The organism is Cellulomonas sp. NPDC055163 (genome assembly GCF_053607065.1).
Genome location: NZ_JBSGSU010000002.1, coordinates 407,964 through 464,860 on the forward strand (window position 1 = coordinate 407,964; position 56,897 = coordinate 464,860).

A 56,897-nucleotide genomic window follows, 5' to 3' on the forward strand; every position below is an offset into this window, starting at 1 on the left:
CCCTCCTCCACCGCCCCCGTTCGTTGCATTATCTGTCCCCCCCCGCGGCGGTACGGAAAGGGGGTGGCGCCGTACACCTCCACGCGCCCGGCACCACCCCCGGTCAGGGGCGCGGGCCGGTCAGCCGCGCCACGTGTCGGTCAGCGACAGGACGCCGCTCGCGGGCACGGTCACGGCGCGGTTCGCGCCGCTCTCCCACGTGACGTTGCCCGCGGCGTCCTTGCGCACGTACTTGTACGCGACGCTCGCGCCCGCGGGCAGGGGCACGCTCGCGCGCCACACCGGGTAGGTGGCCGACGAGAGCGCGACGGCCCGCGCCGGGTCCCACCCGCCGAGCTCGGCGCGGTCGCCGACGACGAACAGGTTCTGGCCCCACTGCGTGCTCGCCTGGACACCGAAGGAGACGCCCGCGGCGGCGCTCGTCGGGCTCGGCGTCGGGCTCGCCGTGGGCGACGGCGTCGGACCCGCCCCGCCCGCCTTCGCACCGACGTGCAGCGCGACCGACCCGGTGCCGGGCACGGTGAACGACGCCTGACCGTTCGAGGCGACCGTGACGAGCGCCCCGGAGCAGCCGGACGACGTGGGGGCGCCGCTGATCACGTCGCAGTACCGGCCCGCGGGCAGCGAGGTCTGGAACGTGCGGCTCAGCGCGCCGCCGGCCTTGTTGAGCGCGACGTAGCCCTTGTCGCCGCGGCCGTAGGCCACCTGGTTGCCGCCGTTGTCCCACCACTGCACGAGGTCGGTGCCCGCGACGGCGTTGCGGAACGCGGTCATGTGCGCGGTCTCGTTCCAGCGGTGCGCGCACGTCCACGTGCCCTGGCCGCACGCGGCGTCGTCGACCTTGCCGTTCGCCTGCTGGGGCGGGCCCTGGTCGTTGCTGCCGAACGCGTAGCCCGAGTAGACCGTGGGCCAGCCGTACGGGTAGGACAGCGCGAAGACGTTCGCGAGGCGGTAGTCGGACCCGTTCTTGTAGGTCAGCGTCTCGCCGTTGCGCTCCGTGTCGTGGTTGTCCACGAACACGCCGGCGCGGGCCGAGGGCAGGAGCCACGACGCGGAGCGCAGGTCGCGCAGCTGGGCGAGGTTGCCGCCCTGGACAGCACCCTTGAGGTGCCGGGCGTAGCTGAACTCGTGCGAGTCGCCCGAGCCGAGGTACTCGCTCGGCTGCACGGGCTCCCCCGCGGCGCCGATGACCTCGTGCACGACGTACACGCTCTGGTCGGAGAGCTTGGCCTTGATGGCCTCGAGGTCCGCCGCCGGGATGTGCTTCGCGGCGTCCACCCGGAAGCCGCGGACCCCGAGCGAGATGAGGTCGTTGAGGTAGTTCGCGATCTCCTGGCGCACGTACTCCGAGCCCGTGCGCAGGTCCTGCAGGTTCACCAGCCGGCAGTTCTGCACCTGGTAGCGGTCGCCGTAGCTGCTGATGTTGCTGCGGCAGTCGTTGAAGTCCTGCGGGCCGTAGCCGCCCTCGGGGCCGGGGTACTGCTCGGTCTGGAACCGCGTGCCCGCCCAGCCGGTACCGCCGGACTGGCCGCTCATGTGGTTGACGACGACGTCGGCGATGACCTGGACCCCGGCGTCGCGGCACGTCGCGATCATCGCGGTGTACTCGGCGCGTGTCCCGAGCTTGGACTCGATCTTGTAGCTGACCGGCTGGTAGGAGGTCCACCACTGCCCGGCGACCTGCGCGTGCTCGTTGGGGGGCGAGGTCTGGACCCACGCGTAGCCCGCGGGGCCCAGCACGTCGGTGCACTCGCGTGCGATGGACGTCCAGGTCCACTGGAAGAGGTTGACGCCGGTGGTGCGCTGCCCGGGCGGGCCGGCCTGCGCGGCGGGCGCGGTCGCGACGTCGGCGGCGGTGCCGAGCCCGCTGAGCGCGAGCACGGCGGCGAGGGCGAGGGCTGCCGCGCGCGGCAGCCGGTGGCGCACGCGTGGCGGGGTGGGACGGGTACGGGACACGGGTCGTGCTCCTCAGGTCGGCCGACGGCGTCGTCGGGCATCCGGCCGCCGCGGCGCTGCGGTGGCCTCGCCAGTCCAGGACCGGCAGGTGGAGGAGGTGTCCCAGGACGGGTCCGGGGCGCGGAACGGCTCGCTGCCCGTCGCGGTCCGAGGCCTGCAAGACTCGGAAACGCTCGTTGCAACTTGCTGCAATCGGACAGTAGGCGACGTCGATGAGGTCGTCAACCGCTCGGTCGGCTTACCGTCGGGCGGTGAGCACCGAGAACCCCCGGCCCGGCGCACCCGCGTCGCCCCACGACCCCGCCCTCTCCCCCGCCCCGGCGCTCGACCGACGCGGGCTCGCCGGCGGCATCGGCGCCTACACGCTGTGGGGGCTGCTGCCCCTGTACTTCCCGCTGATGCAGCCCGCCGGCGCCGTCGAGATCATCGCCCACCGCATCGTCTGGTCGCTGGCCTTCTGCGCGCTCCTGCTCGGCCTCACGCGCGGCTGGCGCCCGTTCCTGACCGTGCTGCGCAGCGGCCGCACGCTCGCGCTGCTCACCGCCGCCGCCCTCCTGCTCGCCGTGAACTGGCTCGTGTTCGTCTACGGCATCCTCACCGACCACGTCGTCGACGCCGCGCTCGGGTACTACATCAACCCCATCGTCGTCGTCACGCTCGCGGTGCTCGTGCTGCACGAGCGGCTGCGCCCCGTGCAGTGGGTCGCGCTCGGCTTCGGGACCGCCGCGGTCGTCGTCATCGCCGTCGGCTACGGGCGCGTCCCGTGGATCGCACTCACGCTCGCGGGCAGCTTCGGCGCGTACGGGCTGCTCAAGAACCGGGTCGGGCGCACCGTGACCGCCGTCCCCGGGCTCGCCGCCGAGACCCTCGTGCTCACCCCGCTCGCGCTCGGCTACCTCGTGTGGCTGCACGCCGCCGGGCTCGGCGCGTTCGGCGCGCACGGAACCGCGCACACGCTCGCGCTCGTCGGCTCCGGCATCGTCACGGCAGTCCCGCTCGTGCTGTTCAACACCGCCGCGCGCCGTCTGCCGCTCTCGCTCGTGGGCCTGCTGCAGTACATCGCCCCCACGCTGCAGCTCGTCATCGGCGTGGTCGTGCTGCACGAGGCGATGCCCGCGGCACGGTGGTGGGGGTTCGGGCTCGTGTGGGTGGCCCTCGTGCTGCTCGCGGTCGACGGCGCCCGGCAGGGCCACGTGGACCGGCTCGCGCGGCGCTCGGCGGCGGCCGCGGCCAGCGACAGGGCGCCCGCCGTGGGGAGCAGCGCGGCACCCGACGGCGGTGACGACGCGACGCCCGCCGACCCCGTCGACCACACCCCGGTGCCGGGCCGCGCCGGGGACCCCCTCAGTCCGGGAGCGCCTCGACGACCAGCACGGTGATGTTGTCGTGCCCGCCCGCGACCAGCGCCGCGGCGAGCAGTCGGTCCGCGGCGTCCTGCGGCCCGGTCGCGTGGCGCAGGATCTCCGCGATGCGCGACTCCGGGACCTCGTCGGTCAGCCCGTCCGTGCACACGATCACCTCGTCACCCGCCGCGAGCGGCAGCGCGAAGAAGTCGGGCTCCGGGGCGTCCGGGCGCCCGCCGCCGAGCACCCGGGTCACGACGTGGCGCCGCGGGTGCGTCCGGGCGTCCGCGGGCGTGATGATCCCCCGCGCGACGAGCTCCTCGACCTCCGAGTGGTCGACGCTCACGCGCTCGAGAGCACCGTCCGCCCACCGGTACGTGCGGGAGTCGCCGAGGTTGACGACGAGCCACGTCCGCCCGCGCGGCGAGCCGACCACCACGACGCCCGACAGGGTCGTGCCCGGAGGTGCGCCGGACTCGACGGGGATCTCCCGGATGCTCTGCTGGGCCGCCGTGAGGGCCGCGCGCACGTCGTCGGGCGTCACGGTCTCCGGGCCGACGAGAGCCCGCAGCGCGTCGATCGCGCAGGCGCTCGCCACCTCCCCCGCCTCGTGCCCGCCCATGCCGTCGGCCACGGCGAACACCGGGAACTGCGCGAGGTGGCTGTCCTCGTTGGTCTCGCGGCGCGACCCCCGGTCGGTCGCACTCCCCCAGCGCACACCGTGCGCCTCACCCGCCGTCACGCGTCGAGGACCCGGAAGCGCCGGTCGCCGAACTCGACGACAGCCCCGACGGGAACGGCCGTCCGCACCCCGGCGGTGAGCCGCTCGCGCGTCCCGTCGGCGTGCACGAGCGCGGAGCCGTTCGTCGAGCGCCGGTCGAGGACCCAGAACGCCCCGTCCTCGGCGCCGAACTCGAGGTGCGTCTTCGAGACCGACCGCGCGGGGTCGTCGATCGGGACCACGTGCTCGACCACGCCGCTGTCGGCGGTCGACGGGTTGCGCCCGACGACGCCGCGACCCGCGACCGTGAACGCCTCGCCGGTGTCGAACACGAGGCGGAAGCCCCGCGCGGCGGACGCGGGTGCGGGGGCTCGGCCGGTCGGCACGCTGGCGGCGGGCGTGCGGTCGGTGGGCGAGCGGTCGGTGGGCGTGCGGTCGACCGGAGCGCGTTCCCCGGCGGCCGCGGGGTCGGCGCCGGCGTCCGGTCCGGCGTCGGGGACGGCGAGCGGCGGGATCGTCCGCAGCCGCCGGGTCGGGGCCGTCGGCGCCTGCACGCCGACCGGCGCGACGTCCGCCGGGCCGGGCTCGGGACCGCGGTCGGCGTCCACGGCTCCGGGCCTCGGGCCGGCGTCGGGCTGCGGGCCCCGGTCGGCGCCCGCGACGCCGGGCTGCGGGCCGGCGTCGTGCTGCGGGCTCGGGTCGGCGTCGGCGTCGGCGTCCGCGACACCGGGCCGCGGGAGCAGGTCGTCCCACGACGGTGCCGCGGTGATGACCTCGGACGGTGCGGCGGCCGGTGCCGGGTCGACGGGGAGACCGGTCGACCACGTGGGGACAGCGATCGTGGGCGCCGCTGCCGTCGCCGGCGGCGGTGTCGCGGCCGGCGTCGGGGTAGGCGCTGGCGCCGGTGCGGCCGCGGGGAAGGGCGCCGACTCCCGGGCGAGGCGTCCACGCGCGGTCCCGGTCGGCGGCGTCGGTTCCTCGTCGCGTCCGGCGGCGAGCGCGTCGGCGCCGTCGAGCGGTCCGGCACGGAGGACCCCGGTCGTCCCCCCAGCGGGCGACGCACCAGCCGGCGGCCCCTCGACCGGCGACGCAGCAGGGGGCGACCCCACAGCCGACGACGCCGCGACCGCGGCGCCGGCGCGCGCCGCGCGCATGAGCGACTCGGCGCCACCCGAGCCGGCGGCGCGCCGCGGCGCCTCCGCGGCCGGCGTGGTCGTCCGCGCGCTCGGCTCGGCCGCTCGGCGACCGGGCTCGGTCCGGGGCGCCAGGGCGGCGGCGCGAGCCGCGGCGGGCTCCCCACCCCCGGTCCGGACGACGACGGTGCGCGCGACCTTGTCGTGCCACCCCTGCAGCCGGCCGGCCGAGTCCCACGCGCCCGACGCGCCGACCACGAACTGCCCGACGCCGCACACGAGCGCCCCGGCGCCCAGCACCAGGTTCCGCACGAAGATCCGGACGAGGCCGACGGTCAGGCCGGTGTCGGCGTCGACCGTGCGGAGGCCGAGGACGAGGCCGCCGAGCGTGCGCCCGGTGAACGCCTCGGCGATCCACTGCGCGGCCCCGTAGACGGCGAGCACGACGAGAGGCAGCGCGAGGATCGCCCCGACCTCCGGTGCCACCTCGTCGGTCGCGGAGCCGCGGACGGCGTCGAGCGCGACGCCGTAGCCGATCGAGCTCGCGCCCGCGGCCAGCAGGAGCGCGACGAGCTGGTCGACCAGGAGTGCCAGGACGCGCCGGCCGGTCCCGGCGAGCGACTCCGTCGCCGGGGGCTGGGCGCGCACCCGCGGGACCGTGCTCATCGTGCTCTCCTTCGAAGTGGTCGGTCGGCGTGGCGGCTGCGCCGGTTCCGTGCGCTCAGGACGCCCGGTCCACCAGCGCGTCGGCGAACGAGACGAGCGCGTCCTTCGCGGCGCCGGCCGGGAGCGGCTCGAGCTCGACGACGGCCGCGCGCGCGAGGTCCGCCGCGCGCTGCCGGGTCAGCCCGACGACGTCGTGCGCGCGCAGGGCCGCGACCGCCTCGGCGAGCGAGGTGTCGCTCGTGAGGTCGCCGTCGAGCAGCGCCACGAGCTCGCGGTCCTCGTCGGTCCCCTCGGGGGACGCGGCGCGCTGGCGCAGGAGCAGCGCGGGCATCGTGGGCACGCGCTCGCGCAGGTCCGTCCCCGGCGTCTTGCCGGTCACGGCGCCGTCGGACGTCAGGTCGAGGACGTCGTCGGCGAGCTGGAACGCGACGCCGACCTTCTCGCCGTACGCCGTGACGGTCCGCACGACGCTCGGGCGGCAGCCGGCGAACATCGCGCCGAACCGCGCCGACGTGGCGATGAGCGAGCCGGTCTTGTCGGAGAGCACCTGCAGGTAGTGCGCGACGGGGTCCTCCCCCGCGGCGGGACCGACGGTCTCGTGGAGCTGCCCGAGGCAGAGCCGCTCGAACGTCGCCGCCTGGATGCGCACGGCCTCCGGGCCGAGACCGGCGACGGTCGCGGACGCGCGGGCGAACAGCAGGTCGCCCGTGAGGATCGCGACGGAGTTGCCCCACACCTCGTGGGCCGACGGCGCCCCGCGCCGCAGCGGCGCGGAGTCCATCACGTCGTCGTGGTACAGCGTCGCCAGGTGCGTGAGCTCGACGACGATCGCCGCGTCGAGCACCTCACGCCGCGAGCCGTCGCCGAGCTCCGAGGCCAGCAGCGTGAGAAGGGGACGGGTGCGCTTGCCGCCGGCGTTGACGAGGTGCCGCGACGCCACGTCGGCGAGCGCGTCCGCGTGGGTCACTGCGTCCCGGAGGCGCTCCTCGACGAGCGCGAGGCGCCCCGAGAGCAGCTCGGCCAGCTCGGGGTCGGCCAGCGGGAGGGAGGTCGAGGAGGTCACGGGACGAACCTAGCCGCCGCAGGCGCGGGATCGAGAACCGCGCGCCGTCACGGGAGGAGTCTCGCGGCGTCGGCGACGACCTCGAGCACCGGGCCGGGCACGACCCCGAGGACGAGGGTGAGGACCGCGCAGATCGCGACGGCGACCGTCGTGAGGCCCTCCGAGGCGACGACCGTGGTGGTCGTCCGCGCTGCCTCGAGCGTCGCGGTGGCGGTGGCGTCGGTCGCGGCCGCCTGGGCTCCGGTGCCCGACGGACCCGACGCGGCACCGGCCGCGGTGGCTCCCGCTGCGTCGGCGCCCCGCACCTCGTCCCGCTCGCGCGCGTCCGCCGCCGGGCTCGTGAAGAACATCAGCACGACCACCCGGACGTAGAAGAACGCCGCGGCGGCCGAGGCGAGCACGCCGACGACGGCGAGCGGGGTTGCACCGCCCCCGACCGCCGCCGAGAACACCGCGAACTTCCCCGTGAAGCCCGCGGTGAGCGGGATCCCGGCGAACGAGAGCAGGAAGAGCGTGAACGTGCCCGCGAGCAGCGGGTTGGTCCGGCCGAGGCCGGCCCACTGCGACAGGTGCGTCGCCTCGCCGAGCACCGGGCCGCCCGGGGCGTCGGCCGGGTCCACGGTGTCGTCGAGACCGTCCCCGGCGCCCACCGGCGCACCCCCGGCCCCGGACCGCTCGCGCACGAGCGTCACGATCGCGAACGCCCCGACCGTCGCCGCGCCGTACGCCAGCAGGTAGAACAGGACCGACGCGAGGCCCTCCTGCGTGAGCGCGATGATGCCGGTGAGCACGAAGCCCGCGTGCGCGATCGACGAGTACGCCAGCATGCGCTTCATGTCGGTCTGCAGCAGCGCCGCGACCGTGCCGACGACCATCGTGAGGATCGCCACGGCCCACAGCGCGGGCGCGAGGTCCCACTGCAGGTCGGGCAGCACGACGTAGACGATGCGCACGAGCGCGCCGAACGCGGCGACCTTGGTGCAGGCCGCCATGAACGCCGTGACCGGCGTCGGGGCACCCTGGTAGACGTCGGGCGTCCACGCGTGGAACGGCACGGCGCCGACCTTGAAGAGCAGGCCGACCAGCACCATGACGGCGCCGGTGAGCAGCAGCCCGTCGAGGCCCACGGTCGTGCCCGTCGCGGTCGCGATCTCCGCGTACCGGACCGAGCCGGCGAAGCCGTACAGCAGGGCGATCCCGAACAGCATCACGGCGGACGCGAACGACCCGAGCAGGAAGTACTTCATCGCGGCCTCCTGGCTCAGGAGGCGGCGGCGGCGCGCGAGCCCGCACAGCAGGTACAGCGGGAGCGAGAGCACCTCGAGCGCCACGAACAGCGTGAGCAGGTCCCCGGTCGCCGGGAAGATCAGCATCCCGCCGGTCGCGAACAGCACGAGCGGGTAGACCTCGGTCTGCGTGAGGCCCTTGCGGCGCGCGGTCTCCTCGTAGTCCGACCCCGGGATGGCGGCGGCCTGCGGGGTGAACGCGTCCTCGCCGGTCTCGGTCCGGTCGGCGATGACGAGGACGGACAGGAGCGCGAACAGCGCGATCGTGCCCTGGAGCACGAGCGTCGGGCCGTCCACGAGGAGCGAGCCGCCGAGCACGTCGACGCCGCCGCTCTCCTGGACGCCGTTCCACAGCGCGGCCACGGCCACGAGCGCCCCGGCCGTCGCCGCGAGCGAGAGCCCGAGCTGGATCGCCCGGCGCAGGTGCTGCGGGGCGAAGGCCTCGACGAGCACGCCCACGACTGCGGCGCCGAGCACCACGACGACCGGGGCGAGCTGCGCCCAGTCGATCTCCGGCGCGGTGAAGGTGGTCACTTGTCGTTCCCCTCGTCCGTCGCGACCGCCGTGGTCGTGGTGGGCAGGTCACCGGCGCCGACCTGGTCGACGGTCGTCAGCGCGGGCTCGCGCACGAGGTCGAGCGCGGGCGCCGGGTAGAAGCCGAGCACGAGCATGAGCCCGATCAGCGGCGCGACGACCCACCGCTCCCGACCGCTCAGGTCGGGCGCGGTGGCGAGCTCGTCGCGCACCGGCCCGGTGAAGACCCGCTGGTAGGTCAGCAGGACGTAGAGCGCCGCGAGCACCACGGCGAGCACCGAGACGACCGCGGCCGGCTCGTTGCGCGCGAACGTCCCGACGAGCACGAGGAACTCGCTGACGAACGTCGACAGGCCCGGCAGCGAGAGCGCCGAGAGGCCGACGACCAGGAACGTCCCGGCGAGCACCGGGGTGACCTTCTGCAGCCCGCCGAAGTCGGCGATCTGCTGCGAGCCCCGGCGCGCGACCAGGAACCCGGCGAGCAGGAACAGCGCACCCGTCGAGAGGCCGTGGTTGACCATGTAGAACGACGAGCCCGAGACGGCCGTCGACGTGAACGCGAAGATGCCGAGCACGATGAACCCGAAGTGCGAGACGGACGTGTACGCGATGAGGCGCATGAGGTCCTTCTGCCCGATCGCGAGCAGCGCGCCGTAGAGGATCGAGACGACCGCGAGCACGATCACGACGGGCGCCGCCCAGCGCGAGGCGTCCGGGAACAGCGGGAGGCACAGCGTGAGCATCCCGAACGTGCCGACCTTGTCGAGCACCCCGACGAGCAGGGTCGACGTCCCCGCCGGCGCCTGCTCGGCCGCGTCGGGCAGCCAGGTGTGCACGGGGAACATCGGCGCCTTGATCGCGAACGCGACGAAGAACGCGACGAACAGCCAGCGCTCGGTCGCCACCGGGAGCTCGAGGCCCGTGAGGTTGTCGACGAGGAAGCCGTCCGCCCCGCCCGGTCCCTGCAGGTACAGCGCGATCACGCCGACGAGCATGACGAGGCCGCCCGCGAGCGAGAACAGCAGGAACTTGACCGCGGCGTACCGCCGGTGGGCGCCGCCGAACGCGCCGATCATGAAGTAGACCGGGATGAGCATCGCCTCGAACAGCACGTAGAACAGGAAGACGTCACGCGCGGCGAACACCGCGACCATGAACGTCTCGAGCACGAGGACGAGCGCGAGGTAGTGCCGCAACCGGTCGACGTCGCCGCCCTGCTCGCGCCACGCGGCGAGGACGACGAGCGGCACGAGGAGCACCGACAGCAGCACGAGCGAGAGCCCGACGCCGTCGACGCCGACCGCGTAGCTCACGCCGAACGTCGGGATCCACGGCTGGACCTCGGTGAGCTGGTGCGTCGCCGAGTCGGCGGTGTCGAACGCGAGCAGCGCGCCGACGCCCAGCAGCAGCTCGGCGAGCGCGAAGCCGAGCGCCACGAGCCGCACGTGGGTGCGGACGGAGGAGGGCAGGGCCCACACGACCGCGGCGCCGACGAGCGGCAGCACGATCAGGGCGGTCAGCCAGGGGAATCCGGATGCCATCGGTGGTGCTCTCCCTCAGATCCGGGGTGCCAGGACGGCGACGACGAGGACGACGAGACCGAGCGCCATCGTCGCGGCGTACGTGCGGGCGAAGCCCGTCTGCAGCCGGCGGACGGCGTCGCCGAGCCCGATGGTCAGGCGCCCGAGGCCCGAGAACGCGCCGTCGACGACCTGGCGGTCGGCGTAGACGAGCGAGCGGGTCAGGTGCTGGCCGGGCTCGACGAGGACGGCGTCGTTGACGGCGTCCTGGTACAGGTCGACGCGTGCGGCGCGCGTCAGCGGCGAGCCGGTGGGCGCGACGACCGGGACGGTCGACGCCGCGTACTGCCGCCACGCGAGCACGAGCCCGACGACGACGACGGCGAGCGTCGCCACGATGAGCACCCAGGCGGGCAGGACGGGCTCCTCGTGCTCGACGTGCCCCGTGACCGGCTCGAGCCAGGACGTGAACCAGCCGCCGATCGACAGGAGCGCGCCGAGCGCGACCGAGCCGACCGCGAGGACGATCATCGGGACCGTCATGAGGCGCGGCGCCTCGTGCGGGTGCTGCGGGGTCCCGTCGGAGCGGGCCGTCCAGCGGCGCTCGCCCTCGAACGTCATGAAGAACAGCCGCGACATGTAGAACGCGGTGATGCCCGCGCCGAGCAGCGCGACGGTCCCGAAGACCCAGGCACGCCACGGCGCCCCGTCGACCGGGACGAACGCGGCCTCGATGATCTTGTCCTTGCTCCAGAAGCCGGAGAACGGCGGGATGCCGAGGATCGCGAGCCAGCCGGCCATGAACGTGACCCACGTGATCTTCATGTACCGCGCGAGGCCGCCGAACCGGCGCATGTCGACCTGGTCGTCCATGCCGTGCATGACCGAGCCGGCGCCGAGGAACATGCCGGCCTTGAAGAAGCCGTGCGTCACGAGGTGGAAGATCGCGAACGCGTACCCGACGGGACCGAGGCCGGCCGCGAGCACCATGTAGCCGATCTGCGACATCGTCGAGGCCGCGAGGGCCTTCTTGATGTCGTCCTTCGCGCAGCCGACGACCGCGCCGTAGAGCAGCGTGATCGCGCCGACCACGGCGACGACGAGCTGGGCGTCGGGCGCACCGTCGAACACCGGCGCGGAGCGCACGATGAGGTAGACGCCGGCGGTCACCATGGTCGCGGCGTGGATGAGCGCCGAGACCGGCGTCGGGCCGGCCATGGCGTCGCCGAGCCAGGACTGCAGCGGGAACTGCGCCGACTTGCCGCACGCGGCGAGCAGCAGCATGAGCCCGATCGCGGTGAGCGTCCCGGTGCTCGCGTCGGCCACACCCGCGTGGACCGTTGCGAAGTCGACGCCGCCGAACGTCGCGAACATGAGCATGAGCGCGACGAGCAGGCCGATGTCGCCGATGCGGTTGGCGATGAACGCCTTCTTCGCGGCGACCGCGTACGGGGTGCGGTGGTTCCAGAACCCGATGAGCAGGTAGGACGCGAGACCGACGCCCTCCCAGCCGACGAACAGCAGCAGGTAGCTGTCGGCGAGCACGAGCACGAGCATCGCGGCGACGAACAGGTTGAGGTACGCGAAGAACCGGCGACGGTCCGCGTCGTGCTCCATGTACGCGACCGAGTACACGTGGATGAGCGTGCCCACGAACGTGACGAGCAGCACGAACGTGAGCGACAGCGGGTCGAGCCGCAGCCCCGCGTCGAGGCTGAACGCGCCTGCGGGCAGCCACGTGAACAGGTGCAGGTCGCGCACCCGGTCCTCGGCGCCCTGACCGAGCAGCGACACGAGCAGGGCGGCGCCGACGAGGAACGCACCGCCGGACGCGGCGACACCGAGCCAGTGGCCCCACCGGTCGGCGCGGCGGCCGAGCAGCAGCAGGACCGCGGCGCTCACGAGCGGCAGCGCGACGAGCAGCCACGCGCTGGTCTGCAGCGCACCCTCGGCGGCGGTGGCGTGCGGGACGGCCGCGTGCGCCGCGTCGGCGGCGTCGTGCAGGCGCGCAGGGGCGAGGAGCAGGGTGTGCACCGTCGTCCTCTCAGCTCTTCAGCAGGTTGACGTCGTCGACCGAGGCCGACCGGCGGGTACGGAAGATCGCCACGATGATCGCGAGCCCGACGACGACCTCGGCCGCGGCGACGACCATGACGAAGAACGCCATGACCTGGCCGGTCAGGTCACCGTGGATCCGCGCGAACGTCACGAGCGCGAGGTTCGTCGCGTTGAGCATGAGCTCGATGCCCATGAACACGATGATCGCGTTGCGGCGCAGCAGGACCGTCGAGGCCCCGATCGCGAACAGGATCGACGAGAGGACCAGGTAGTTGGTCAGGCTCACGGGGCTGTCTCCGTCCCACGGTCGGTCGTGATCGGCGTCGCGGGGCCGGACGTCAGGCCGGGAGGGGCGGCGTCGGGGAGCGGCCGGTCACGGTGGGAGCCCGCGTCCGACCCGTCCCGCACGATCGTGCCGACGGCGGCGGTGTCGCGTGCCGGGATCGCCGCGGCGAACCGCTCGGTCCCGGCCTCCTGGCCGCGGATGCGCAGCACGCGCGGCACCGAGGTGTCGATCGGGTTCCCCTGGGGGTCGAGCGCGGGGACGTCCATCGCGTTGTGCCGCGCGTACACGCCTGGGGCGGGCAGCGGCGTGAGGACGCCGCCGGCCGCGACGCGCGCGTCGGCCCGCTCCTTCTGGCCGATCTTGCGCACGAGCCGCTGGCGGTGCGTGAGCACGAGCGCGCCGAGCGCGGCGGTCACGAGCAGGGCACCGACCACCTCGAACGCGAAGACGTACTCGCCGAACACCAGGCGCGCGACACCCACCGGGTTCGTGTCCGCATTGGCCGCCTCGAGCCCGCGAGCCGTCGGGTAGGTCACGCGCGTGACGACCCCGATCAGCATCACGGCGATCCCGGCCCCCGCGAGGAGGCCGATCCAGCGCTGGCCGCGGATCGTCTCGACGAGCGAGTCGGACGCGTCGACGCCCACGAGCATGAGCACGAAGAGGAACAGCATCATGACCGCGCCGGTGTACACGACGACCTGGACGACGCCGAGGAACGGCGCCTCCTGCGCGACGTACAGGAACGCGAGCGAGATCATGACCGCGACGACCGCCATCGCGGCGTGCACGGCCTTGCGGGCGAACAGCAGCCCGAGCGCGGCGAGCACCATGATCGGCGCGAGGACCCAGAACAGGACCGCCTCGCCGCTCGAGGTCAGGCCGGCGTCGGTGATCGCGGCGGGCAGCACCGCCGTGAGGTGGCTCATCGGGTCTCCTGCCCGGCAGTGCGCATGAGCGGCTCGTGGGGGTCGTGGCCCGCGGTCGGGTGGGCGTGCGTGCCGTGGTCGTGGCCCGCTGTGCCGGGCGCCGCACCGGGTGCTCCCTCGCTCGGCCGGTGCAGCTCGACCCAGACCTTCTGCGCCTGGGTCGGGCCCGTGATCTCGCCGCGGTAGTAGGCGTCGTCGGTCGTGCCCTCGACCATCGGGTGCGGCGCCGGGAGCATCCCCTCGCCGAGCGGCGCGAGCAGGTCCTGCTTCTCGTAGATGAGGCCCTCGCGCGTCGGGCCCGCGAGCTCGTACTCGTTGGTCATCGTGAGCGCGCGCGTCGGGCACGCCTCGATGCACAGCCCGCAGAAGATGCAGCGCAGGTAGTTGATCTGGTAGACGCGGCCGTACCGCTCCCCCGGCGAGAACTGCGCGTCGGGCGCGTTGTCGGCGCCCTCGACGTAGATCGCGTCCGCCGGGCAGGCCCACGCGCACAGCTCGCAGCCGATGCACTTCTCGAGGCCGTCCGCGTACCGGTTGAGCTGGTGGCGGCCGTGGTAGCGCGGCTTGGCCGGCACCTTCTCGAACGGGTACTGCTCGGTGACCGTCGGGCGGAACATGTTGGAGAACGTCACGCCGAAGCCGCCGACGGGAGCGAGCATCTCGCCGAGACCCGTGCGCGGCTCGATGAGCGGGGTGTAGCCCGCGGGCGCCGCAGCGCCGACCTCGCCGCCCTGCGGGCGGGCCGTCACGTCCTTCGACGCGTCCTTCGGGGCGTTCGTGGGATCAGCCACCGTGCACCTCCTGGGTGACCTGGGGGGTCTCGGTCGGGGGTCGGGCCGCGGCGTCGCGGGCCGCCTGCGCGCGGCGTTCCTGGCGCGGCGACGGCGGCAGCACCTGGCCGGGGAGCGGGGGCACCGGGAAGCCGCCCGCGAACGCGTCGAACTCCTCGGGCTCGCCGCGCTCGGGCTCCGGCTCGGCCTTCTTCTCCGGGATCAGGAACGACACCAGCACCCCGGCGAGCACGACGCCCGCGATCACGAACAGCGTCGTGCGCAGGTCGAGGCCCGAGAACTGGCGGACGCCCTGCACGACGGCGACGCACACGACCCAGCCGAGCGCGATCGGGATGAGGACCTTCCAGCCGATCTTCATGAACTGGTCGTAGCGGAAGCGCAGCACCGAGCCGCGGATCCACACGAACAGGAACATGAACATCCAGACCTTCGCGAGGAACCACAGGACGGGCCACCAGCCCTCGTTGAACATCCCGTCGTTGATCGCGGAGATCGGCCACGGCGCCCGCCAGCCGCCCAGGAACAGCGTCGTCGCGACCGCCGAGACGTTGAGCATGTTGATGTACTCCGCGAGGAAGAACCACGCGAACTTCATCGACGAGTACTCGGTCATGTACCCGGACACGAGCTCGCCCTCGGCCTCGGGGAGGTCGAACGGCAGGCGGTTGGTCTCGCCGACCATCGAGATCACGTAGATCACGAACGCGGGCAGCAGCGGCAGGAACCACCAGATCTGCGTCTGCGAGCTGACGATCTGCGACGTCGACATCGAGCCCGCGATGATGAACACGCTGACCAGCGACAGGCCCATCGCGAGCTCGTAGGAGATGACCTGGGCGGTCGAGCGGACCGAGCCGAGCAGCGGGTACGTGGAGCCCGAGGACCAGCCGCCGAGCACGATGCCGTACACCCCGACGGACGCGCACGCGAGGATGTACAGCGTCGCGACCGGGAAGTCGGTGAGCTGGAGCGGCGTCACGATGCCGAACAGGCTCACGGCCGGGCCGAACGGGATGACCGCGAACGTCAGCAGCGAGCAGAACACCGCGATCATCGGCGCCAGGATGTAGACGAGCTTGTCGGCCGCCTTGACGGTGATGTCCTCCTTGACCAGGAGCTTCATCGCGTCGGCGAGCGACTGGAGCAGCCCGAACGGGCCGTGCACGTTCGGTCCGGGGCGGACCTGCATGCGCGCGACGACCTTGCGCTCGAACCAGATCGCGATGAGCACGCTCGTCAGCAGGAAGACGATGATCGCGACGGCCTTGAGCAGCCAGATCCAGAAGTTGTCGTTGCTGAAGTCCGCGGCGGCCGCGGCTCCCGTGCCACCGCCGCCCTCGACGGCGGCGGGCAGCACCGCTGCGAGCAGGCTCATGCGAGCACCTCCGTGCTGGTCGTCGCCGGGCTGCCGGCGGGGGCAGCGCCGCGGGTCGTGCCGGGGGTCAGCTCCTGGGTGCCCGGCGCGAGCCGGACCCGCGAGCCGGGGCCCGCGCGCAGGGTGTCACGCACGAGGCTCCCGGGCGAGGCGGTCGGCAGCCAGACGACGTGGTCCGGCATGTCGGTGACCAGCACGGGGAGCTGGATCGTGCCCGCGTCGGTCGAGACCGCGAGCAGCGCGCCGTCCACCACGCCGGCGCCCGCGGCGGTCGCGGCCGAGACGCGCGCGACCGGGCGCTTCGCGGTGCCCGCGAGGAACGCCTCGCCGTCCTGGAGCCGGCCCGCGTCGAGCAGCACGTGCCAGGTCGCGAGGACCGCGTCGCCGGGGGCGACCGACGGCGGCTCGGCGGCCTCGAGCGACGGCTCCTCGGCCCGTGCGCCGTCCCAGGCGCCGAGCTGGTCGATCTCGGCGTGCACCTGCGCGAGCGTGCGCAGCCCGAGGTCCGCACCGAGCGCGTCCGCGAGCTGGTCGAGCACGCGGTGGTCCGCCATCGCGGTCGAGGTCAGCGCCTGCGGGAACGGGCGCGGGCGCCCCTCCCACGTCAGGAACGTGCCGGCCTTCTCGACGGGCGGTGCGACGGGCAGCACGACGTCGGCGAGCTCGGTGACCTCGGAGCGGCGCACCTCGAGCGAGACGAGGAACGGCACCGCAGCGAGGGCGGCGCGCGCCTTCGCGGGGTCCGGCAGGTCGCGCACGTCGACGCCGCCGACGACGAGCGCGCCGAGGCGGCCCTTGCGCGCGGCCTTGAGGATCTTCGCGGTCGAGCGGCCCGGAGCCTGCGGCACCTGGTCGACGCCCCACACCGCGGCGACGTCCACACGGGCCGCGGCGTCGGCGACCGGGCGCCCGCCCGGCAGGAGGCCCGGCAGCGCGCCGGCCTCGACCCCGCCACGCTCGCCCGCACGGCGCGGGACCCACGCGAGGCGGGCACCGGTGCGCCGGGCGAGGCGCAGCGCGGCGGACAGCCCGCCCTGCACGAGGCCCAGGCGCTCGCCGACGAGGATGACCGCACCCGGTGCGACGAGCGCCGCGGCGAGGTCCTGGAGCCGCACGTCGGCCGCGTCGGTGCCGACCGCGTCGAGCACCTCGGCCTCGGTCCCGGGGGCCGCGGCGAGCAGCGTCCCGTCGAGCCGCTCGAGCCCGCGGCTCGCGAGCGGCGCGATCGCCGAGACCCTCGTGGTGCCGGCGAGGACACCCTTGCGCAGGCGCAGGAACGTGATCCCGGCCTCCTCCTCCGTCTCGAGGCCGACGAGCAGCACGCTCGGCGCCCGCTCGAGGTCCGCGAAGGTCACCGACATGCCCTGCCCCGCGACGACCGAGGCGAGGAACGCCTCCTCCTCCGCGGAGTGCGGGCGGGCGCGCAGGTCGACGTCGTTGGTGCCGAGCGTCACGCGCGCGAACTTGGCGTAGGCGTAGGCGTCCTCGAGCGTCACGCGACCACCAGGGAGCACCCCGACCCCACGCGGGGCGTCCGTCGCGGCGGATCCCGCGAGCGCCGCCTGCAGGCCCGCCGCGGCGACGTCGAGCGCCTCCGCCCAGCTCGCCGGCCGCAGGTCCCCGGTCTCCTCGTCCCGCACGAGCGGCGTGGTCAGCCGGTCGGGCGCCGACTGCCACGTAAACGCGAAGCGGTCCTTGTCGGTGATCCACTCCTCGTTGACCGCGGGGTCCTCGCCCGCGAGGCGGCGCAGCACGACGCCCCGACGGTGGTCCACGCGGATCGCCGAGCCGCACGAGTCGTGCTCGGACACCCCGGGCGTCGACACGAGGTCGAACGGGCGCGAGCGGAACCGGTACGTCGCGCTCGTGAGTGCCCCGACCGGGCAGATCTGGATCGTGTTGCCCGAGAAGTAGGACGCGAACGGCCGCCCCGACTCGTCCTCGAGCGCGGTGCCGACCGGCCCCTCGCCCGCGAAGCCGAGCACGCCCGTGTCGAAGCGCCCGATCTGCTGCATCGCGCCGCGCTTCTGCAGGTCGATGAACGCGTCACCCGCGATCTCCTTGGAGAACCGCGTGCAGCGCTGGCACAGGATGCAGCGCTCGCGGTCGAGCAGGACCTGCGTCGAGATCGCGATGGGCTTGGGGAACGTGCGCTTGACGTCCACGAACCGGGAGGTGGCGCGGCCGTTGCTCATCGCCTGGTTCTGCAGCGGGCACTCGCCGCCCTTGTCGCACACCGGGCAGTCGAGCGGGTGGTTGATGAGCAGGAGCTCCATGACGCCGTGCTGCGCCTTGTCGGCCTCCGCCGACGTCAGCTGCGTCTTGACCTGCATGCCCGGCGTCGCCTCGAGCGTGCACGAGGCCTGGGGCTTGGGCATCTTCGCGAGCGCGCCGTCACGCCCCGGCGCCCACACCTCGACGAGGCACTGGCGGCACGCGCCCGCCGGCGCCAGCAGCGGGTGGTCGCAGAACCGCGGGATCTGGATGCCCACCTGCTCGGCGGCGCGGATCACGAGCGTGCCCTGGGGGACCGCGACCTCGACGTCGTCGATCGTGAACGTCACCGCGTCGGGCCCCGTCGGCGCCTGGGCGTCGTTGCCCGGCGAGGACGGCCCGGCACCGGGCGTGCTGGGCTTCCCTGTCGTGATGGTCATGCGTGGACCCCCGCGAGCTGCCCCGAGCCGCGGCGCGGGGCGTAGGTGAACAGCGCGCTGCGCTCGGGCGGGAAGAGGACGTCGGCGGGCGTGTGCGTGCCCGCCTCGAACTCCTCCCGGAAGTACTGGATGGCCGACGTGATCGGGCTCGTCGCGCCGTCGCCGAGCGCGCAGAACGAGCGCCCGAGGATGTTGTCGCACAGGTCGAGCAGCAGGTCGATGTCCTCGCTCGTGCCCTGCCCGGCCTCGAGGCGCTGGAGCACCTGCGCGAGCCAGAACGTGCCCTCGCGGCACGGCGTGCACTTGCCGCACGACTCGTGCTTGTAGAACTCCGTCCAGCGGGTCACGGCCCGGACCACCGACGTCGTCTCGTCGAAGATCTGCAGCGCGCGCGTGCCGAGCATCGACCCGGCCTTCTGCACCGACTCGTAGTCGAGCGGGATGTCGAGGTGCTCCGCGGTGAAGATCGGGGTCGACGAGCCGCCGGGCGTCCAGAACTTGAGCTCGTGGCCCTCGCGGACCCCGCCCGCCATGTCGAGGAGCTCGCGCAGCGTGATCCCGAGCGGCGCCTCGTACTGCCCGGGCCGGGTCACGTGGCCCGAGAGCGAGAACAGCCCGTGGCCCGCCGACTTCTCGGTGCCCATGCTCGTGAACCACCCGGCGCCGCCGCGCAGGATCCCGGGGACCGACGCGATGGTCTCGACGTTGTTCACGACGGTCGGGCGCGCGTACAGGCCGGCGACCGCGGGGAACGGCGGCTTGAGGCGGGGCTGGCCGCGCAGGCCCTCGAGCGAGTCGAGCAGCGCCGTCTCCTCCCCGCAGATGTAGGCGCCCGCACCCGCGTGCACCGTGACGTCGAGGTCGTAGCCGGAGCCCAGCACGTCCTTGCCGAGGTAGCCCGCGGCGTACGCCTCCTCGACCGCGCGCAGCAGCCGGCGGTACACGTGCAGAACCTCGCCGCGCACGTAGATGAAGGCGTGGTTGCAGCCGATCGCGTAGGACGTGATCGCCACGCCCTCGATGAGGTGCTGCGGGCTCGCGAGCATGAGCGGGATGTCCTTGCAGGTCCCCGGCTCGGACTCGTCGGCGTTGACGACGAGGTAGCGCGGGCCGCCGTCGGGCGGGGGCAGGAAGCCCCACTTCATGCCCGACGGGAACCCGGCGCCGCCGCGCCCGCGCAGGCCCGAGTCCTTGACGGTCGCCACGACCGTCGCGGGGTCCTGCCCCAGGGCGGCACGCAGGCCCCGGTAGCCACCGTGGGAGAGGTAGGTCTGCAGGGTCCACGAGCGGTCCGCGTCCCAGATGTCGCTCAGGACGGGCGCGAGGGTGGTCGGCTCGCTCATCAGGACTCCTTGGCCTGCTCGGACTGCTGCTTCTTCTCCTGCGCGGCCGTGGAGGTGTCCGCGGGACCCTCCGGGGTGCGCTGGGCGCTCGACTGCTCGGCGCCGACCTCGGGCGTGCCCGCGGCCTTCGCGGCCTCGGGCGCCGTGCGCGTGGCCGGTGCGCCCGCGGCGGTCCGGGTGCGGGGCGTCGTGCCCGCCGGGCGCTTCGCGCGCGCCTTGGGCTCCGGCTCGGCGGTGCCGGGCGTCGCGTCGGGCCGGTTGCCGGCTGCGCCCCCCGTGCCACCGGTGCCCGCGCGGCTCTCGTCGGCGAACGCGGGCGCCGTCCAGCCCTTCTCGCGCGCCAGCCGCGTACCGCGCACGGTCGGCTCACCCGCTCCGACACCCTCGTCGGCCCGCCCGTCGGGGAAGCCCGCGAGCACGCGGGACATCGCCTTGAACGAGCACACGCTCGCAGCTCCGCGGGTCGGGGCGACCTCCTCGCCGGCACGCAGCCGGTCGACGGTCTCGACCGCGCTCGCCGGGGTCTGGTTGTCGAAGAACTCCCAGTTGACCATGACGACCGGCGCGTAGTCGCACGCCGCGTTGCACTCGACGCGCTCGAGCGTGACCTTGCCGTCCGGTGTCGTCTCGTCGTGCCCGACCTCGAGGTGCTCGGAGAGCTCCGCCCAGATGGCGTCGCCGCCCATGACCGCGCACAGCGTGTTGGTGCAGACCCCGACCGTGTACTCGCCGTTGGGCCGGCGCTTGTACTGCGAGTAGAACGTCGCGACCGCGGAGACCTCGGCGGTCGTGAGGCCGAGCACCTGGCCGCAGAACGCGATGCCCGCAGGAGAGACGTAGCCGTCCTCGCTCTGCACGAGGTGCAGCATCGGCAGCAGCGCCGAGCGGGCCTGCGGGTAGCGGGCGACGATCTGCTCGGCGTCGGACGCGAGGCGCGTGAACGTCGCCTCGTCGTAGGCGACCGCCCGCGTGGTGCCCCGACGGACACTGCCGGCGTGCGTGCTGTTCTCGACGGACATCAGCGGTCCACCCCTCCCAGGACGGGGTCGAGCGAGGCCACGGCGACGACGACGTCGGCGACCTGGCCGCCCTCGCACATGAGCGAGACGGCCTGCAGGTTGGTGAACGAGGGGTCCCGGAAGTGCGCGCGGTACGGCTTCGTGCCGCCGTCCGAGACGAGGTGGACGCCGAGCTCGCCGCGGGGCTGCTCGACCGTCTGGAAGACCTGCCCGGCCGGGACGCGGAAGCCCTCGGTCACGAGCTTGAAGTGGTGGATCAGGGCCTCCATCGAGGTGCCCATGATCTCCCGGATGTGGTCGAGCGAGTTGCCCATGCCGTCCGAGCCGATCGCCAGCTGCGCGGGCCACGCGACCTTCTTGTCGGCGACCATGACGGGCCCCGGGCCGATCGCCTGGAGGCGGTCGAGCGTCTGCTCGACGATCCGCATCGACTGGTAGCACTCCTCCATGCGCAGGACCACGCGCGACCAGGAGTCGGCCTCGGTCGACGTCGGGACCTCGAAGTCGTAGGTCTCGTAGCCGCAGTACGGGTCCGCCTTGCGCACGTCGTACGGCAGGCCGGCCGAGCGGAGGACCGGGCCGGTCACGCCGAGCGCCATGCAGCCCGCCAGGTTGAGGTACCCGACGCCCTTGAGGCGCGCCTGCAGGATCGGGTTGGCCAGCATGAGGTCCTCGAGCTGGCGGAAGTAGTGCCGCATCGTCAGGAGCGACTCGCGGACCGTGTCGAGCGCCCCCGGCGGGATGTCCTGCGCGACGCCGCCCGGGCGGATGTACGCGTGGTTCATCCGCAGGCCCGTGATGAGCTCGAAGATCTTGAGGACCTCCTCGCGCGCCGTGAAGCCGACCGTCATGATCGTCGTCGCGCCGAGCTCGTTGCCGCCGGTCGCGAGGCACACGAGGTGCGACGAGATCCGGTTGAGCTCCATCATCAGCACCCGGATGACGGTCGCCCGCTCCGGGACGTCGTCGGTGATGCCGAGCAGCTTCTCGACGGCCAGGCAGTACGCCGCCTCCTGGAACAGCGGGGCCACGTAGTCCATGCGCGTGCAGAACGTGGGTCCCTGCGACCAGGTGCGGAACTCCATGTTCTTCTCGATGCCGGTGTGCAGGTAGCCGATGCCGGCCCGCGCCTCGGTGACCGTCTCGCCGTCGATCTCGAGCATGAGCCGGAGCACGCCGTGCGTCGACGGGTGCTGGGGACCCATGTTGACGACGATGCGCTCCTCGCCGAGGCGGGCGGCCTCCTCCGCGATGTCGGACCAGTCGCCGCCGTTCGCCTCGAACGACGGGATGCCCGTCGTGTCGTCGTCGACGACGTTGCCCGTGGCGCGGGGCTGGGAAGGGGTGTGGGTGGACATCAGCTGTACGACCTCCGCTGGTCCGGGGGCGGCACGGTCGCGCCCTTGTACTCGACCGGGATCCCGCCGAGGGGGTAGTCCTTGCGCTGCGGGTGGCCGGGCCAGTCGTCCGGCATCTCGATGCGCGCGAGCGCGGGGTGACCGTCGAAGACGATCCCGAAGAAGTCCCACGTCTCGCGCTCGTGCCAGTCGTGGGTCGGGTACACCGACACCGTCGACGGGACGTGCGGGTCGGCGTCGGGGACCGCGACCTCGAGGCGGATCCGGCGGCTGTGGGTGACCGACACGAGGTGGTAGACCGCGTGCAGCTCGCGGCCCGTCTCGTGCGGGTAGTGCACGCCCGAGACCCCGAGGCTCAGCTCGAACCGCAGGTCCTGGTCGTCCCGGAGCGCCTGCGCCACCTCGGGGAGGTGCTCGCGCGCGACGTGCAGCGTGAGCTCGTCGCGGTCGACGACCACGTGCTCGACGGCGTTCGCGTAGCCGGTGCCGGACTCGTCGAGGATCTCGGCGAGGACGTCGACGACCTCGTCGAACCAGCCGCCGTACGGCCGCTCGCTCGGACCGGGCAGCGCGACGGGCAGCACGAGACCGCCGAAGCCGGACGTGTCCCCGGTGCCACGGACGCCGAACATGCCCTGGCGGACGTCGACGACCTCGAGCGTCGTGCGGTCCGGCGGCAGCGGGTGCTGGGCGACCTTCTCGACCGCGTCGCCGAGCTTGCCCGGGTCGCCGGAGGTGCCTGCGGGGGTCGCGTCGCTCATGCCAGCAGCCCCTTCATGTGCGACGTCGGCGTCGCCTCGAGCGCGGCGGCCTCGGCGGCGGCCGCGGCCTCACGGCGGTTCACGCCGAGCGGCGCGTTCTGGATCTGGTCGTGCAGCGCGAGGATCGCGTTGATCAGCATCTCCGGGCGCGGCGGGCAGCCGGGCAGGTAGATGTCGACCGGCACCACGTGGTCGACGCCCTGGACGATCGCGTAGTTGTTGAACATCCCGCCCGACGAGGCGCACACCCCCATCGACAGGACCCACTTGGGCTCGGGCATCTGGTCGTACACCTGACGCACGACCGGCGCCATCTTCTGGCTCACGCGCCCGGCGACGATCATGAGGTCGGCCTGGCGCGGCGACGCGCGGAAGACCTCCATGCCGAAGCGGGAGATGTCGTAGCGCGGGGTCCCGGTCGCCATCATCTCGATCGCGCAGCACGCGAGACCGAACGTGACGGGCCAGAGCGACCCCTTGCGGAAGTACCCGACGAGGTTCTCGACCGTCGTCAGGAGGAAACCGGACGGTGCCTCTTCGATGCCCATGTCAGCTCACCCTCAGTCCCACTCGAACCCGCCGCGGCGCCACTCGTACACGAACGGCACCGTGATCAGGACGAGGAATCCCATCATCGCGACGAGCCCGAAGGTCGCGAGCTCCGTGAAGTTGACCGCCCAGGGGTAGAGGAACACCACCTCGATGTCGAAGATGATGAACGTCATGGCCACCAGGTAGTACTTGATCGGGAACCGGCCGCCGCCGATCGCGTGCGGGGTCGGCTCGATGCCGCACTCGTACGCCTCGAGCTTGGCGCGGTTGTAGCGCTTGGGGCCGAGGACCACGCTGGCCCCGACGCCGCCGAGCGCGAGCACGGCGGCGATGCCCATCATCACGAGCAGCGGCGCGTACGGGTTGTTCATCGGTGTGCCCTCCCGGTGGGCGGCATCGTCGGCGTGGACGTGGCGGTCGGGGTGGTCGGGTGCGTGCCGGCGGCCGTGATCATGCGGCCGGCGCCAGTCGCGTGAGGCCCGAGATGACGCGGTCGACCATGTCGCCGCCGCGCGGCTCGTAGCAGTCCGCGAGCAGCTTGAGCGTGAACCGCATGAGCAGCGGGCGCGGGAGGCCGTAGCGCGTGCAGATCCGCATGATCTGCGGGTTCTCGATGAGCCGGACGAAGACGCGGCCCAGCGTGTAGTACCCGCCGAGCTCGTCCTTCATGCGGGTCTGGTACGTCGCCAGCGCGCGCTCGCGGCCCGCGGCGGACCCGCGCGCGCCGGCCTGCACCGCGGCGTCGGCGGCGATGCGCCCGGCCTGGAGCCCGTACGCGATGCCCTCGCCGTTGTACGGGCTGACCATGCCCGCCGAGTCGCCGACGAGCATGAGGCCGTTGCCGTAGAGGGGCCCGCGGTTGAAGCCCATCGGCAGCGCCGCGCCGCGCACGGGCGCGAGCTGGTTCTCCGGCGTGAGCTCCCACTCCGCGGGGGCGTTCGCCATCCACTTCGCGAACAGGTCCTTGTAGTCGACCTTCGTGGCGGCGGCCGTCGACGCGACGCTGCCGAGGCCCACGTTCGCGGTCCCGTCGCCGAGCGAGAAGATCCAGCCGTAGCCCGGCATGAGGTTCGAGCGCCCGGGGGCGCCGTCCCACAGCTCGAGGTGGCTCTCCATCCACGGGTCGTCGTGGCGCGGGGTGCGGAAGTAGGTGCGAACCGCGACACCCATCGGGCGGTCCATGCGCTTCTCGAGCCCGAGGGACGTCGCGAGCCGCGCGGAGACGCCGTCGGCGGCGATGACCAGGGGCGCGCGGTAGGTGACCTCGTCGCCCGCCCGGCGACCCGCGTCGTCGACCGGGCGCGCGGTCACGCCGACGACCCGGCCGGTGCGCTCGTCGAGCACGGGGCCGGTGACGTTGGTGCGCTCGAGCAGCTTGGCGCCGGCCGCCCGCGCGTGGTCGGCGAGCAGGTGGTCGAGGCTCATGCGGCTGCGCGCGAGACCGTAGGACGGGTAGCTCGACAGCTCGGGCCACGGCAGCTCGAGACGGTGCCCGCCCCCGACGACGCGCAGGCCCTGGTTGCGGATCCAGCCCTGGTCCTCGCGCAGCGAGACCCCCATCGCGGCGAGCTCGGCGACCGCGCGCGGGGTCAGCCCGTCGCCGCAGATCTTGTCCCGCGGGAACGCCGCCTTCTCGAGCAGGAGGACCGACAGACCCGCGGACGCGCAGTAGTACGCGGCGCTGGACCCGGCGGGTCCAGCGCCCACGACGATGACGTCAGCGTCATCGTGCCCTGCGTTCATGACGGTCTCGCCTCACTTGTGAAGACGTTCACACACGACTTCCAGCGAGTGTAACCGCGGTCACAGAGCGTGTCTTGGAAGGCTTGCCTCACCTCCCGGCGCACCACTCCTGCACGCCCTGCGCACCGCCTGTCCACGACCGCTGCACGCGCGCGGCGCACGTCCGCGGGCGCCGGCGGCGGGCGGGGAGAGCGCCGTCAGGGACGCGTCGCGCGGTGCAGGGCGACGACCCCGCCGGTCAGGTTGCGGTACGCGACACCGTCCCAGCCGGCCCGGCGCAGCGTGCGCCCGAGCTCCTGCTGGTCCGGCCACGCACGGATCGACTCCGCGAGGTACACGTACGCGTCGGGCTCCTTCGACACCGCCCGGGCGACCGGCGGCAGCGCCCGCATGAGGTACTCCGTGTAGACCGTGCGGAACGGCTTCAGCGTGGGCGTCGAGAACTCGCACACGACGAGCCGCCCGCCCGGGCGCGTGACGCGCAGCATCTCGGCGAGCGCTCCCTCGGTGTCCACGACGTTGCGGAGCCCGAACGAGATCGTCACGGCATCGAACGACGCGTCCGCGAACGGCAGCTGCGTCGCGTTGCCGGCCACGAAGCCGAGATCGGGGCGGCGACGCTTGCCGACCGAGAGCATGCCGAAGGACAGGTCGCACGGGACGACGCGCACGCCCGCGTCCGCGAGCGGCTCGCTCGACGTGCCGGTCCCCGCCGCGAGGTCCAGGACGGTCTCCCCCGGCTGGGCCCCGAGCGCTGCGAGGGTCGCCCGGCGCCAGGCCCGGTCCTGCCCGAGCGAGATGACGTCGTTCGTCAGGTCGTAGCGGCGCGCGACGGCGTCGAACATCGTCGCGACGTCGCGGGGGTCCTTCTCGAGGCTGGCGCGGGGCATGTGGCCATCGTCTCAGGAGATCCACATGCTGCGGACCGTACCCTGAAGGCGATGACCAGCAGCCTGCCCGACGCCGTCCCGCACCCGCTCGTCGTGCGCACGGTCCCCCTCGACGGGCTCGAGGAGCTCGGCCGCGCGCGGCGCGGCGAGGTGGTCGGCGACGACCCTGCCGGTGCCCGGAGCCGGTCCGCGACCCCGGACCCGCGCGACCTCGTCGACCTGCTGCCCGCGGACGCACCGCTCGCCTGGGTGCGCCGCGGCGACGGGCTCGTCGCCTGGGGCGAGGCATTGCGGTTCGAGGTCGGCGGCGCGTCGCGGTTCACCGACGCCGAGGCCGCCTGGCGCGAGGTCCTCGCGCACGCGATCGTGCGCGACGAGGTCGGGCTCCCCGGCAGCGGGCCGGTCGCGTTCGCCTCGTTCGCGTTCGACGACGACTCCCCCGCGGGCGGCGTCGTCGTCGTCCCGCGCGTGGTCGTCGGGCGCCGCGGCGGACGCGCGTGGCTGACCACCATCGAGTCCGGCGGCCGGCTGCGCCCCGCGCCGTCGCTCGACGAGCTCGTCGGCGACCTGGACCCCGCGCCGTCGCCCGGTGCCGTCGCGTACGAGGACGGCGCCGTGCCGGCCGAGCCGTGGAAGGACGTCGTCGCGCGCGCGGTCGCCGCGATCCGTGCGGGCGAGGTCGACAAGGCCGTGCTCGCGCGCGACGTGTGCGCGCGCACCGAGCACCCGGTCGACGTGCGCTGGCCGCTCGGGCGGCTCGCCGAGCGGTACCCGTCGTGCTGGACCTTCTCGGTCGACGGCATGATCGGCGCGACGCCCGAGCTCCTCGTGCGCTCCGAGAAGGGCCTCGTGACGTCGCGCGTGCTCGCCGGCACGATCCGGCGGACCGGCGACGACGCCGCCGACCTCGGCCGCGCCGCGATCCTCGCGCACTCGTCGAAGGACCTCGAGGAGCACGAGTACGCGGTCGCGTCCGTCGGGCACGCGCTCGAGCCGTTCTGCTCCTCGATCAACGTGCCCGACGTGCCGTTCGTGCTGCACCTGCCGAACGTGCTGCACCTCGCGAGCGACGTGACGGGGGTCCTCGTCGGTGGCGCCGAGGCCTCCGCGGAGCACCCGACCAGCCTCGCCCTCGCCGCGGCGCTGCACCCGACCGCCGCGGTGTGCGGCACGCCGACGTCCGCGGCCCGCGAGCTCATCACGCGGATCGAGGGCATGGACCGCGCGCGCTACGCCGGCCCGGTCGGCTGGTTCGGGGGCGACGGCGACGGCGAGTGGGGCATCGCGCTGCGCTCCGCCGCGCTCGACCCCGAGGACAGCCGCCGCATCCGCCTGTTCGCGGGCTGCGGCATCGTCGCCGCGTCCGACCCGGCCGCCGAGCTCGCGGAGTCGGAGGCGAAGCTCGTGCCGATGCGCGACGCGCTCGCGTCGACCGGGGCACCGACGGGCTGACCCCCGTCGGCGCGAGCCCCCACGCACGACGGACGGCCGGCGCCCGAGGGCACCGGCCGTCCGCGTGGGGCCAGGACCGGCAGGGGTCCGGTCCTGCCCCTCCGGGCGCGCGGGGGGAGATGCGCGCCCGGAGGTCCGTCAGCCGTTCCCCTGGCCGCCACCCTGGCCCTGCTGCTGCTGCTGGAACCACTCCCAGAGCTGCTCGGGCGTCATGTCCTCGCTGTTCTCGGGGAGCTGCGGCTGCTGGTCCTGGCCCTGGCTCGTCGTGGTCTCCTCGCGGGCCGCGAGCGTCACCTCGACGTCGCGGGTCTGGTCGCCGCGCACGACCGTGAGGGTCGCCCCGTCACCCGCGGCGCGCTCGCGCACGTACGCGGTGAGCGACTCGGCACCCGCGACGGGGCGGCCGTCGATCGCCACGATGACGTCCTTCGCGGCCAGCTCGGCCTCGGAGGCCGGCGAGCCCGACGTCACCTCCTGGACCACCGCACCGCGACGCGTCACGCCGTCCGCGGTCGCCGTGCCGTCGCTCAGGGAGACACCGAGGAACGCGTGCTCCGCAGTGCCGTCCTCGACGAGCTGCGCGGCGATCTGCTTCGCCAGGTTGACGGGGATCGCGAACCCGAGCCCGATCGAGCCGGACTGGCTCGACAGCGTCGCGATCGACGACGTGATGCCGATGACGCGGCCCTGCGCGTCGAACAGCGGGCCGCCCGAGTTCCCCGGGTTCACCGCCGCGTCGATCTGGATCGCGTTCGTCACGACCGTGTCGGAGCTGCCCTGCTCGGAGGTCGAGACCGGGCGGTCGACCGCCGAGACGATCCCTGTCGTCGCCGTGTTCGCGAGACCGAGCGGGTTGCCGACCGCGAGCACCGCCTCACCGACGGTCACGTCGTCCGAGTCGCCGAACGCCGCGGGCGTCAGGTCGTCCGGGGCGTCGTCGAGGCGGATGACCGCGAGGTCCGTGGTCGGGTCCGTGCCCACGATCGACGCGGGGAAGATGCGCCCGTCCGAGAGCGTGACGCGGACCTCTCCCTCGCCGGCGCCCGCGACGACGTGGTTGTTCGTCACGATGTTGCCGTCCTCGTCGACGAGGACGCCCGAGCCCTGCGAGCCGCCCTGCTGCGTGGTCACCTCGATCGCGACGACCGACTTCTGGACGGCCGCGATGACCGCCTCCCAGTCCGGGTCGCCGGCGTCCGAGCCCTCGACGGGGACGTCGGCGTTCCGCGCCTGGCCGATCGACGTGAGCGACGCCGGGGTGGACGTGGTGCCGTCGTCGAGCGCGTCCGAGACGCCGATCGTGGTGAGCGTCGCGACGAGGGCCGCGGCCACCGCGGCGCCCGCGACGGGCAGCCACAACGGCCGTCCACGCTCCCGGGTCGCCACCGGGGGCTGCCCGCCCGGGCCGCCCGAGCCGCCGTGCTGGCCGGGACCGACGGGCTGACCCGGCACCCCGTACCGGGCCTCGTGCGCGGCGCGCAGGTCGGCGGGGGCCGCGGGGTGCGGCGGCAGGAACGGGTTGGTGCGATGCGGGGCCGGTCCGGGTACGGGAGCGGGGCCGGCGTAGCCGGCACCGGGCTGCCCCGGGGCGTGGCCCGCGGCACCGGGCTGCGGCGCCGCGGTCGCGGGCAGCGCCTGCGTCACCGGGTGCTGCGGTGCCGGGTGCTGCGGCGCCGGAGCAGCCGGCGCGGGGGCCGCCACCGGGAGCTGCTGCGTCTCCGCGTGCGGCGGCGTCGCGACGAGCGGCTGCGTCGGCGCCTCGTGCGGGCCGGGCTCGGGACGCGCGAGCGGCTGCGTGGCCGCGACCTGCGGGTGCGCGTCGCCGTGCGTGTCGGGGGTCGGTGCGGAGCTCTGCTCGCTCGTCGCGGGGGTGGGCCGGTCCTCGGGGCTCGGTGCGCCCGGGACGTCGGGGGTGCTGCTGCTCATGGTCGTCCTCCTTCTCCTGCACCATGAGACCCCGCACGCCTGAGCGCACGCTCGGGCGTCCCTGGGAGTTCGCTGCGAGTCCGCTCGGGGAGCGCGCCCTCCGCGCTCCACCGACGGCACCGGCCCGGCGGTCGGCCACCGCGCCCCACACCAGGCACCACCGGAGCGCGGGCCCGACGGCGCCGCAGCGGCCGCCGAGGTGCAGGTCAGCCCAGCGTGCGGTCGAGCGCGTCCCGGACCTCGGACTCGATCCGCTCCGAGAGCGCGCGGCGCCCGGCGCGGTCGACCCGCACCTCGACGACGCTGAGCCCCCGGCCGGGGGCAGCGAGCGCCGGCGCGAGGCCCTCGACGTCGCTCACGCGGGTGTGCCGCACGCCGTACGCCGCGCACAGCGCCGAGAGGTCGGCGCCGTGCGGGGTCGCGAAGACCCGCTCGAAGACCGTGGCGTGCTCGGGCGCACCGTGCTCGAGCGTCGCGAAGATCGAGCCGCCGTCGTCGTTCGCGACCACGAGCTGGAGGTCGGCCGTCGGTTCGAGCGGCCCGCGCAGCAGCCCGCCCGCGTCGTGCAGGAACGTCAGGTCGCCGACGAGCGCCCGCACGCGACGGTCGGGGAGGCCGAGCGCGACACCGATCGCGGTCGAGACGGTGCCGTCGATCCCCGCGAGCCCCCGGTTGGCGAGCACGAGGGCCGGGGAGTCCCAGGCGCCCATGAGGTCGAGGTCGCGCACCGGGTTGCTCGAGCCGACGACGAGCACGTCGCGCTGCTGCGTCGCGCGCACGACCTCGCGCGCCAGCACCGGGCCGGTCACGCGGGTCCCGCTGCGTGACGGCGCGGCTCGCGGGCCGGGGTCGAGCACCGAGTCGACCACGGCGGCGGCCGTCTTGCCCGCGGCGCGCCACGCGTCGAGCCACCCGGGCGGTCCGGCACGGCCGATCAGTGCTGCGGGGACCTCGGTGTGCACGTGGGTCGCGGCCCGCCCCGCGTCGGGCCAGTCGCGCCCGTGCGGGGCGACCACGACGAGCTCGACGTCGTCGCGCGCGAGCAGGCGCGAGACCGGGCGGGACAGCGTCGGGCGTCCGAGCACGACGGCGCGCCGCACCTGCCCGCCGAGCGCCGGGTGGCCGAGCAGGAGCCGGTACGCGGGGATCGCGTGCGAGCCGCCGAGCGCCCCCGACGACGGCTCCGCGAGCAGCGGCCAGTCGTTGGCCTCGGCGAGCAGCCGCGCCTGCGGCCCTGCGCCGTCGCCCGCGACGACGACCGTCGGCACGTCGTCGACCCGCGCCCCCTCGGTGACGGAGGCGACGAACGGCGCGGCCGCGCGCGGGGTGACGCGCACGAGCCCGTCCTCGGCCGGCGCCGGCCACGGCTCGTCGCCCGGCCCGAGCGGCTCGCGGTACGCGAGGTCGAGGTGCACGGGGCCGGGGTCGGCGGTGCGCGCCCCGACCGCGGCGGCGAGCGCGCGGGACACGACGTGGCGCAGGTCGCGGGGCTCGCCGGCGCGGCCGGTCGGCGCCGGGACGTCGGCGGCGAAGCGGACCGCCGCGCCGAACAGCCCGACCTGCTCGGTCGTCTGGTTGGCGCCCGTCCCGCGGAGCTCGTGCGGGCGGTCGGCGGTGACGAGGACGAGCGGGAGCCCGGCGTGCGCGGCCTCGAGCGCCGCCGGGTGCAGGTTCGCCGCCGCCGTCCCCGACGTCGTGACGACCGCGACCGGGCGCACGTCGCCGCGCGCGACCGAGGCCTTCGCCAGGCCGAGCGCGAGGAACGCCGCGGTGCGCTCGTCGATCCGCACGTGCAGCCGCAGCGCGGGTGCCCCCGCCGGGCGCTCACGGTCGGGCAGGGCCGCGTCCGCCAGCGCGTACGCGAGCGGCGCGCTGCGCGAGCCGGGGCTCAGCACGACGTCACGCACGCCGAGCGCCGCGAGGGCCTGCAGGAGCACGCGCGCCGACGCGGTCGCCGGGTGCGCGCTCGGGGTCGTCACCGTCCCACCGTAGACCGGGCCTCGACCTCGGCGAGGCGGGCCGACCAGCGCGCTCGCACGTCCTCGGGCGCCCGGGCGGCGTCGAGCGCGGCCGCGTCGACGTCGACCCGGCGGACCTCGAGCTGCCCGTCCACGGGGAGCAGCGGCTCGGGCGTGACGTCCGCGGTCAGCAGCTGCGCGGTCGCGAGCCCGCACGCGTACGGCAGGTGCGGCAGCGCCGCGGCGAGGGCGAGGCCGGCGGCGAGCCCGACGGAGCTCTCGAGCGCCGACGAGACGACGACCGGCAGCCCGGTCTCCTCCGCGAGCGCGAGGCACGCCCGCACCCCACCGAGCGGCTGGACCTTGAGCACCGCGATGTCGGCGGCGCGGGCGCGCACGACCGCCATGGGGTCCTCGGCGCGGCGGATCGACTCGTCGGCGGCCACGGGCAGGTCGACCGCGCGGCGGACCGCGGCGAGGCCCTCGACGGTCGGCACCGGCTGCTCGGCGTACTCGAGCCCGCCGGCCGCCCGGTCGAGGACGCGCAGGCGCGCGACCGCCGTCTCGACGTCCCAGCCGCCGTTGGCGTCCACCCGGATCGCACCGCCGGGCCCGAGCGCGTCGCGCACCGCCTCGAGGCGCTCGATCTCCTGCGCGAGGGTCTGGCCGCGCTCGGCGACCTTGACCTTGGCGGTGCGGCACCCGCCCGACGACGTCACGATGCGGTGCGCGGACGGCCCGTCGACCGCCGGGACCGTCACGTTGACCGGCACGTGCGTGCGCACCGGGTCCGGCCAGCCCTCGTCGGCGGCCTCCCGCGCGGCGCGCAGCCACGCGACCGACTCGTCGGCGTCGTAGTCCCAGAACGGGCTGAACTCGCCCCACCCGGCCGCGCCGCGCAGCAGCACGCCGTCGCGCACGTCGAGGCCACGGAAGCGGGTGCGCAGCGGCACGGAGTACACGTCGAGGGTCACGGGCCCAGGCTATGCGGGACCTACCCTGGTCCGGTGAGCGAGCTCCCCGCGCAGGTGTCCGAGACATTCGACCCGACCCGCTGGCGCACCGTCGCCGGGTTCGAGGACCTCACGGACCTCACCTACCACCGCGGGGTCGAGCGGCCCGGCGCCGGAGCCGGCCCCGACGCGGTCGAGAGGGACCTGCCCGTGGTGCGTGTCGCGTTCGACCGGCCCGAGGTGCGCAACGCGTTCCGCCCGCACACCGTCGACGAGCTCTACCGCGTGCTCGACCACGCCCGGATGTCCTCGGACGTCGGCACGGTCCTGCTCACCGGCAACGGCCCGAGCCCCAAGGACGGTGGGTGGGCGTTCTGCTCGGGCGGCGACCAGCGCATCCGGGGGCGCGACGGCTACCGGTACACGGGCGACCCCGACGCGCAGACCGCCGACGCGATCGACCCCGCGCGCGCGGGGCGCCTGCACGTCCTCGAGGTCCAGCGGCTGATCCGGACGATGCCGAAGGTCGTCGTCGCGGTCGTCGGCGGCTGGGCGGCCGGGGGCGGGCACTCGCTGCACGTCGTCGCCGACCTGACGATCGCCTCGCGCGAGCACGCGCGGTTCATGCAGACCGACGCGAACGTCGGGTCGTTCGACGGCGGCTACGGCTCGGCGCTGCTCGCGCGCCAGGTCGGCCAGAAGCGGGCGCGGGAGATCTTCTTCCTCGCGCGGGAGTACTCGGCGCAGGAGGCGTACGACTGGGGCTCGGTGAACGACGTCGTCGACCATGCGGACCTCGAGGACGCGGCGCTCGAGTACGCACGCGTCGTCGCGACGAAGTCGCCGCAGGCGATCCGCATGCTCAAGTTCGCGTTCAACCTCGCGGACGACGGGCTCGCGGGCCAGCAGGTGTTCGCGGGCGAGGCCACGCGGCTCGCCTACATGACGGACGAGGCGGTCGAGGGGCGCGACGCGTTCCTGCAGCGCCGCGACCCGGACTGGTCGGGGTTCGGGTACGCCTACTGACGGGTCGGGTGCCCGGGCCGGTGCGCGGCGGGGTGCCGGGTGGGGTGCCGGGTCAGGTGCCGGAGAACGCCCAGAGGGCGACCTGGACGACCTGCGCGAGCGCGTAGGAGGCGCCGAGGAGCAGCGCGGACAGGATGGTGACGGACGCGAGGACGGCGCCGAGCGAGTGCACCCGCTCGGCGCGCTCCTCGGCGCTCTCGGACGTGATCGTGGTCATGGCACCAGAGTGCGTGCGCGCCACGTGCGGCCGCATCGGCCCAGGGGACGGAGGTCGTCGCCCGGGGTCCACCGCGGGGAGCACAACCGCTCCGCCGGCGGTCATCCCGGGGGGTGAGGCCGTCCGGGCGACGGGCGCACGCGCACCGTCCCCGCGGCGTCTCAGCCGACCGTGAGGCTCCCGGAACCGGCGGGCACGAGCTCGACCCAGGTGGTCCCGGGCGCGAGCCGCGCGGGCGACCCGTCGGGCAGGAACAGGCGCATGGGCTGGTCGTCGGCGTCCTTCTGCCAATGCGCCTGGACGATCCTGCCGCCGGACGCGACGACCGCGTCGCCGGAGCCGACGAGCGTGTACGTCGGCACGGCGGCCCCGTTCTGCGCGCCGAAGCCCGTCGCGGGGTGGTCGGCGGTGATCGCCACGACGTTGGTCGCGGAGAGCCGTGCGCCGCTCGCGCCGACCGCCGGCGCGGTCCCCTCCGACCTCAGCCACGACGTGCCGTCCCACGTCCACGACGGGCTCGACGCCGGCGAGAGCCGGAAGGCGAGCGTGCTGGCGGGCGTCCCCCCGACCACGGCGGCGGCCCGGTCGAGCGAGCGGGCGAACTCGAACTGCTCGGCGGGAGGTGCCTGGTGGCCGGCGTCGGCGAGCCGCCAGAACGTCTCGGGGTTGCCGTAGACGTTGTGGGGCGCCGAGCGGGCACGGGTCCGGTACATGCCCTCGACGCCCGCGTCGTGGCTCAGGGTCTGGACACCGCTGGCCGCGACGAGGTCGAGGATCCCCTCCTGCCCGCCCGAGTACGCGAGCAGGCCGTGCAGCGGGGCGGTCACGGGCGGGTCCATGGGCCGGACGGAGCGGATGGGCCCGACCTCGGCCGGGACCTGCGAGTGGAAGACCGCGATGAGCCGGGAGACGTCGAACTCGACGATCGTCTCCCACACCACGTCGGCCTGCTCGAGCCCGCTCTGCGGCCGCGCGACCGCCGTGTTCTCGATCTTGACCGCCAGGGCCGGGCGTGCGGCGGGCTCGCCCGGCATCCCGGTCAGCGGCCACGTCGGCGGGACGACGGGGGCCGGTGCGGCTCCCTTCGCGGGCGCGATCGTCGGGCTGACCGTCACGGTCTCGGGCGCCGGGGCCACCGCCTCGGGCGAGCCGCACGCCGCGAGCGCGAGCACCGCACCCGCGAGCGTCGCCGCGACCCGGGCCGTGCGCCCCCGCCCGTCCAGCCGCGCCGTGTCCGTCCGCCCGCTCAGCACCATGCCGTCCCCCTCGTCGTCATGTCCTGCCGCCTTCGCACCGCCGGCTCAGCCGACGGTCACCGCACCGGTGCCGTTGGGCACGAGCTCGACCCAGGTCGCACCGGGTGCGAGCCGTACGTCCGTGCCGTCGGCGGTCGCGAGCGTCAGGGGCGCGTCCGTGGACGCCTTGGACCAGGTCGCGGCGAGCGTCCGGCCGCCCGTCGCGACGAGCGCCTCGCCCGAGCCGACGAGCTTGGTCTCCGGGACAGGGCTGCCGGCCGGGTCGACCGTGCCCGACGCCACGAGGTCGACGCGCAGCGTCACGACGTTCGTCGCCGCGAGCCGCGAGCCCGACGCGGAGGACGCGGGGGTCCCGGACTCCGAGCGCAGCCACGTCCCGTCCGCCGCGCTCCACTCCCACGACGGCTTCGAGTACGACGACATGGTCACCGCGACCTGCGCCGCGGGCGTGCCCGCGACGGCCGCGGTGGCGAGCTCCGGGCGACGCGCGAAGTGGAACTGCTCGGGCGGGGACGCGGCGTGCCCGGCGTCCGCCTGGCCCAGGAACGCCGACGGGTCACCGAAGACGTTGTGCGGGGCGGCGCGGCCCTTCGTCCGGTAGAAGCCGTCGTTGCCGGCGTCGTGGCTCACGGTCTGCAGGCCCGCGGCGGAGAGCGCCTCGACGAAGCCCGGCTGCCCGCCCGAGAACGCGATGACGCCGTGCAGCGGCGACGCGATGGCGGGGTCCATCGGGCGAACGGAGCGGATCGGGCCGACCTCGGCCGGGACGGTCGAGTGGAAGACCGCGACGAAGCGGGTCACCCCGCCCTCGACGACCTGCTCCCAGACGACGTCCGCCTGGTCGAGGCCCGTCTGCGGGCGGACCTCCTTGGGGTTCTCGATCTTGACCGCGAGCGCGGGACGCTCGACGAGCTCGCTCGACGGCATCCCCGTGAGCACCCAGCGCGGCGGCACGACCGGTGCCGGTGCGGCGTGCTTCGCGGGCGTGATGACCGGCGGCAGCGTCACGGGCGGGTCGGTCGGGGCGTCCGTGCCGCCCGAGCAGGCACCGAGCAGGGCGACGAGCCCGAGGACGACGGCGGCTCGGGTGCGCGCGTGCCGGGCGGGGCGCGGGGGCGCGGACTGCGCTGACGGCGCGGACGTGGGCACGGGCGAGCTCCTTCGTTCCCGGGTGGGCGGCCGGGTCGGCCACACTCTACGGTCCCGCCTACGCTGGCCCGGTGAGCCGTCCGGTCCGCTGCGTGCCCGTGTCGTCCGGTCCGGGCGGCACCCCGGGCACGGCGTCGCCCACCGGCGGCCCGCTCCACGAGCTCCGCGCGGCGCTGGCCGCGGCGCTCGACGGCACCGGCCCGGCGGTGCTGCCCGTGCCCGCCGACGAGCCCCTGCCGGACGACCCCGGCTCGGTTCCGGGCGACGTCGCGCTCGTCGTACGGACCTCGGGCTCGACGGGCGCGCCGCGGGACGTGCTGCTGTCCGCGGCGGCGCTGCGCGCGTCGGGCGAGGCCACCGCGGCGCGGCTCGGGGGGCACGGCCGCTGGCTGCTCGCGCTGCCGGCGGTGCACGTCGCCGGGCTCCAGGTGCTGGTCCGGTCGCTGCTCGCGGGGACCGAGCCGGTCGTCCTGCCGCCCGGGCCGTTCCGCGTGGAGGCGTTCGAGCGGGCGGTGCGCGCGCTGGACGAGCCGGGCGGCGGTACTCCGGCGGGGCCGGACGGCGGCGGCGCTCCAGCAGGGCCGGACGGCGGCGGTACTCCGGCAGGGCCGGGCAGGTCCCGGTCCGCGCCCCCGGCCCCGGGTCCCGTGGTGCGCGCGCCGGGCGGCCCGTCCGCCGGCCCGGTCCGCCGGTACACCTCCCTCGTGCCGACGCAGCTGCACCGGCTGCTCGGCTCGCCCCCCGCGCTGGACGCGCTGCGCACGTTCGACGCCGTGCTCGTCGGCGGCGCCGCCACGGCCGCCGGGCTGCTGGCGGACGCGCGGGCCGCGGGCGTGCGGGTCGTGACGACCTACGGGATGTCGGAGACGTGCGGGGGCTGCGTGTACGACGGCGTGCCGCTCGACGGGGTCGACGTCGACGTCGACGCGACCGGGCGGGTCCTGCTCGCGGGGCCCGTGCTCGCGGCCGGGTACCGCGACCGGCCCGACCTCGACGCGGAGGCGTTCGTCGAGCGCGGCGGCCGGCGGTGGCTGCGGACCGGGGACCTCGGCGAGCTCGGGACCGGCGCCGCCGCGGACGACGCGGCCGCCCGGCGGGGGGCGCCCGTGCTGCGCGTGCTCGGGCGCGCGGACGACGTGCTCGTGACCGGCGGGTCGAAGGTGGCCCCCGCCGCGGTCGAGCGGGTCCTCGGCGGACTGGACGGTGTGGCGGACGTGTGCGTCGTCGGGCTGCCCGACCCGGAGTGGGGGCAGTCGGTGACCGCCGTGCTCGTGCTGCACGACGGTGCCCGCGCCCCGGCCCACGACGACGTCCGGGCCGCCGTCGCGCGTAGCCTGGGCCACGCCGCGGCGCCCCGTGCCGTGGTCGTGGTGGAGTCCCTGCCGCTGCGCGGACCCGGCAAGCCCGACCGTGCCGCGGTCGCCCGGCTGGCCGCGGGCCGGCTCGGGCGCTGACCCCGGTCCCCGGCGCTCGCCCGAACTCAGCACCACGGCACCCCCACGACCCCCAGCACCGCGCACGCGGCGCCACCCGACAGGAGCACGATGGCCACGACGTCCGAGTGGATCGCCGGTGCGCGCCCGCGCACGCTGCCCGCGGCGGCCGCGCCGGTGCTCGTCGGCACCGGCGCCGCCGCGCAGCTCGACCAGGCGCACCTCGGCCGGGCGCTGCTCGCGCTCGGCGTCGCGCTCGCTCTCCAGGTCGGCGTCAACTACGCGAACGACTACTCCGACGGCGTCCGCGGCACGGACACGGAGCGGGTCGGGCCCATGCGGCTCACCGCGTCCGGGGCGGCCCGGCCGGCGCAGGTGCGGCTCGCCGCGTTCGCCGCCCTCGGGGTCGGCGCGGTGCTCGGGCTCGTGCTCGTCGTGCTCACCGGCCAGTGGTGGCTGCTCGCGGTCGGGGCGCTCGCCGTCGCGGCCGCGTGGTTCTACACCGGAGGGCGGCGCCCGTACGGGTACCGCGGGCTCGGCGAGGTCGGCGTCTTCGTGTTCTTCGGGCTCGTCGCGGTGCTCGGCACGACATACACCCAGGCGGACCGCATCTCGTGGGTCGCGGTCGCCGGCGCCGTCGGCGTGGGGCTGCTCGCGTGCGCGCTGCTCATGGTCAACAACCTGCGCGACATCCCGACCGACGTGCTCGTCGGCAAGCGCACGGTCGCGGTCCGGCTCGGCGACCACCGGGCCCGGCGCGCCTACGCGCTCCTCGTGACCGTGCCGCTGCTGCTCGGGGTCGCGTGCGCGTTCGTCGCCCCCGGAGCCCTGCTCGTGCTGGTGCTCGCGCTACCCGCGGGGGTCCTCGCGGTCACCGTGATCCTCGGGGCGCGCGGCATCGCGCTCGTCCCGGTGCTCGCCGGCACCGGCCTCCTCGAGCTGGGCTACGGGATCCTGCTCGGCGTCGGCCTCGCGCTCTGACGCCGGTGCGCCCGCGCCCGCCGTGGTGAGCACCGTCCTGCCGGAGGGCGACGTCGCCGCATCCGCGGAGCCGGGTGACGCCACGCCCGCGTCGAGCGCGTGCTGCGCGGCGTCCGCGTCGAGCGACGCGGCGGCGGGGGTGACCGGCGGCGCAGCGACGGGTGCGCCGGGGACACCCGGCCCGGTCGCGGCGAGAGCGGCGTCGACCGCGGCGTCCTCCGCGGTGTCGTCGTCGAGCTCGCGCTGCGAGCGGCCCGAGCGCGCCGCCCTCGCCTGCGTGCGCTCGGCGATCTCGAGCGCGGCCGCGTCACGGGGCCCGGCGAGCAGCACGTAGGACAGGCCCCAGGCGAGGAACGTCGCGACGAGGAACGCCACCCACAGGCCGGCACCGGCCCAGTAGAGCCCGGCGAAGCACACGGCGAGCAGCCCGAGCCGCATGAGGGAGTAGGTCAGGACGCGCACCTCCCCAGCCTAGGCGGCACCGCTCGGGGGTCGCGAACCGCCGTCGGCGAACTACTGTGGCCGGGTGCGCAACCTCTTCGCCCTCGTGGTCGTCGGCCTGATCGTGTACACGGTCATCGACGTCGCACGCAGCGACGAGCGCGAGCGCCTCGGCCTGCACAAGGCGCTGTGGGTCGCCTTCATGGTGCTGGTGCCGGTCATCGGCTCGGTCACGTGGCTGCTCGTCCGGCGCACGCCCGGGCGCCGCACCGGGCGGGGTCCGGGCCTCGGGACGGTGCCGCAGGCGCCGCTCGCCCCCGACGACGACCCGGAGTTCCTCTGGCGCCTCGAGCAGGACCGTCGGCGGCGCGAGCGCGAGGCCGGCGGGACCGGCGCCGGCGAGCCCGCCGACCCGACGGACCCGCCGTCGTCGGGCCCCTCCTCCACGAGCTGACGCCCACCCGCAGGCGGGGTCGCGCAGGCGGGGTCGCGCACCGCCGACCGCGCACCCGGCCCCGGGGTGGCGGCGCGAGCACGCACCGCGCGCCCCCAGCGCTGAGAGCCCGAGCTGCTGCCGGGGCCCTTGGTGTCAGAGCCCCGAGTAGCTGTGCTTCCCCGTGACGAACAGGTTCACGACCGTGAAGTTCGCGAGCACCACGGCGTACCCGACGAAGACCACGTACGCCGCACGCCGCCCGCTCCACCCGCGCGTCGTGCGGGCGTGCAGGTAGGCGGCGTAGACCACCCACGCGACGAACGTGCCGACCTCCTTGGGGTCCCAGCCCCAGTACCGCCCCCAGGCGTGCTCGGCCCAGATCGCGCCGCCGATCAGCGTGAACGTCCACAGCACGAAGCCGATCGCGTTGAGCCGGAACGAGAAGGCCTCGAGCTCGCGCGCGGAGGGTGCCGAGCGCAGCCACGCCCACGCGGGGCCGGTCACGCGCCACCGGTGCAGGGCGCCCGGCCTCCCTGCCTGCGCGGCGGCGCCGGCGCGGCTGCGCCCGGACTCGCGCGCGTCCTGGAGCACCTGGAGCACCGCGGCGGCGAACCCGACGGTGAACACCCCGGTGGCGATGATCGCGACACCGACGTGCAGCACGAGCCAGTAGCTCTGCAGGGCCGGCTGGACCGCGTCGGCCTGCACGAACAGCACGGTCAGCGCGAGCGCGAGCGCGAGCACCCCGATGCCGAGCACCACGACGCCGAGGAACGGGATGAAGCGGCGGCGCTGGACCACCACGAGCACGAGGACGGCGATGAAGGCCCCCACGAGCGCGAACTCGTACATGTTCGCGGTGGGCCACCGCCCGGCGGCGACGCCGCGCGTCACGATCCCGGCGAGCAGGAGCGCGGCGCCCGTCACGGAGGTCGAGCGCGCGATCCCCGCGGCCTTCGGGGACCCCTCGGGACGCACGTCGGGCGGCACGTCGGACGCGGCGGCTGCCGGGCCGGCGGGCGCCCCCGCGGTCGCCAGCTCGCGGGCCGTCGGGACGCGGCGCGACGCCTCGGCGAGCCGGGCGAGGGCCACGGTCGACGCGACGAACGCGACGGTCAGCGCGGTCATCGCGGCCCACACGAGCAGGGAGCTGAGGTCGCCCACGGTCATGGCTTGGTCTCTTCCGCCGGTGCGCGCGGGGTGGCGCGCGGGATGGGTGCGGGCTGCGCCGGGTCCGCGCCGCCCACGGGTTCGAGCGCGAGGGCGCCCACGATCTCGTCGAGCTCGGCCTGGAGGCCGACGTCGTCGCCGCGCGCGAGGGCCGCGGCACTCACCACTGTACGTCCGGGGTGCTCGCCGTCGGGTGCCGCGCGGACCCACACGCGACGCCGCGGCGTGAACAGCGAGACCCCGAGGCCGGCGAACGCGAGCAGCGCGAAGACCAGCACGAACGGCAGCGCAGGGTCGCGGCGCAGGTCGAGCGCGACGAACCGCGGGAGGTCCCGCAGCTCGATCGTGCCGAGCCCGTCGGGCAGCTCGACGGTCTCACCCGGGCGGACGTACAGCGTCACGGGGGTGCCGTCGGGCTCGGTGACCTGCTCCATGCCGGTGTCGTCGAGCTCGTAGACGTTCTGCGGCACCCCGTCGTCGAGCCCGAGGTCGCCCTGCCAGACGGCGAGCACGAGCACGGGGTCCGTCGGCTGCGGGTCGACCGAGCGCCAGATCGTGTCGGTGAGCTGCTGCGCGGTCGGCAGCAGCGAGCCGACGAGCCCGATCTGCGACTGGCCGCCCGAGACGTCGGGGACCTTGATGACGCCCTGCGACGTGTAGACCTCGTCCTGCGGGAGGAACGGCACGGGCCCGGAGAACGCGACCTCGCCGGCGGCGTCGCGCACCACGACGTCGGGCGCGTACCCGTTGCCCTGCAGGTAGACCTTGGCCCCGCCGGCCGTGAGCGGGTGGTTGACCTTGATGGTCTCCGCGGTCGGCGCGCTCCCGGGCTCGGTGAGCGTGACCTCGGCGAGGAAGTCACGCGACTGGAGCGTCTCGGGGTCGAACTCCGACGTGAACCGGTCGAGCCGCAGGGTGAACGGCACGAGGTCCGCGGGTTCGAACGCGCCGCCCGCCTCGAACGTGTCGTAGTCGCTCTGGGCGTTCGCGAAGCCGCGGCCCTCGACGACGATCGCCTGCCCGCGGAAGTGCAGGAGCTGGCCCGTCGCGATCGAGATGAGCAGCCCGACGAGCGCGAGGTGGAACAGGAGGTTGCCGGACTCGCGCAGGTAGCCCCGCTCCGCGGACACCGTCCACGTGTCGGGACCTGCGGCGTCGCCACCGACCGCGCCGGCCGCCCCGGCGGCGCCCGTCGCCCCGGCGGCGCCCGTCGTCCCGGTGGCGCCCGTCGCACCGGTCGGGTCGCCCGCGGAGCCCTCGACCGGGCCGGGTGCGTCCTCGCGGCGCACGTCGACGCGGTACCGCGGCAGCCGGGCGACCCGGCCGCGCAGCGCGCTCGCGGCCGCACGCACGACCGCCTCCGGGGACTGGTCGCTCGCCCCGCCGGCCCGCGCGGGGAAGCGGTCGAACCGGCGCGGGGTGCGGGGCGGGCGGGCGCCGAGGGCGCGCAGGTGGGCGCGCGTGCGCGGCAGGATGCAGCCGACGAGCGAGACGAACAGCAGCAGGTAGATCGCCGAGAACCAGGCCGAGGAGTAGACGTCGAACATGCCGGCGCGCTCGAGCCACGGCCCGGCGGTCGGGTGGTCGACGAGGTACTGCGCGACGCGCTCCGGCGCCTGGGAGCGCTGCGGCCACACCGAGCCCGGCACGGCAGCGACCGCGAGGAGCATGAGCAGCAGGAGCGCGACGCGCATGCTCGTGAGCTGGCGCCACGCCCAGCGCAGCCAGCCGGTGGCGCCGAGCTGCGGGAGCGTCGGCGGGGCCGGTGAGGTGCCGGCCGGGTCGGACCGGTCGGACGCGCCCATGGGGGCGTACGCGTCGTCGAGGCCCTCGGGCGTGTAGGTGCTCATCAGACCACCGGCACGAAGACGTCGGCGCCGGTCACGAGCCCTTGGAGCCACTGCGCCCAGGTGCCCCACACGCCCGTGACGAGCGCGACGCCCAGCAGCACGAGCAGCCCTCCCCCGGCGCGCATGACCGCGAGGCGGTGGCGCCGCAGCAGCTCGTGCGCGCGGCGGCTGCGCGCCGTGCCGAGCGCGAGCAGCAGGAACGGCAGCCCGAGGCCGAGGCAGAACGCGACGGACAGCACCGCACCGCGCCCGGCCGAGCCGCCGTCGAGCGACAGCGCGGTGATCGCCACGAGCGTCGGACCGATGCAGGGGGTCCAGCCGAGGCCGAACACGATGCCGAGCAGCGGGGCGCCCCACAGCCCGGCGCGGGGGCTCAGGTGCGCGCGGCGCTCCTGCTGCAGGAACGGCACGAAGCCGAGGAACGCGAGCCCCATGACGACGACGACCGCGCCGAGCACGCGGCTGACCGGGTCCTGCCAGTCGCGCAGGACCCCGCCGAGCGAGCCGGCGAGCACCCCGAGCAGCACGAACACCAGCGTGAACCCCGCGACGAACAGCCCGACGCCCGCGAGGAGCCGGCGGCGGTCGGGTGCGGGCGCGGTGCCGGTCGACGCAGCGCCGGACCGCGCCGTGCCGGGCGACGCCTGGATGGACGACGCGCCGCCTGCCGGGCGGCCGGTCGACGCCGTGCCGGACGGCGCGGTTCCCGTCGGCACCGGCCCCGGTGGGCCCGTACCGCTCACCGCGGTCCCGGACGCGACAGGGGCGGGCGCACCCGCGGTGACCCGCCGCGGGCCGAGCGTCGCCGCGGACATCCCGCCGAGGTAGCCGAGGTAGCCGGGCACGAGCGGCAGCACGCAGGGCGACGCGAACGCGACGAACCCCGCGACGAGCGCGACCGGCACCGCGAGCAGCAGGGACCCGGAGAAGGCGGTGGTCCGGAACGCGTCGCCGAGGTCCGCGGCGACCCCGCCGGCAGCGAGCACGCCGTGCGCGGCCCCGAGCAGGCCCGGCGCCGCGCCGGTCACGTCGTCGCGCCCGGCTGCTCGGCGAGCACGTCGTCGAGGATCGCGCGCAGCGTCGACCCCTCGGCGATGCCGAGGATGCGCGCGGCGACGCGACCCTCGCGGTCGAGCACGACGGTGGTCGGCACGGCCTGGACCGGCACCGTGCCCTGGAGCGCCGCGATCGCGGTCCCGTCGGTGTCGGCGATGCTCGGGTAGGGCACCTCGAACGTGCGCTGGAACGCCTCGGCGGCGCCCGCGTCGTCGGTCCCGTTGATGCCGAGCAGGTGCACACCCTGGTCCGCGTACCCGGTCGCGACGTCCACCAGGTCGGGCGCCTCGGCGCGGCACGGCGGGCACGCGGCGTACCAGGTGTTGAGGACGACGACGTCCCCGCGCCATGCCGCGACGTCCTGCGCCTCGCCGGCGAAGTCGGTGCCCGAGAGCTCGACGGGCTCGGACCGGTCGGCCGCCGACCACACCTTCCGGGAGCCGTCGCCCGACTCGTACCCCTGCCCGACGACGTCGTCGGGTGCGTTGGTCTCGTCCGCCGTGCACGCTCCGAGCAGCCCGAGCGCGAGCACGAGCCCGGCGGCGCCCGCGGTCGCCTGCACCCCGCGTCCGGTCCGACCGGCAGCCCGCGAGGTCACGCGCCGGCCACCCGCGCCGCGCCGGGCAGCAGCTCGGCGGCGGGCTCGCTGTACGTCAGGCCCGTGAAGCGGTCGTCCTCGTAGTGCAGCGACGTGAGCGAGGCCAGCGAGCACTGCCGCCGGCGCGGGTCGTGCCAGAGCCGCCGGTTCTCGAACGCGAGGCGCGTGACCCAGATGGGCAGCTGGTGGCTGACGAGCACGGCCTGGTGGCCGCGGGCGGCCTCCCGTGCGGCGTCGAGCGCGGCGCGCATGCGCGCGACCTGAGCCTGGTACGGCTCCCCCCACGACGGGCGGAACGGGTTGCGCAGCAGCGGCCAGTGCTGGGGGTGGCGCAGCGACCCGTCGCCGACCCCGAAGGTCATGCCCTGGAACTGGTTCTCGGCCTCGAGCAGGTTCTCGTCCGTGCGGACCTCGACGCCGAACGCGGCGGCGATGGGGCCGGCGGTCTCCTGCGCGCGCTGCAGCGGGGAGGCGATGACGACCGTGACGTCCGCACGGTCGGCGGCGCGCCCGCCCGCGAGGTGCTCGGCGACGAGCGCCGCCATGGCGTGGCCCCGCTCGGAGAGGTGGTAGCCCGGCAGGCGCCCGTAGAGCACGCCCGTGGGGTTGTGGACCTCGCCGTGACGCAGGAGGTGCAGGGTGGTGGCGACCATGGTCCCAGTGTCGCAAACGTGGCTGTGTGCTGGGTCCGGCGGCGGCGTGAGATGGGCGACGTCCGGAGCGGGAACCTGCCGCCGGACGCGGGGTCAGCGGCGGGCCCGGCCCCCGGATCCGCCGGCCGACGACCGGGGACGTGCCGCGGTCCGCAGGTGCTCGATGACGACGCCCATCGCCTCGCCCAGCGCGGCGAGCTGGGCGGGGGTCAGGACGTCGACGAGGTTGGCGCGCACCGCCTCGACGTGCCCGGGCGCGGCGTCGACGATCCGCTGCCAGCCGGCGTCCGTCATCGTGCAGTTGACGCCGCGGGCGTCCTCGGCGCACGGGGTGCGGGCGACGAGGCCCTCGCTCTCCATGCGGCGGATGGTGTGCGTGAGGCGGCTCCGGGAGTGCGCGAGCTCCCCGGCGAGCTCGGACATCCGCAGCGTGCGGCCCGGCGCCTCGGAGAGCCGCACGAGGACCTCGTACTCGCCGAGCGAGAGCCCGCTGTCGTCGTCGAGCTCGCGACCGAGGACGTCGAGGAGCAGCGCCGTGCCGTCGCGGAACGCGCGCCAGTGCGTCTGCTGCTCGGACGAGAGCCAGCGGACGTCCGCGCTGTTCTCGGTCCGGGTGTCGGTGCTGGTCATGGGGTCTCCGGGGGTCGGGCTCGGGGCGGGGCGCGAGGGCTGCGCGGGGGGACGGGCGAGGAGCGTGGTGTGTCCGAACCACGCTAGGGGGTTGCGCGACGTCGCTCAGTGTAGTAGAAATCTCAACTAACAGTTCCTTGACGGTTCAAGTAACGACTTCCCGAGGAGATCACCATGAGCACCACCTCCACCGCGGTCCCGTCCGAGCTCACCACGGGCACCTGGGCCGTCGACGCGTCGCACAGCGAGGCCGCGTTCACCGTCCGTCACGCCGGCATCTCGAAGGTCCGCGGCACCGTCGCGATCACCTCGGGCAGCGTCGTCGTCGGCGAGGACCTCGCGTCCACGTCCGTCACCGCGACGCTCGACCCCTCGTCGATCAGCACCGGCGACGCGGGCCGCGACGGCCACCTCAAGACCGCGGACTTCTTCGACGTCGAGCAGTTCGGCGAGTGGACCTTCGCCTCGACCGCCGTGCGCCCCGCCGGGTCCGACCACGTCATCGTCGGCGACCTGACGATCCACGGCGTGACCCGTGAGGTCGAGCTCGCGACCGAGTTCAGCGGCACCGCGGTCGACCCGTTCGGCAACACGCGCGCCGGCTTCGAGGCCACGACGACGATCTCGCGCAAGGACTTCGGGCTCACCTGGAACGCGGCGCTCGAGGCCGGCGGCGTGCTCGTCAGCGACAAGGTCGTCATCACGATCGACGCGTCGATCATCAAGCAGGCGTGACACCCGCCTGACGCACTCCCGGCCCCCGGGCCACCGCGCACCCGCGTGCGCACCGCAGCCTCCTCGGGCGCGGCGACCGTCCCCCCGGTCGTCGCGCCCGAGGTCTGTCCGGGCCCGGCGCCGGGCTCAGGACATCGACCGCGCCTGGTCGTGGAACGCCAGGATCTGCAGCTCCGAACCGAGGTCGACCGAGCGCACGTCCACGCCGTCGGGCACCTGCAGCGCGCGCGGGGCGAAGTTGAGGATCCCCCGCACGCCCGCCGCGACGAGCTGCTCGCACACGTCCTGCGCCGCACCGGCCGGGACGGTGATCACGGCCATCGTCGCGCCGCCCTCGCGCACGACGTCCGCGAGCCGCTCGGCGGGCTCGACGCGCAGGCCCGCGACCCGGGTGCCGACGACGCCCGGGTCCGCGTCCACGAGCCCCACGACCACGAACCCCCGCTCGGTGAAGCCCGGGTAGTTCGCGAGCGCGTGGCCCATGTTCCCGAGCCCGACGATGACGACCGGGCGCTGCCGCGTCAGCCCGAGCACGACCCCGATCTGCCCCCGCAGGTGCGCGACGTCGTAGCCGACCCCGCGGGTCCCGTGCGACCCGAGGAACGACAGGTCCTTGCGCAGCTGCGCGGGGCTCACGCCGGCCACGTCCGCGAGCGCGTCCGACGACGCGGTCCGCACCCCCTGGGCCTCGACCTCCGCGAGCGCACGCAGGTACCCGGGGAGCCGCGCGACGGTCGACGGTGGCACGGTGCGCGCGGCCGGACGCACCAGCGGCGCGGCGTCGCGCAGCGGTGCGTCGTCGCGCAGCGGTGCGTCGGTGGGGCCGGGCGGAGGGGCGCCCATCACCGACCCCCCGGGATGGTCCTCGGGGCGGGTGAGGACGTCGGGGGTCCCGCAGCGAGGGCCTGGCGGACCCGCGTGCCGTCGATGCGCCAGTAGCCCTGGCGGACCCCGTCGACCTCGACGACCGGCACGAGCTCGCCGTAGGCGTCGAGCACCGGCTCGCCGCTCGCCAGCGGCGGCGCTCCCGGCGCGTCGACGTCGACCTCGCGCCAGCCCGCGCCCGCCTCGGCGCACACCGCGCGCACGAGCTCGCGTGCCTCGTCGCACAGGTGGCAGCCCGCACGGCCGTAGAGCACGACGCGCTCCGGTGCGGCGGCGGGTCCGGACGGGTCGGCGGGATGCACGTCCCCAGCCTAGGACGGCTCGTTAGAGTGACGGGGTGCCCGAGCCGACAACGCCCGACGAGGTCGCCGCCGCCGGTGCGGCCGTCGTCCCGCACATCGTGGCGGCGCCCGACGCCCCACCACGAGCCGAGGGGCGCGAGCGCACCGCGAGCCCGGGCGCGGACGTCGAGGGGGTGGGCACCGAGCACCACCCCCGGGTCGGCGCGTTCTTCGACGTCGACAACACGATCATCCGCGGAGCGAGCGCGTTCCACCTCGCCGTGGGCCTGTACCGCCGCGGGTTCTTCCGCAAGCGCGACCTGCTCTCGTTCGGGCTGCACCAGTCCCGGTACCAGCTGTTCGGCGAGAACCTCGGCCAGATCGACGAGGTGCGCTCGCGGGCACTGTCGATCATGACCGGGCACTCGGTCGCCGAGGTGACCGCCATCGCCGAGGACGTGTACGACGAGGTGCTGTGCCTGCGGATCTACCCGGGCACCCAGAAGCTCCTCGACGAGCACATCGCCGCCGGTCACCAGGTGTGGCTGGTCACCGCGACCCCGGTCGAGGTCGGCGAGCTCATCGCCCGCCGGCTCGGCGTCACCGGCGCCCTCGGCACGATCGCCGAGCACAAGGACGGCTTCTACACCGGCTACCTCGTCGGCGACCTGCTGCACGGCGAGGCCAAGGCCAGCGCGGTGCGGGCGCTCGCGGAGCGCGACGGGCTCGACCTGACGCAGTCGTACGCGTACGGCGACTCGACGAACGACGTGCCGATCCTGTCCGAGGTCGGCTTCCCGTGCGCGATCAACCCGGACGGGCGCCTGCGCCGGCACGCGCGCGAGGTCGGCTGGCCGATCCGCGAGTTCCGCGGCCGCCGGCGTGCGGCACGGCGCGGCGTCAACGCCGCGAGCCTCGCCGGGCTCGCGTGGGTCGGCGGGCTGGTGTTCCGGGCGATCCGGCGGGCGGTGCGCCCGTGAGCGCGCGGGTGCGCCGCGCGGTGCCCGACGACGCCGACGCCCTCGCCGCCCTCGCCGCGATCACGTTCCCGCTCGCGTGCCCGCCGGGGTCGACACGCGAGTCGCAGCAGGCGTTCATCGCGAAGGTCCTGTCGCCCGGGCGGTTCGCGGAGTACCTCGCGGACCCGGCGCGGACCCTGCTCGTGGCGCACGACGACGCGGTCCCGCAGCCGGTCGGCTACACGATGCTCGTCGAGGGCGAGCCCGGCGACGCGGACGTGCGTGCGGCGGTCCGCCTGCACCCGACCGTCGAGCTCTCGAAGTGCTACGTGCTGCCGGGGCACCACGGGCAGGGCGTCGCGACGCTGCTCATGGCGGCGACGCTCGACGCCGCGCGGCGCACCGGGGCGGCGGGCGTGTGGTTGGGCGTGAACCAGCAGAACCTGCGCGCACAGGCGTTCTACCGGCGGGCCGGGTTCGAGGTCGTCGGGACCAAGCGGTTCCTGGTCGGGGACCGGCTCGAGGACGACTTCGTGCTCGAGCGCGTGCTGCGCGGCGAGGTCGCCACGGGGACCGCCGACGCCTGACCGGCGCGCGCGGACCTCGACGGCAGGGGCGCCGCTGCGCTCGGCCGGGCCCGGTGCACGGCGCCCGGGAGCACCCGGACACGGTCGCGGGCGCGCTGCCGTGCGCTCCGCCCGCCCCGCACCGCGTTCCGTCGCCCTTGCCGCGCGCCCGGCGCGCGGAGCACGCTGGACGGACCACGCGCCGCACCCCTGGAGGCTGCCATGCGCTCGACCCTGCTCCGGCTCGCTGCCGTTCCCGTCCTCGCCGCCGTGGTGGCGCTGGGCCCCGGGGCCGCGGACGGGGGCCCGGGGCGGGGCGACGGGCGCGTCGTCCTGCAGGCGCGGATCGTCGGGAGCGTCTCGACCGACCCCGAGCTGTTCGGTGCGATCCCGGGCAGCAACCCGTGGTCCGAGAGCCGCAGCAGGGTGACCGTCACGAGCGACGGGTGGGTCGACCTCCGGGTACGCGACCTCATCAACCTGCAGTACGGCAACAACCCGATCTTCATCCTGCACGCGAGCGTGGCCTGCAACGGTGTGGTCGTCGCGCGCACCGGGACGGTCTCGTTCGACGAGGACGGCAACGCCCGCCTGCGCGAGCGTGTGACGCTGCCCGACCGCTGCCTCGCCCCGGCCGTCCTCATCCACCCGCTCGACCGGACGACGTCCTACATCGCGGCGAGCGGCGCGGCGTAGCGGTCCGGCCCGGACGGCTCAGGACGCGAGCCCGCGCACGAGGTCGACGACCGTGAGCGCGATCCACGGCGCGAGGGAGCCCGCGAACGCGAGCGCGGCGCGGCGCTGGTCGCGCGTGGTGCGCGAGCGCCGGGTCACGATGACCCACGCGGCGAGGCTCGCGCCGCACACGCTCAGCAGCATGGCGATGCTGAGCACCGTCCCCGCGGGGCCGTCGGCGACCGTGCCGTCCCGCGGCTCGAGCGCGAAGCCGGTGAGTGCGGCGGCGGTGAGCGCGAGGCACACCGCCGCGACCCCGGAGGCGACCGCGAGCGTGCGCGACGGGACCGGCGCCACGGACGGCTGCTCACGCGGGTCCCGCTCGTCGAGCGACCGGGGCCGCACCCAGTCCGTCGGCGGGCGCGACCCGGTCGGTTCGCCGGTCCCTGCGGGTGCGGGCTGCGCAGGGTGTCCGGGCTGACCTGCGCCGTCGTCGGGCTCCTGACCGGCGCCGGCGTCCCGGCGGCCCGGGCCGTCGTCCGCGCCACCCGGCCGGCTCGCGCCACCGCCGGCGTCCGGCCGGCCCGGACCGCCGACCGGGCGGCCGCCCGCTCCCCCCGTCCCGCTGCCGACGACCGCGTCGTCGGGCACGGACCCGCCGGCCGCACGCGCGGCCCTGCTCTCGCGCCACTGCGCGACCGCGACCCACGCGCTCACCGCGGCGGCGGCAGCGCTGACCACGGCGGTGAGCAGCGTGATGACCTCGACCATGCCGTCAGTATGGTCGCCGGCCCTGACGCCCGTGCCGCCCCGCAACAACCCTCACCCCGCGTCGGCGTCTTCCGCGTCCGTCGCCTGCTCCTCGGCGGTCGTCGCGACCGGCCACCCCGCGTCGTCCCACGCGAGCTCCCGGATCGCGAGCCGGGGCTCCCCGCCGAGGGTCGCGTCGTAGTAGTGGAACGCGAGGCGCCCGGCCGAGACCGACTGCCCGCCGGGGCCCACCCGGTCCCCGCGCGTCGCGAGCAGCGGGGTCCCGCCGTCCTCGAGCAGGGGGACGCCGTCGCGGTCGACGTAGGGCCCGGTGACCTCGCGGGACCGGCCGACCGCCATGTTGTACGTCGAGTCGGTGCCCTGGCAGCACGCGTCGCGGGACACGAACAGGTAGAACCACCCGTCGCGCGCCACGAGGTACGGCGCCTCGATAGCGTTGGGCTGCCCCCGGCGCGACGCGATCGTCACGGCGTCGGCGGCCGGGTCGGCGGGCTTGCCGCTCGGCCAGGACAGCTCGACGAGCTGGATCCCGCCCCAGAAGGACCCGAACGCCATCCACGGCGTGCCGTCGGCGTCCTCGACGACACCGGCGTCGATCGCGTTGTAGTTCGTCTCGCCGGGTGTCGAGCGCCAGACCTCGCCCTGGTCGACCCACGCGTAGGCCGGGTCGGACCGGTCGAGCGTGGTGTTCGTGACCAGCCCGACGAGCGAGCGGTTCGAGCCGAACGTCGACGCCGAGTAGTACAGGTACCAGGTGCCGTCGTGCTCGACGAGCTCGGGCGCCCAGAAGTTCGTCACCCCCGGGATCTGCTCGTAGACCCACTCCGGGCGGGTCGACGCCTTCCACACCGTGCCCGCCTCGGTCCACTCGCGGCCGTCGGGCGATGTGCGGACCTGGATCGAGCCGAGCCCGACGCGCTGGTCGCCCGTCGAGAACACGTACCAGGGCTCGCCGTCCTCGCCGACGACGAGCGCGGGGTCGTGGGTGCGCAGGTCGCCCGAGAGCTCGAGCTCGGTCGCCGCCGGGCCGGTCGGGGTCGGCACGGGCGCGGACCCGTCGTCGGGGGTGCACGCGGCCAGGAATGCGGCGAGCGCGCACACCACCGCGGCGGCCCCGGCCCGTCGCGCCGCGCTCGGAGCGGGCCCGCGACCGGGCACGCGTCTGCGCCCGTGCAGCGGCATCAGATCCCCAGCCGGACGGTGTTCCACGACACCGGGGGGACCTCGACGGTCAGCGTGCCGGAGTCGAGCTTGACGCTCGGGTTGGTGCGCGGCAGGACGCTCGTGGCGTCGTCGGCCGTGGCCTGCCACGTGTGGTCGGGGTTGGAGAGCGACGTCGCGTCGACGACCCGGCTCAGCCCGGGCAGCGAGCGCACGTCGACCGTGAGCTCGACGGTGTCGGTCGTGGACCGGTTGACCGCGAACAGCGCGAGCGCCCCGGTCTCGGCGTCCCACGTCGCCACGGCGTCGGCCACGGGCACGTCGCCGAACTTGGCCGTCTCGTACGTCGGCGCCTCGATCGCGACCCGGAGCACCTCGCCGGACGCGAACGCCGACGCCTGGGCGAACGGGTGGAAGATCGTCTGGCGCCAGGACCGCCCGCCGGGCTCGGTCATGATCGGCGCGATCGCGTTGACCAGCTGCGCGAGGCTCGCGGCGTGCACGCGGTCGGTGTGCCGCAGCAGCGAGATGAGCAGGTTGCCGACCACGACGGCGTCGGCGACGTTGTACCGGTCCTCGAGCAGGACGGGCGCGACGGGCCAGTCGTCGCCGGTGGGCGGCCGCGACTCGGCGCGGTCCTGGTACCAGACGTTCCACTCGTCGAACGAGATGTGGACGCGCTTGGCGACCTTCTTGTGCGCGCGCACCGAGTCGGCGGTCGCGGCCACGGACTCCACGAAGTGGTCCATGTCGACCGCGCTCGCGAGGAACGACCCGAGGTCGCCGTCCTCCTCCCAGTAGTACGCGTGCGCGGAGATGTAGTCGACCTGCTCGTACGCCTCCTGCAGCACGATGCGCTCCCACTCCCCGAACGTCGGCATGACGACGCCCGACGAGCCGCACGCGACGAGCTCGATGCCGGGGTCGATCATCCGCATGCCCGCGGCGGTGCGCGCCGCGAGCCGCCCGTACTCGTAGGCGGACATCTGCCCGAGCTGCCACGGCCCGTCCATCTCGTTGCCGAGGCACCACATCCTCACGCGGTACGGGTCCGGCGCGCCGTTCGCCCGGCGCAGGTCCGACAGGCGCGTGCCGCCGGGGACGTTGCAGTACTCGAGCAGGTCCATGGCCTCCTGGATCCCGCGCGTGCCGAGATTGACCGCCATCATCGCCTCGGTGCCGGACTTCGCGGTCCACCGCATGAACTCGTCGACGCCCACGAGGTTCGGGTCCGACGAGTGCCAGGCGACGTCGAGGCGTGTCGGGCGCTGGTCGCGCGGGCCGATGCCGTCCTCCCAGCGGTACCCGGACACGAAGTTGCCGCCGGGGTAGCGCACGGTCGAGATGCCGAGCTCGCGCGTGAGCTCGATGACGTCGCCGCGGAACCCGTCCTCGTCGGCGGTCGGGTGCTCGGGGTCGTGGATGCCGGTGTACACGCACCGGCCCAGGTGCTCGACGAACGACCCGAAGGTCCGGCGCCGGACGGGGCCGACCCGGAAGGCCGGGTCGACGGTCAGTGAGACGGGCAGCATGCGTGCTCCTTGTCGGGTGGGGCGGGCGGGGCGCGGTCGCGCCGCGCGCCCGGTCAGGTCGCCCGGGTCTCAGGCCGGGTCGAGTGCGAGCCAGCGCACACCGTGCGGCGGCAGGTCGAGGTCCAGGTCGCCGCCGTCGACGCACGTCGTGGGCGGGGTCGTGCCGCCGACTGCGTCCCACAGGTCGCGCACCGTCCACGGCACGGGGGCGGGCGGGTGCCCGACGACCGACGTCAGCGGCAGGGAGTGCCGCCGCGGCGCGGTCCCGGTCCAGAACACCGCCACGTAGCGCGTGCGGGTCGTCGGGGCGTGCGCCGACCACACGACGAGCTCGCCGTCGCCGAGGTCCTCGCGCAGGAGCTCGCGGCCGTCCTGCCCCGTGCGCAGCACGTGCCCGACGGCGGGGTTCGCGAGCAGCGCGATCGTCGCAGGGTCGCTCGTGGGAAGGTCGCCGCCCATCATGAGCGGCGAGCGCGCCATGACCCAGAGGGTCAGGAGCGTGCGCTGCTCGTCGGGGGTCAGCCGGCTCTGGCGGTCCTCGCCCCGCTCGGCGCGGATGCCGATGCGCCCGAGCGGGAGCATGTCGGCGTCGGCCCACGCGCCGGGGCGCTGGTGCGGGGCCCACCGGGCGAGGCGTGCGAGCTGCGCGTGCACGTCCTCCCAGCGGTCCCACAGGTCGTCGGAGACCCGCCACGTCTGCGCGCGCCCGCGCAGGTGGTCGAGGTGCGCGGTCGACAGGTGCGTGCCGGGCGAGAGCGACAGGACGACGTCCCGGCCGCTGCGCTCGATCGCTGTGGCCCACGCCTCGATCGCGCGGGAGTGGTACGGCGCGAGCACGTCATCGAGCTTGACGAGGTCGACGCCCCACCCGGCGAGCTGCGCGACCTGCCCGTCGAGGTACGCCTGCGCCGCGGGGTGGTCGTGGTCGAGCCCGTAGTTGTCGGGGTTCCACGCGCAGGTGGACGTCGTGTCGGCGGCGTCGCGCGCGGTCCAGGTGGTGCCGAGCACGGGCAGGTCACGCTCGACGGCGAGGCGCGGGATGCCGCGCATGACGTGCGCGCCGAACCGCAGGTCGAGCGCGTGCACGGCGTCGGCGAGCGGCCGGAACCCCCGACCGCCGGCGGCGGACGGGAAGCGGTTCTCGGCGGGGAGCTGGCGGCCGTGCCCGTCGAGCGCGAGCGGCGCTCCGGCGTTGTAGCCGTGGGAGCGGGCGGTCGGGTCGTACCAGGCGATGTCGACGACCACGGTGTCCCAGCCGGTGGGCAGCAGGTGCTCGGCGAGGAAGCGCGCGTTGGCGAGCACCTCGGCCTCGGTGACGGTGGTCCCGTAGCAGTCCCAGCAGTTCCAGCCCATGGGCGGGGTGGGCGCCAGCAGCGCCATGACGACCAGCTCCTTCGCGGGATCGTTCTCTACATCGTTGTAGACGCATCATGCCCACCGGGCACGTCGCGGTCAAGCGCCCGGCTCGCGGACCGCGAGGGCGCGCCGCCCGGGCAGCCGGCCGCTCAGGAGCTGCGCGGACTGCGGCGCGGGACCGTCCTGGATGACCGCGAGGAGCAGACGCCGGACCGCCGGGCGGAATCGACCTGGACCGCCGGCCGGAGCGGGCGCCGGACTGACGGACGGAGCCCGCGCCGGACCGGACCGCGTCCGCCCGGACGTACCGTTACCCGATCGTGGCTTGACCGCCCGGTCGGGAACGTGTCATGTTGTGCAACGTTGTAGAACGACGTTGTACACAACGTCGACGAGCAGTGAGGTCAACGACGACCCTGGCCGGCCCCGCGTCGGTCGCGAAGTGGTGACCTCGCACATCCTGGGGATATGGGAGGCAGGCACAGATGAAGAAGACGAGGCTCCTGTCCTTGTCCGTGTGCGCGGCTCTGGCCGGCACGCTCGCCCTCACCGCGTGCAGCAGCGGCGGCGGCGCGGCGGACGACGGCGAGAAGAAGCTCACGTTCATGTTCCGCGGGGGCCCCGACGAGAAGGCCGCCTACGAGACCGCCATCAAGAAGTTCACGGCGGACACGGGCGTCGAGGTCGAGATGATCGTGACCGACGCGGACCAGTACGCCACGAAGCTCCAGGCCGCGGTCGCCGGCAACAAGGTCCCCGACGTCTTCTACATCGAGCAGGCCAACCTGCAGTCCTACGTCTCCTCCGGCGTCCTCATGGACATCACCGACGAGGTCGAGGCCAGCGGCGTCGACCTCGACAACATGTGGGAGTACGGGGTCGACTCCTACCGCTTCGACGGCGAGCTCCAGGGCACGCCCGACGGTGCGCTCTACGGGCTCCCCAAGGACGTCGGCCCGTTCGCGTTCGGCTACAACAGGACGATGCTCGACGCCGCCGGCATCCCGCTGCCCGACCCCGACGTGCCCTACACGCTCGACCAGTTCGTCGACGTCACGAAGCAGCTGACCAAGGACACCGACGGCGACGGCGCGCTCGACCAGTGGGGCACGGGCCTCAACGTCCAGTGGAACCTGCAGTCGCTCGTGTGGAGCAACGGCGGCGACTGGACCGACGCGGAGCGCACCGAGGTCACCGTCGACACCCCCGAGTTCGCCGAGGCGCTCCAGTGGTTCGCCGACCTGACGAACGTGCACAAGGTCACGCCGTCGGCCTCCGAGGCCGCGACGCTCGACACGTACCAGCGGTGGATGGCCGGCGAGATCGGGTTCTTCCCGGTCGGACCGTGGGACGTCAGCGTCTACAACGACCTCGACTTCGACTACGACCTCATCCCGTGGCCCGCTGGCGAGACGGGCGAGTCCGCGACGTGGATCGGCTCGCTCGGCATCGGCGTGTCGAACACGACGAAGCTGCCCGAGGACGCCGTCAAGCTCGTGACCTACCTGTCGGCCGACGCCGCGGCGCAGCAGACCCTCGTGGACGCCGGGATCCAGGTCCCGAACCTGGTCGACATGGCCGAGGAGTGGGCCGCCGCGCCCGACGCGGAGCCCGCCAACCGCAAGGAGTTCCTGGACATCGTGCAGGACTACGGGCGCGCGATGCCCGCGGCCTACACCTACGGCGCCCAGTGGTACGACGAGCTGTGGACCAACATCCAGCCCGTGATCGACGGCGAGCAGACCGCCGCCGACTACCTCGCCGAGACGCAGCCGAAGATGCAGTCGCTGCTCGACGAGTCGAACGCGACGGCCGAGCAGGCCGCCGCCGGCCGCTGACGTCCCAGCACGCCACGTCCCCGCACCCCACGTCCCCGCCGCCCGCCGACCCGTGACCGCGGGCGGCGGGGACCGGAGGAAAGGACCCCGGATGACCCAGACCACGAGCATCTCCGCCCCGGCCGAGGGGACCGGCCCCGCGGGCCCCGGCCGTGAGCCGACACCCGAGCAGCGGGCCACGCAGGCCAACCGGCGCCTGCACAGGAGCGAGCACCGCTGGGCGCTGGCGTTCGTCGCCCCGCCCGTCGTCGGGTTCCTGCTCTTCACCGTGTACCCGGTCGTGTTCGCCGCCTACGCGTCGCTCACGAGCTGGAACGGGCTCGGACCGATGACCTTCGTCGGCCTCGACAACTACACGCGGCTGCTGAGCGACGAGTACTTCCGCACCTCGCTGTGGAACACGGTGTTCTACATGATCGGGATCCCGATCGGGCTCGTGCTCGCGATGCTGCTCGCGCTCGCCCTCAACCGGAAGATCGCCGGGCGCACCGCGCTGCGCACCATCTACTACGTCCCCGTGATCTCCTCGCTCGCCGCGATCGCGATCGTGTGGCAGTTCGCCTACAACGGCGACTTCGGTCTCGTGAACCAGGTGCTCTCGTGGTTCGGCATCCAGGGGCCCGACTGGCTCGCGAACACCGCGACCGTCAAGCCCGCGCTCATCATCATGGCGATCTGGAAGGGCCTCGGGTACTCGATGCTGCTGTACCTGGCGGCCATCCAGTCGGTCCCCTCGTCGCTGCTCGAGGCCGCGGCGCTCGACGGCGCGAACGCGTTCCAGCGGTTCCGCTCGATCACGCTCCCGATGGTCCGGCCCGTGACGTTCTTCCTCATCGTCACGAACGTCATCGCCGGGTCGCAGATCTTCACCGAGATCAACATCATGACGCCGACCGGCGGGCCCGAGTTCAGCTCCGCGTCGATCGTCTACTACATCGTGCGGCAGGCGTTCCGGTACCAGCAGATGGG

The 56,897-nt window shown here is 74.8% G+C and carries 50 protein-coding genes and 1 pseudogene (1 of these 51 only partly in view); 12 read left to right on the top strand and 39 right to left on the bottom strand.

Annotation, left to right across the window (positions count from 1 at the left end):
- Nucleotides 1-120 precede the first annotated feature (120 nt).
- Nucleotides 121-1,956 carry a carbohydrate-binding module family 20 domain-containing protein gene (locus tag ACWFNE_RS05605; protein WP_452121446.1) on the bottom strand — a complete coding sequence of 612 codons (1,836 nt, stop codon included), beginning with the start codon at nt 1,954-1,956 and terminating at the stop codon, nt 121-123.
- Between the two features lie 251 nt (nt 1,957-2,207).
- Here ACWFNE_RS05605 and rarD point away from each other — a divergent pair, with 251 nt between their 5' ends.
- The gene (gene rarD, locus ACWFNE_RS05610; protein WP_452121447.1) at nt 2,208-3,335 is read left to right on the top strand and encodes an EamA family transporter RarD; all 1,128 of its coding nucleotides are present in this window, start codon (nt 2,208-2,210) and stop codon (nt 3,333-3,335) included.
- On the opposite strand, the gene ACWFNE_RS05615 is transcribed toward rarD, so the two are convergent.
- The 19 genes from ACWFNE_RS05615 to ACWFNE_RS05705 form a co-directional block, all read right to left on the bottom strand.
- Nucleotides 3,301-4,041 carry a PP2C family protein-serine/threonine phosphatase gene (locus ACWFNE_RS05615; RefSeq protein ID WP_452121448.1) on the bottom strand — a complete coding sequence of 247 codons (741 nt, stop codon included), beginning with the start codon at nt 4,039-4,041 and terminating at the stop codon, nt 3,301-3,303. The genes rarD and ACWFNE_RS05615 overlap by 35 nt on opposite strands.
- Entirely contained in the window at nt 4,038-5,819 is a 1,782-nt protein-coding gene (locus ACWFNE_RS05620) for an RDD family protein (RefSeq protein WP_452121449.1), read from the bottom strand. The genes ACWFNE_RS05615 and ACWFNE_RS05620 overlap by 4 nt, the downstream gene beginning before the upstream one ends.
- 55 nt (nt 5,820-5,874) lie before the next feature.
- The gene (locus ACWFNE_RS05625; protein ID WP_412870388.1) at nt 5,875-6,882 is read right to left on the bottom strand and encodes a polyprenyl synthetase family protein; all 1,008 of its coding nucleotides are present in this window, start codon (nt 6,880-6,882) and stop codon (nt 5,875-5,877) included.
- Nucleotides 6,883-6,929: 47 nt separating this feature from the next.
- Nucleotides 6,930-8,702, bottom strand: coding sequence for an NADH-quinone oxidoreductase subunit NuoN (gene nuoN, locus ACWFNE_RS05630; RefSeq protein WP_452121450.1), 1,773 nt, complete (start codon nt 8,700-8,702; stop codon nt 6,930-6,932).
- Entirely contained in the window at nt 8,699-10,243 is a 1,545-nt protein-coding gene (locus ACWFNE_RS05635; RefSeq protein WP_452121451.1) for an NADH-quinone oxidoreductase subunit M, read from the bottom strand. The genes nuoN and ACWFNE_RS05635 overlap by 4 nt, the downstream gene beginning before the upstream one ends.
- Before the next feature lie 15 nt (nt 10,244-10,258).
- On the bottom strand, nt 10,259-12,163 hold the full coding sequence (nuoL, locus tag ACWFNE_RS05640; protein ID WP_452121570.1) for an NADH-quinone oxidoreductase subunit L: 1,905 nt from the start codon (nt 12,161-12,163) through the stop codon (nt 10,259-10,261).
- Between the two features lie 103 nt (nt 12,164-12,266).
- Nucleotides 12,267-12,566 (bottom strand): NADH-quinone oxidoreductase subunit NuoK, encoded by a 300-nt coding sequence (gene nuoK, locus ACWFNE_RS05645; RefSeq protein WP_034634562.1) that lies wholly within the window; start codon nt 12,564-12,566, stop codon nt 12,267-12,269.
- Nucleotides 12,563-13,495: an NADH-quinone oxidoreductase subunit J gene (locus ACWFNE_RS05650; RefSeq protein ID WP_452121452.1), complete on the bottom strand. Its 933-nt coding sequence runs from the start codon at nt 13,493-13,495 to the stop codon at nt 12,563-12,565. The genes nuoK and ACWFNE_RS05650 overlap by 4 nt, the downstream gene beginning before the upstream one ends.
- Nucleotides 13,492-14,286 (bottom strand): NADH-quinone oxidoreductase subunit NuoI, encoded by a 795-nt coding sequence (nuoI, locus tag ACWFNE_RS05655; RefSeq protein WP_452121453.1) that lies wholly within the window; start codon nt 14,284-14,286, stop codon nt 13,492-13,494. The genes ACWFNE_RS05650 and nuoI overlap by 4 nt, the downstream gene beginning before the upstream one ends.
- On the bottom strand, nt 14,279-15,664 hold the full coding sequence (nuoH, locus tag ACWFNE_RS05660; protein WP_452121454.1) for an NADH-quinone oxidoreductase subunit NuoH: 1,386 nt from the start codon (nt 15,662-15,664) through the stop codon (nt 14,279-14,281). The genes nuoI and nuoH overlap by 8 nt, the downstream gene beginning before the upstream one ends.
- The gene (locus ACWFNE_RS05665) at nt 15,661-18,318 is read right to left on the bottom strand and encodes an NADH-quinone oxidoreductase subunit G (RefSeq protein WP_452121455.1); all 2,658 of its coding nucleotides are present in this window, start codon (nt 18,316-18,318) and stop codon (nt 15,661-15,663) included. Before ACWFNE_RS05665 ends, nuoH begins: the two co-directional genes overlap by 4 nt.
- Nucleotides 18,315-19,661, bottom strand: coding sequence for an NADH-quinone oxidoreductase subunit NuoF (gene nuoF, locus ACWFNE_RS05670; protein WP_452121456.1), 1,347 nt, complete (start codon nt 19,659-19,661; stop codon nt 18,315-18,317). Before nuoF ends, ACWFNE_RS05665 begins: the two co-directional genes overlap by 4 nt.
- Nucleotides 19,661-20,680: an NADH-quinone oxidoreductase subunit NuoE gene (nuoE, locus tag ACWFNE_RS05675; protein ID WP_452121457.1), complete on the bottom strand. Its 1,020-nt coding sequence runs from the start codon at nt 20,678-20,680 to the stop codon at nt 19,661-19,663. Before nuoE ends, nuoF begins: the two co-directional genes overlap by 1 nt.
- Entirely contained in the window at nt 20,680-22,038 is a 1,359-nt protein-coding gene (locus ACWFNE_RS05680) for an NADH-quinone oxidoreductase subunit D (protein WP_452121458.1), read from the bottom strand. Before ACWFNE_RS05680 ends, nuoE begins: the two co-directional genes overlap by 1 nt.
- Nucleotides 22,038-22,799 carry an NADH-quinone oxidoreductase subunit C gene (locus ACWFNE_RS05685; protein ID WP_452121459.1) on the bottom strand — a complete coding sequence of 254 codons (762 nt, stop codon included), beginning with the start codon at nt 22,797-22,799 and terminating at the stop codon, nt 22,038-22,040. Before ACWFNE_RS05685 ends, ACWFNE_RS05680 begins: the two co-directional genes overlap by 1 nt.
- Nucleotides 22,796-23,347, bottom strand: a complete 552-nt coding sequence (locus ACWFNE_RS05690) for a NuoB/complex I 20 kDa subunit family protein (protein ID WP_258726036.1) — start codon at nt 23,345-23,347, stop codon at nt 22,796-22,798. The genes ACWFNE_RS05685 and ACWFNE_RS05690 overlap by 4 nt, the downstream gene beginning before the upstream one ends.
- 12 nt (nt 23,348-23,359) lie before the next feature.
- Complete coding sequence (locus ACWFNE_RS05695) at nt 23,360-23,722, bottom strand: NADH-quinone oxidoreductase subunit A (RefSeq protein ID WP_452121460.1); 363 nt, start codon at nt 23,720-23,722, stop codon at nt 23,360-23,362.
- Between the two features lie 79 nt (nt 23,723-23,801).
- On the bottom strand, nt 23,802-25,094 hold the full coding sequence (locus ACWFNE_RS05700; RefSeq protein ID WP_452121461.1) for a geranylgeranyl reductase family protein: 1,293 nt from the start codon (nt 25,092-25,094) through the stop codon (nt 23,802-23,804).
- 197 nt (nt 25,095-25,291) lie between these two features.
- Complete coding sequence (locus ACWFNE_RS05705) at nt 25,292-25,984, bottom strand: demethylmenaquinone methyltransferase (protein WP_452121462.1); 693 nt, start codon at nt 25,982-25,984, stop codon at nt 25,292-25,294.
- A 51-nt stretch (nt 25,985-26,035) separates the two neighbouring features.
- Between ACWFNE_RS05705 and ACWFNE_RS05710 the strand changes: the two genes are divergently transcribed.
- Nucleotides 26,036-27,436, top strand: coding sequence for an isochorismate synthase (locus tag ACWFNE_RS05710; RefSeq protein WP_452121463.1), 1,401 nt, complete (start codon nt 26,036-26,038; stop codon nt 27,434-27,436).
- Nucleotides 27,437-27,574: 138 nt separating this feature from the next.
- On the opposite strand, the gene ACWFNE_RS05715 is transcribed toward ACWFNE_RS05710, so the two are convergent.
- From ACWFNE_RS05715 to ACWFNE_RS05725, 3 genes are all read right to left on the bottom strand, one after another.
- Complete coding sequence (locus ACWFNE_RS05715; RefSeq protein ID WP_452121464.1) at nt 27,575-29,362, bottom strand: trypsin-like peptidase domain-containing protein; 1,788 nt, start codon at nt 29,360-29,362, stop codon at nt 27,575-27,577.
- Between the two features lie 206 nt (nt 29,363-29,568).
- On the bottom strand, nt 29,569-31,341 hold the full coding sequence (gene menD, locus ACWFNE_RS05720) for a 2-succinyl-5-enolpyruvyl-6-hydroxy-3-cyclohexene-1-carboxylic-acid synthase (RefSeq protein ID WP_452121465.1): 1,773 nt from the start codon (nt 31,339-31,341) through the stop codon (nt 29,569-29,571).
- On the bottom strand, nt 31,338-32,294 hold the full coding sequence (locus tag ACWFNE_RS05725) for an o-succinylbenzoate synthase (protein ID WP_452121466.1): 957 nt from the start codon (nt 32,292-32,294) through the stop codon (nt 31,338-31,340). The genes menD and ACWFNE_RS05725 overlap by 4 nt, the downstream gene beginning before the upstream one ends.
- Before the next feature lie 33 nt (nt 32,295-32,327).
- Here ACWFNE_RS05725 and ACWFNE_RS05730 point away from each other — a divergent pair, with 33 nt between their 5' ends.
- Entirely contained in the window at nt 32,328-33,299 is a 972-nt protein-coding gene (locus ACWFNE_RS05730) for a 1,4-dihydroxy-2-naphthoyl-CoA synthase (RefSeq protein WP_452121467.1), read from the top strand.
- A 52-nt stretch (nt 33,300-33,351) separates the two neighbouring features.
- Here the strand turns inward: ACWFNE_RS05730 and ACWFNE_RS05735 are convergent, their stop codons facing one another.
- The 3 genes from ACWFNE_RS05735 to ACWFNE_RS05745 form a co-directional block, all read right to left on the bottom strand.
- Entirely contained in the window at nt 33,352-33,516 is a 165-nt protein-coding gene (locus ACWFNE_RS05735; RefSeq protein ID WP_452121468.1) for a hypothetical protein, read from the bottom strand.
- Between the two features lie 161 nt (nt 33,517-33,677).
- Nucleotides 33,678-34,772: a DUF3048 domain-containing protein gene (locus tag ACWFNE_RS05740; protein WP_452121469.1), complete on the bottom strand. Its 1,095-nt coding sequence runs from the start codon at nt 34,770-34,772 to the stop codon at nt 33,678-33,680.
- A 45-nt stretch (nt 34,773-34,817) separates the two neighbouring features.
- Nucleotides 34,818-35,921 carry a DUF3048 domain-containing protein gene (locus ACWFNE_RS05745; protein WP_452121470.1) on the bottom strand — a complete coding sequence of 368 codons (1,104 nt, stop codon included), beginning with the start codon at nt 35,919-35,921 and terminating at the stop codon, nt 34,818-34,820.
- A 206-nt stretch (nt 35,922-36,127) separates the two neighbouring features.
- Between ACWFNE_RS05745 and ACWFNE_RS05750 the strand changes: the two genes are divergently transcribed.
- Together ACWFNE_RS05750 and ACWFNE_RS05755 are read left to right on the top strand one after the other, a co-directional pair.
- Nucleotides 36,128-37,375, top strand: a complete 1,248-nt coding sequence (locus tag ACWFNE_RS05750; protein WP_452121571.1) for an AMP-binding protein — start codon at nt 36,128-36,130, stop codon at nt 37,373-37,375.
- A 90-nt stretch (nt 37,376-37,465) separates the two neighbouring features.
- Nucleotides 37,466-38,335, top strand: coding sequence for a 1,4-dihydroxy-2-naphthoate polyprenyltransferase (locus tag ACWFNE_RS05755; RefSeq protein ID WP_452121471.1), 870 nt, complete (start codon nt 37,466-37,468; stop codon nt 38,333-38,335).
- Between the two features lie 279 nt (nt 38,336-38,614).
- Here the strand turns inward: ACWFNE_RS05755 and ACWFNE_RS05760 are convergent.
- Nucleotides 38,615-38,797: pseudogene (locus ACWFNE_RS05760) on the bottom strand (DUF4229 domain-containing protein); the annotation flags it as partial.
- Nucleotides 38,798-38,861: 64 nt separating this feature from the next.
- Here ACWFNE_RS05760 and ACWFNE_RS05765 point away from each other — a divergent pair.
- Complete coding sequence (locus ACWFNE_RS05765; protein ID WP_452121472.1) at nt 38,862-39,230, top strand: PLDc N-terminal domain-containing protein; 369 nt, start codon at nt 38,862-38,864, stop codon at nt 39,228-39,230.
- 135 nt (nt 39,231-39,365) lie between these two features.
- On the opposite strand, the gene ccsB is transcribed toward ACWFNE_RS05765, so the two are convergent.
- The 6 genes from ccsB to ACWFNE_RS05795 form a co-directional block, all read right to left on the bottom strand.
- Complete coding sequence (gene ccsB / locus ACWFNE_RS05770; RefSeq protein ID WP_452121473.1) at nt 39,366-40,382, bottom strand: c-type cytochrome biogenesis protein CcsB; 1,017 nt, start codon at nt 40,380-40,382, stop codon at nt 39,366-39,368.
- Entirely contained in the window at nt 40,379-42,232 is a 1,854-nt protein-coding gene (resB, locus tag ACWFNE_RS05775; protein ID WP_452121474.1) for a cytochrome c biogenesis protein ResB, read from the bottom strand. The genes ccsB and resB overlap by 4 nt, the downstream gene beginning before the upstream one ends.
- On the bottom strand, nt 42,232-43,260 hold the full coding sequence (locus ACWFNE_RS05780; protein ID WP_452121475.1) for a cytochrome c biogenesis protein CcdA: 1,029 nt from the start codon (nt 43,258-43,260) through the stop codon (nt 42,232-42,234). Before ACWFNE_RS05780 ends, resB begins: the two co-directional genes overlap by 1 nt.
- Nucleotides 43,257-43,850, bottom strand: a complete 594-nt coding sequence (locus ACWFNE_RS05785) for a TlpA family protein disulfide reductase (protein WP_452121476.1) — start codon at nt 43,848-43,850, stop codon at nt 43,257-43,259. Before ACWFNE_RS05785 ends, ACWFNE_RS05780 begins: the two co-directional genes overlap by 4 nt.
- Nucleotides 43,851-43,882: 32 nt before the next feature.
- Nucleotides 43,883-44,539, bottom strand: coding sequence for a histidine phosphatase family protein (locus ACWFNE_RS05790; protein WP_452121477.1), 657 nt, complete (start codon nt 44,537-44,539; stop codon nt 43,883-43,885).
- Nucleotides 44,540-44,632: 93 nt separating this feature from the next.
- Nucleotides 44,633-45,169 (bottom strand): MarR family winged helix-turn-helix transcriptional regulator, encoded by a 537-nt coding sequence (locus ACWFNE_RS05795; protein WP_452121478.1) that lies wholly within the window; start codon nt 45,167-45,169, stop codon nt 44,633-44,635.
- A 174-nt stretch (nt 45,170-45,343) separates the two neighbouring features.
- Between ACWFNE_RS05795 and ACWFNE_RS05800 the strand changes: the two genes are divergently transcribed.
- Nucleotides 45,344-45,904 carry a YceI family protein gene (locus tag ACWFNE_RS05800; protein WP_452121479.1) on the top strand — a complete coding sequence of 187 codons (561 nt, stop codon included), beginning with the start codon at nt 45,344-45,346 and terminating at the stop codon, nt 45,902-45,904.
- 126 nt (nt 45,905-46,030) lie between these two features.
- Here the strand turns inward: ACWFNE_RS05800 and ACWFNE_RS05805 are convergent, their stop codons facing one another.
- Nucleotides 46,031-46,747, bottom strand: coding sequence for a redox-sensing transcriptional repressor Rex (locus ACWFNE_RS05805; protein ID WP_452121480.1), 717 nt, complete (start codon nt 46,745-46,747; stop codon nt 46,031-46,033).
- Nucleotides 46,747-47,091, bottom strand: a complete 345-nt coding sequence (locus ACWFNE_RS05810; RefSeq protein WP_452121481.1) for a glutaredoxin family protein — start codon at nt 47,089-47,091, stop codon at nt 46,747-46,749. Before ACWFNE_RS05810 ends, ACWFNE_RS05805 begins: the two co-directional genes overlap by 1 nt.
- Nucleotides 47,092-47,126: 35 nt before the next feature.
- On the opposite strand from ACWFNE_RS05810, the gene ACWFNE_RS05815 reads away from it, so the two are divergent.
- The 3 genes from ACWFNE_RS05815 (at nt 47,127) to ACWFNE_RS05825 (ending at nt 49,291) form a co-directional block, all read left to right on the top strand.
- Complete coding sequence (locus tag ACWFNE_RS05815) at nt 47,127-48,050, top strand: HAD family hydrolase (RefSeq protein ID WP_452121482.1); 924 nt, start codon at nt 47,127-47,129, stop codon at nt 48,048-48,050.
- Entirely contained in the window at nt 48,047-48,616 is a 570-nt protein-coding gene (locus tag ACWFNE_RS05820; RefSeq protein WP_452121483.1) for a GNAT family N-acetyltransferase, read from the top strand. The genes ACWFNE_RS05815 and ACWFNE_RS05820 overlap by 4 nt, the downstream gene beginning before the upstream one ends.
- Nucleotides 48,617-48,817: 201 nt before the next feature.
- Nucleotides 48,818-49,291, top strand: a complete 474-nt coding sequence (locus tag ACWFNE_RS05825; protein WP_452121484.1) for a hypothetical protein — start codon at nt 48,818-48,820, stop codon at nt 49,289-49,291.
- Between the two features lie 18 nt (nt 49,292-49,309).
- Here the strand turns inward: ACWFNE_RS05825 and ACWFNE_RS05830 are convergent, their stop codons facing one another.
- From ACWFNE_RS05830 to ACWFNE_RS05845, 4 genes are all read right to left on the bottom strand, one after another.
- Nucleotides 49,310-50,041 carry a hypothetical protein gene (locus ACWFNE_RS05830; RefSeq protein WP_452121485.1) on the bottom strand — a complete coding sequence of 244 codons (732 nt, stop codon included), beginning with the start codon at nt 50,039-50,041 and terminating at the stop codon, nt 49,310-49,312.
- A gap of 51 nt (nt 50,042-50,092) precedes the next feature.
- Complete coding sequence (locus ACWFNE_RS05835) at nt 50,093-51,085, bottom strand: arabinan endo-1,5-alpha-L-arabinosidase (RefSeq protein ID WP_452121486.1); 993 nt, start codon at nt 51,083-51,085, stop codon at nt 50,093-50,095.
- Between the two features lie 137 nt (nt 51,086-51,222).
- Nucleotides 51,223-52,734: an arabinosylfuranosidase ArfA gene (gene arfA, locus ACWFNE_RS05840; protein WP_452121487.1), complete on the bottom strand. Its 1,512-nt coding sequence runs from the start codon at nt 52,732-52,734 to the stop codon at nt 51,223-51,225.
- A gap of 69 nt (nt 52,735-52,803) precedes the next feature.
- Nucleotides 52,804-54,114, bottom strand: a complete 1,311-nt coding sequence (locus tag ACWFNE_RS05845; protein WP_452121488.1) for an alpha-galactosidase — start codon at nt 54,112-54,114, stop codon at nt 52,804-52,806.
- Nucleotides 54,115-54,575: 461 nt separating this feature from the next.
- Here ACWFNE_RS05845 and ACWFNE_RS05850 point away from each other — a divergent pair, with 461 nt between their 5' ends.
- Nucleotides 54,576-55,928 (top strand): ABC transporter substrate-binding protein, encoded by a 1,353-nt coding sequence (locus ACWFNE_RS05850; RefSeq protein WP_452121489.1) that lies wholly within the window; start codon nt 54,576-54,578, stop codon nt 55,926-55,928.
- Nucleotides 55,929-56,019: 91 nt separating this feature from the next.
- On the top strand, nt 56,020-56,897 hold the 5' portion of the coding sequence (locus tag ACWFNE_RS05855; protein WP_452121490.1) for a carbohydrate ABC transporter permease. Its footprint extends 100 nt past the window's final position; the window shows 878 of its 978 coding nt (coding positions 1-878); it begins with the start codon at nt 56,020-56,022; the stop codon falls past the right edge of the window.

What these genes read in the sequence shown, in the direction of transcription:
- ACWFNE_RS05620 (WP_452121449.1), bottom strand. Translation starts at nt 5,819, where the DNA reads ATGAGCACGGTCCCGCGGGTGCGCGCCCAGCCCCCGGCGACGGAGTCG.
- ACWFNE_RS05635 (WP_452121451.1), bottom strand. Translation starts at nt 10,243, where the DNA reads ATGGCATCCGGATTCCCCTGGCTGACCGCCCTGATCGTGCTGCCGCTC.
- ACWFNE_RS05650 (WP_452121452.1), bottom strand. Translation starts at nt 13,495, where the DNA reads ATGAGCCACCTCACGGCGGTGCTGCCCGCCGCGATCACCGACGCCGGC.
- nuoH (WP_452121454.1), bottom strand. Translation starts at nt 15,664, where the DNA reads ATGAGCCTGCTCGCAGCGGTGCTGCCCGCCGCCGTCGAGGGCGGCGGT.
- ACWFNE_RS05665 (WP_452121455.1), bottom strand. Translation starts at nt 18,318, where the DNA reads ATGACCATCACGACAGGGAAGCCCAGCACGCCCGGTGCCGGGCCGTCC.
- nuoF (WP_452121456.1), bottom strand. Translation starts at nt 19,661, where the DNA reads ATGAGCGAGCCGACCACCCTCGCGCCCGTCCTGAGCGACATCTGGGAC.
- nuoE (WP_452121457.1), bottom strand. Translation starts at nt 20,680, where the DNA reads ATGTCCGTCGAGAACAGCACGCACGCCGGCAGTGTCCGTCGGGGCACC.
- ACWFNE_RS05680 (WP_452121458.1), bottom strand. Translation starts at nt 22,038, where the DNA reads ATGTCCACCCACACCCCTTCCCAGCCCCGCGCCACGGGCAACGTCGTC.
- ACWFNE_RS05685 (WP_452121459.1), bottom strand. Translation starts at nt 22,799, where the DNA reads ATGAGCGACGCGACCCCCGCAGGCACCTCCGGCGACCCGGGCAAGCTC.
- ACWFNE_RS05690 (WP_258726036.1), bottom strand. Translation starts at nt 23,347, where the DNA reads ATGGGCATCGAAGAGGCACCGTCCGGTTTCCTCCTGACGACGGTCGAG.
- ACWFNE_RS05695 (WP_452121460.1), bottom strand. Translation starts at nt 23,722, where the DNA reads ATGAACAACCCGTACGCGCCGCTGCTCGTGATGATGGGCATCGCCGCC.
- ACWFNE_RS05700 (WP_452121461.1), bottom strand. Translation starts at nt 25,094, where the DNA reads ATGAACGCAGGGCACGATGACGCTGACGTCATCGTCGTGGGCGCTGGA.
- ACWFNE_RS05705 (WP_452121462.1), bottom strand. Translation starts at nt 25,984, where the DNA reads ATGCCCCGCGCCAGCCTCGAGAAGGACCCCCGCGACGTCGCGACGATG.
- ACWFNE_RS05710 (WP_452121463.1), top strand. Translation starts at nt 26,036, where the DNA reads ATGACCAGCAGCCTGCCCGACGCCGTCCCGCACCCGCTCGTCGTGCGC.
- ACWFNE_RS05715 (WP_452121464.1), bottom strand. Translation starts at nt 29,362, where the DNA reads ATGAGCAGCAGCACCCCCGACGTCCCGGGCGCACCGAGCCCCGAGGAC.
- ACWFNE_RS05735 (WP_452121468.1), bottom strand. Translation starts at nt 33,516, where the DNA reads ATGACCACGATCACGTCCGAGAGCGCCGAGGAGCGCGCCGAGCGGGTG.
- ACWFNE_RS05740 (WP_452121469.1), bottom strand. Translation starts at nt 34,772, where the DNA reads ATGGTGCTGAGCGGGCGGACGGACACGGCGCGGCTGGACGGGCGGGGG.
- ACWFNE_RS05755 (WP_452121471.1), top strand. Translation starts at nt 37,466, where the DNA reads ATGGCCACGACGTCCGAGTGGATCGCCGGTGCGCGCCCGCGCACGCTG.
- ccsB (WP_452121473.1), bottom strand. Translation starts at nt 40,382, where the DNA reads ATGACCGTGGGCGACCTCAGCTCCCTGCTCGTGTGGGCCGCGATGACC.
- resB (WP_452121474.1), bottom strand. Translation starts at nt 42,232, where the DNA reads ATGAGCACCTACACGCCCGAGGGCCTCGACGACGCGTACGCCCCCATG.
- ACWFNE_RS05790 (WP_452121477.1), bottom strand. Translation starts at nt 44,539, where the DNA reads ATGGTCGCCACCACCCTGCACCTCCTGCGTCACGGCGAGGTCCACAAC.
- ACWFNE_RS05795 (WP_452121478.1), bottom strand. Translation starts at nt 45,169, where the DNA reads ATGACCAGCACCGACACCCGGACCGAGAACAGCGCGGACGTCCGCTGG.
- ACWFNE_RS05800 (WP_452121479.1), top strand. Translation starts at nt 45,344, where the DNA reads ATGAGCACCACCTCCACCGCGGTCCCGTCCGAGCTCACCACGGGCACC.
- ACWFNE_RS05805 (WP_452121480.1), bottom strand. Translation starts at nt 46,747, where the DNA reads ATGGGCGCCCCTCCGCCCGGCCCCACCGACGCACCGCTGCGCGACGAC.
- ACWFNE_RS05825 (WP_452121484.1), top strand. Translation starts at nt 48,818, where the DNA reads ATGCGCTCGACCCTGCTCCGGCTCGCTGCCGTTCCCGTCCTCGCCGCC.
- ACWFNE_RS05830 (WP_452121485.1), bottom strand. Translation starts at nt 50,041, where the DNA reads ATGGTCGAGGTCATCACGCTGCTCACCGCCGTGGTCAGCGCTGCCGCC.
- arfA (WP_452121487.1), bottom strand. Translation starts at nt 52,734, where the DNA reads ATGCTGCCCGTCTCACTGACCGTCGACCCGGCCTTCCGGGTCGGCCCC.
- ACWFNE_RS05845 (WP_452121488.1), bottom strand. Translation starts at nt 54,114, where the DNA reads ATGGCGCTGCTGGCGCCCACCCCGCCCATGGGCTGGAACTGCTGGGAC.
- ACWFNE_RS05850 (WP_452121489.1), top strand. Translation starts at nt 54,576, where the DNA reads ATGAAGAAGACGAGGCTCCTGTCCTTGTCCGTGTGCGCGGCTCTGGCC.